The organism is Deinococcus metalli, assembly GCF_014201805.1.
Classification (GTDB): Bacteria; Deinococcota; Deinococci; order Deinococcales; family Deinococcaceae; genus Deinococcus; species Deinococcus metalli.
Map to the genome: position 1 here is coordinate 278,072 of NZ_JACHFK010000003.1, position 52,908 is coordinate 330,979.

General features: G+C 71.7%; 57 protein-coding genes, 1 tRNA gene and 1 other RNA gene (2 of these 59 only partly in view). 32 read left to right on the forward strand and 27 right to left on the reverse strand.

Going from position 1 to position 52,908, the window contains the following annotated elements; genetic code table 11:
- The 3 genes from HNQ07_RS08335 to HNQ07_RS08345 all read left to right on the forward strand — a co-directional run.
- On the forward strand, positions 1 to 271 hold the 3' portion of the coding sequence (locus HNQ07_RS08335) for a YkvA family protein (RefSeq protein ID WP_184110588.1). It extends 107 nt beyond the left edge of the window; the window shows 271 of its 378 coding nt (coding positions 108–378); its start codon lies beyond the left edge, outside the window; it ends in the stop codon at positions 269 to 271.
- Between the two features lie 59 nt (positions 272 to 330).
- Positions 331 to 1,743, forward strand: a complete 1,413-nt coding sequence (locus tag HNQ07_RS08340) for a tetratricopeptide repeat protein (protein WP_184110590.1) — start codon at positions 331 to 333, stop codon at positions 1,741 to 1,743.
- A 63-nt stretch (positions 1,744 to 1,806) separates the two neighbouring features.
- Positions 1,807 to 3,003: a YbfB/YjiJ family MFS transporter gene (locus HNQ07_RS08345; RefSeq protein WP_229831885.1), complete on the forward strand. Its 1,197-nt coding sequence runs from the start codon at positions 1,807 to 1,809 to the stop codon at positions 3,001 to 3,003.
- A gap of 93 nt (positions 3,004 to 3,096) precedes the next feature.
- Here HNQ07_RS08345 and HNQ07_RS08350 read toward each other — a convergent pair whose 3' ends face one another.
- The 6 genes from HNQ07_RS08350 to HNQ07_RS08375 all read right to left on the reverse strand — a co-directional run bounded on the left by HNQ07_RS08350 (position 3,097) and on the right by HNQ07_RS08375 (position 10,454).
- Positions 3,097 to 4,884, reverse strand: a complete 1,788-nt coding sequence (locus HNQ07_RS08350; protein WP_184110592.1) for a WD40 repeat domain-containing protein — start codon at positions 4,882 to 4,884, stop codon at positions 3,097 to 3,099.
- Between the two features lie 52 nt (positions 4,885 to 4,936).
- Positions 4,937 to 7,384, reverse strand: a complete 2,448-nt coding sequence (locus HNQ07_RS08355; protein WP_184110594.1) for a glutamine--tRNA ligase/YqeY domain fusion protein — start codon at positions 7,382 to 7,384, stop codon at positions 4,937 to 4,939.
- 65 nt (positions 7,385 to 7,449) lie between these two features.
- Complete coding sequence (locus HNQ07_RS08360; protein ID WP_184110596.1) at positions 7,450 to 8,115, reverse strand: hypothetical protein; 666 nt, start codon at positions 8,113 to 8,115, stop codon at positions 7,450 to 7,452.
- Between the two features lie 95 nt (positions 8,116 to 8,210).
- On the reverse strand, positions 8,211 to 8,666 hold the full coding sequence (locus HNQ07_RS08365) for a Rossmann-fold NAD(P)-binding domain-containing protein (protein ID WP_184110598.1): 456 nt from the start codon (positions 8,664 to 8,666) through the stop codon (positions 8,211 to 8,213).
- A gap of 178 nt (positions 8,667 to 8,844) precedes the next feature.
- Positions 8,845 to 10,029: a S1C family serine protease gene (locus HNQ07_RS08370; RefSeq protein ID WP_184110600.1), complete on the reverse strand. Its 1,185-nt coding sequence runs from the start codon at positions 10,027 to 10,029 to the stop codon at positions 8,845 to 8,847.
- A gap of 65 nt (positions 10,030 to 10,094) precedes the next feature.
- Complete coding sequence (locus HNQ07_RS08375) at positions 10,095 to 10,454, reverse strand: hypothetical protein (RefSeq protein ID WP_184110602.1); 360 nt, start codon at positions 10,452 to 10,454, stop codon at positions 10,095 to 10,097.
- Between the two features lie 122 nt (positions 10,455 to 10,576).
- Here HNQ07_RS08375 and HNQ07_RS08380 point away from each other — a divergent pair, with 122 nt between their 5' ends.
- On the forward strand, positions 10,577 to 11,269 hold the full coding sequence (locus tag HNQ07_RS08380; RefSeq protein ID WP_184110605.1) for an XRE family transcriptional regulator: 693 nt from the start codon (positions 10,577 to 10,579) through the stop codon (positions 11,267 to 11,269).
- A gap of 117 nt (positions 11,270 to 11,386) precedes the next feature.
- The gene (locus tag HNQ07_RS08385; protein WP_184110615.1) at positions 11,387 to 11,845 is read left to right on the forward strand and encodes a gamma-glutamylcyclotransferase family protein; all 459 of its coding nucleotides are present in this window, start codon (positions 11,387 to 11,389) and stop codon (positions 11,843 to 11,845) included.
- A gap of 60 nt (positions 11,846 to 11,905) precedes the next feature.
- On the opposite strand, the gene rpsO is transcribed toward HNQ07_RS08385, so the two are convergent.
- The gene (gene rpsO / locus HNQ07_RS08390) at positions 11,906 to 12,181 is read right to left on the reverse strand and encodes a 30S ribosomal protein S15 (protein ID WP_184110624.1); all 276 of its coding nucleotides are present in this window, start codon (positions 12,179 to 12,181) and stop codon (positions 11,906 to 11,908) included.
- A 218-nt stretch (positions 12,182 to 12,399) separates the two neighbouring features.
- Between rpsO and HNQ07_RS08395 the strand changes: the two genes are divergently transcribed.
- Positions 12,400 to 12,482 (forward strand) — tRNA-Leu (locus HNQ07_RS08395).
- A 142-nt stretch (positions 12,483 to 12,624) separates the two neighbouring features.
- An RNA gene (ffs, locus tag HNQ07_RS08400) (signal recognition particle sRNA small type) lies at positions 12,625 to 12,723 on the forward strand.
- Between the two features lie 54 nt (positions 12,724 to 12,777).
- Here ffs and HNQ07_RS08405 read toward each other — a convergent pair.
- Together HNQ07_RS08405 and HNQ07_RS08410 are read right to left on the reverse strand one after the other, a co-directional pair.
- Positions 12,778 to 12,966, reverse strand: a complete 189-nt coding sequence (locus HNQ07_RS08405; protein WP_184110625.1) for a hypothetical protein — start codon at positions 12,964 to 12,966, stop codon at positions 12,778 to 12,780.
- Positions 12,967 to 13,022: 56 nt separating this feature from the next.
- Positions 13,023 to 13,388 (reverse strand): hypothetical protein, encoded by a 366-nt coding sequence (locus HNQ07_RS08410; RefSeq protein WP_184110626.1) that lies wholly within the window; start codon positions 13,386 to 13,388, stop codon positions 13,023 to 13,025.
- Positions 13,389 to 13,425: 37 nt separating this feature from the next.
- Between HNQ07_RS08410 and HNQ07_RS08415 the strand changes: the two genes are divergently transcribed.
- A complete protein-coding gene (locus tag HNQ07_RS08415) occupies positions 13,426 to 14,148 on the forward strand; it encodes a carbonic anhydrase (protein WP_184110627.1) in 723 nt (240 codons plus the stop codon).
- Between the two features lie 70 nt (positions 14,149 to 14,218).
- Here HNQ07_RS08415 and HNQ07_RS08420 read toward each other — a convergent pair whose 3' ends face one another.
- Together HNQ07_RS08420 and rpmF are read right to left on the reverse strand one after the other, a co-directional pair.
- Positions 14,219 to 15,478 carry an aminopeptidase gene (locus HNQ07_RS08420; protein WP_184110628.1) on the reverse strand — a complete coding sequence of 420 codons (1,260 nt, stop codon included), beginning with the start codon at positions 15,476 to 15,478 and terminating at the stop codon, positions 14,219 to 14,221.
- Positions 15,479 to 15,616: 138 nt separating this feature from the next.
- The gene (gene rpmF, locus HNQ07_RS08425) at positions 15,617 to 15,799 is read right to left on the reverse strand and encodes a 50S ribosomal protein L32 (protein WP_136391122.1); all 183 of its coding nucleotides are present in this window, start codon (positions 15,797 to 15,799) and stop codon (positions 15,617 to 15,619) included.
- 137 nt (positions 15,800 to 15,936) lie between these two features.
- On the opposite strand from rpmF, the gene HNQ07_RS08430 reads away from it, so the two are divergent.
- The 4 genes from HNQ07_RS08430 to HNQ07_RS08445 all read left to right on the forward strand — a co-directional run bounded on the left by HNQ07_RS08430 (position 15,937) and on the right by HNQ07_RS08445 (position 19,281).
- Positions 15,937 to 16,419, forward strand: a complete 483-nt coding sequence (locus HNQ07_RS08430; protein WP_184110629.1) for a hypothetical protein — start codon at positions 15,937 to 15,939, stop codon at positions 16,417 to 16,419.
- A gap of 69 nt (positions 16,420 to 16,488) precedes the next feature.
- Complete coding sequence (gene proB, locus HNQ07_RS08435; protein ID WP_184110630.1) at positions 16,489 to 17,580, forward strand: glutamate 5-kinase; 1,092 nt, start codon at positions 16,489 to 16,491, stop codon at positions 17,578 to 17,580.
- Between the two features lie 55 nt (positions 17,581 to 17,635).
- Positions 17,636 to 18,382: a glucodextranase DOMON-like domain-containing protein gene (locus tag HNQ07_RS08440; protein WP_229831884.1), complete on the forward strand. Its 747-nt coding sequence runs from the start codon at positions 17,636 to 17,638 to the stop codon at positions 18,380 to 18,382.
- Positions 18,364 to 19,281 (forward strand): DMT family transporter, encoded by a 918-nt coding sequence (locus HNQ07_RS08445; RefSeq protein ID WP_229831883.1) that lies wholly within the window; start codon positions 18,364 to 18,366, stop codon positions 19,279 to 19,281. Before HNQ07_RS08440 ends, HNQ07_RS08445 begins: the two co-directional genes overlap by 19 nt.
- A gap of 3 nt (positions 19,282 to 19,284) precedes the next feature.
- Here HNQ07_RS08445 and HNQ07_RS08450 read toward each other — a convergent pair whose 3' ends face one another.
- Entirely contained in the window at positions 19,285 to 20,556 is a 1,272-nt protein-coding gene (locus HNQ07_RS08450; RefSeq protein WP_184110632.1) for a DUF4127 family protein, read from the reverse strand.
- Between the two features lie 97 nt (positions 20,557 to 20,653).
- On the opposite strand from HNQ07_RS08450, the gene HNQ07_RS08455 reads away from it, so the two are divergent.
- The gene (locus HNQ07_RS08455) at positions 20,654 to 21,814 is read left to right on the forward strand and encodes an ABC transporter permease (protein WP_184110634.1); all 1,161 of its coding nucleotides are present in this window, start codon (positions 20,654 to 20,656) and stop codon (positions 21,812 to 21,814) included.
- Positions 21,814 to 22,500 (forward strand): ABC transporter ATP-binding protein, encoded by a 687-nt coding sequence (locus HNQ07_RS08460; protein WP_184110636.1) that lies wholly within the window; start codon positions 21,814 to 21,816, stop codon positions 22,498 to 22,500. Before HNQ07_RS08455 ends, HNQ07_RS08460 begins: the two co-directional genes overlap by 1 nt.
- A 9-nt stretch (positions 22,501 to 22,509) precedes the next feature.
- Here the strand turns inward: HNQ07_RS08460 and HNQ07_RS08465 are convergent, their stop codons facing one another.
- Together HNQ07_RS08465 and pulA are read right to left on the reverse strand one after the other, a co-directional pair.
- Positions 22,510 to 22,797 carry a hypothetical protein gene (locus HNQ07_RS08465; protein WP_184110638.1) on the reverse strand — a complete coding sequence of 96 codons (288 nt, stop codon included), beginning with the start codon at positions 22,795 to 22,797 and terminating at the stop codon, positions 22,510 to 22,512.
- Between the two features lie 141 nt (positions 22,798 to 22,938).
- Positions 22,939 to 26,652 carry a pullulanase-type alpha-1,6-glucosidase gene (gene pulA, locus HNQ07_RS08470; RefSeq protein ID WP_184110640.1) on the reverse strand — a complete coding sequence of 1,238 codons (3,714 nt, stop codon included), beginning with the start codon at positions 26,650 to 26,652 and terminating at the stop codon, positions 22,939 to 22,941.
- Between the two features lie 103 nt (positions 26,653 to 26,755).
- Here pulA and HNQ07_RS08475 point away from each other — a divergent pair, with 103 nt between their 5' ends.
- Positions 26,756 to 26,986, forward strand: a complete 231-nt coding sequence (locus HNQ07_RS08475) for a hypothetical protein (RefSeq protein WP_184110642.1) — start codon at positions 26,756 to 26,758, stop codon at positions 26,984 to 26,986.
- Between the two features lie 29 nt (positions 26,987 to 27,015).
- On the forward strand, positions 27,016 to 27,321 hold the full coding sequence (locus HNQ07_RS08480; RefSeq protein ID WP_184110644.1) for a hypothetical protein: 306 nt from the start codon (positions 27,016 to 27,018) through the stop codon (positions 27,319 to 27,321).
- Positions 27,322 to 27,330: 9 nt separating this feature from the next.
- Here the strand turns inward: HNQ07_RS08480 and HNQ07_RS08485 are convergent, their stop codons facing one another.
- Positions 27,331 to 28,038 carry a dienelactone hydrolase family protein gene (locus HNQ07_RS08485; protein WP_184110646.1) on the reverse strand — a complete coding sequence of 236 codons (708 nt, stop codon included), beginning with the start codon at positions 28,036 to 28,038 and terminating at the stop codon, positions 27,331 to 27,333.
- A gap of 35 nt (positions 28,039 to 28,073) precedes the next feature.
- Between HNQ07_RS08485 and HNQ07_RS08490 the strand changes: the two genes are divergently transcribed.
- From HNQ07_RS08490 to HNQ07_RS08500, 3 genes are read left to right on the forward strand one after another with little or no spacing between them, the layout of a single operon-like run.
- Positions 28,074 to 28,976, forward strand: coding sequence for a P1 family peptidase (locus HNQ07_RS08490; RefSeq protein ID WP_184110647.1), 903 nt, complete (start codon positions 28,074 to 28,076; stop codon positions 28,974 to 28,976).
- 9 nt (positions 28,977 to 28,985) lie between these two features.
- On the forward strand, positions 28,986 to 29,126 hold the full coding sequence (locus HNQ07_RS08495) for an NUDIX hydrolase (RefSeq protein ID WP_184110648.1): 141 nt from the start codon (positions 28,986 to 28,988) through the stop codon (positions 29,124 to 29,126).
- Positions 29,123 to 29,590, forward strand: a complete 468-nt coding sequence (locus tag HNQ07_RS08500) for an NUDIX hydrolase (RefSeq protein ID WP_184110649.1) — start codon at positions 29,123 to 29,125, stop codon at positions 29,588 to 29,590. The genes HNQ07_RS08495 and HNQ07_RS08500 overlap by 4 nt, the downstream gene beginning before the upstream one ends.
- Here the strand turns inward: HNQ07_RS08500 and HNQ07_RS08505 are convergent.
- Positions 29,577 to 30,308, reverse strand: coding sequence for a GNAT family N-acetyltransferase (locus HNQ07_RS08505; RefSeq protein WP_184110650.1), 732 nt, complete (start codon positions 30,306 to 30,308; stop codon positions 29,577 to 29,579). The two genes, HNQ07_RS08500 and HNQ07_RS08505, sit on opposite strands and share 14 nt — an antisense overlap.
- Before the next feature lie 126 nt (positions 30,309 to 30,434).
- Here HNQ07_RS08505 and HNQ07_RS08510 point away from each other — a divergent pair, with 126 nt between their 5' ends.
- From HNQ07_RS08510 to HNQ07_RS08535, 6 genes are all read left to right on the forward strand, one after another.
- Entirely contained in the window at positions 30,435 to 30,770 is a 336-nt protein-coding gene (locus tag HNQ07_RS08510) for a hypothetical protein (RefSeq protein WP_229831882.1), read from the forward strand.
- A gap of 73 nt (positions 30,771 to 30,843) precedes the next feature.
- The gene (gene cobA / locus HNQ07_RS08515) at positions 30,844 to 32,358 is read left to right on the forward strand and encodes a uroporphyrinogen-III C-methyltransferase (protein WP_184110651.1); all 1,515 of its coding nucleotides are present in this window, start codon (positions 30,844 to 30,846) and stop codon (positions 32,356 to 32,358) included.
- Positions 32,359 to 32,428: 70 nt separating this feature from the next.
- A complete protein-coding gene (locus HNQ07_RS08520) occupies positions 32,429 to 32,995 on the forward strand; it encodes a precorrin-2 dehydrogenase/sirohydrochlorin ferrochelatase family protein (RefSeq protein ID WP_229831881.1) in 567 nt (188 codons plus the stop codon).
- Positions 32,992 to 34,089 carry a glutamyl-tRNA reductase gene (hemA, locus tag HNQ07_RS08525; protein WP_184110654.1) on the forward strand — a complete coding sequence of 366 codons (1,098 nt, stop codon included), beginning with the start codon at positions 32,992 to 32,994 and terminating at the stop codon, positions 34,087 to 34,089. The genes HNQ07_RS08520 and hemA overlap by 4 nt, the downstream gene beginning before the upstream one ends.
- A 55-nt stretch (positions 34,090 to 34,144) precedes the next feature.
- Positions 34,145 to 35,020 carry a CAF17-like 4Fe-4S cluster assembly/insertion protein YgfZ gene (gene ygfZ, locus HNQ07_RS08530; protein ID WP_184110656.1) on the forward strand — a complete coding sequence of 292 codons (876 nt, stop codon included), beginning with the start codon at positions 34,145 to 34,147 and terminating at the stop codon, positions 35,018 to 35,020.
- Complete coding sequence (locus HNQ07_RS08535) at positions 35,013 to 35,477, forward strand: hypothetical protein (RefSeq protein WP_184110658.1); 465 nt, start codon at positions 35,013 to 35,015, stop codon at positions 35,475 to 35,477. Before ygfZ ends, HNQ07_RS08535 begins: the two co-directional genes overlap by 8 nt.
- 25 nt (positions 35,478 to 35,502) lie before the next feature.
- Here the strand turns inward: HNQ07_RS08535 and HNQ07_RS08540 are convergent, their stop codons facing one another.
- The 3 genes from HNQ07_RS08540 to HNQ07_RS08550 all read right to left on the reverse strand — a co-directional run bounded on the left by HNQ07_RS08540 (position 35,503) and on the right by HNQ07_RS08550 (position 39,390).
- Positions 35,503 to 36,516: an ABC transporter permease gene (locus HNQ07_RS08540; protein ID WP_184110660.1), complete on the reverse strand. Its 1,014-nt coding sequence runs from the start codon at positions 36,514 to 36,516 to the stop codon at positions 35,503 to 35,505.
- A gap of 37 nt (positions 36,517 to 36,553) precedes the next feature.
- Positions 36,554 to 37,576: an ABC transporter permease gene (locus tag HNQ07_RS08545; protein ID WP_184110662.1), complete on the reverse strand. Its 1,023-nt coding sequence runs from the start codon at positions 37,574 to 37,576 to the stop codon at positions 36,554 to 36,556.
- Between the two features lie 95 nt (positions 37,577 to 37,671).
- The gene (locus HNQ07_RS08550) at positions 37,672 to 39,390 is read right to left on the reverse strand and encodes an ABC transporter substrate-binding protein (protein WP_184110664.1); all 1,719 of its coding nucleotides are present in this window, start codon (positions 39,388 to 39,390) and stop codon (positions 37,672 to 37,674) included.
- Between the two features lie 238 nt (positions 39,391 to 39,628).
- On the opposite strand from HNQ07_RS08550, the gene HNQ07_RS08555 reads away from it, so the two are divergent.
- From HNQ07_RS08555 to HNQ07_RS08570, 4 genes are all read left to right on the forward strand, one after another.
- Positions 39,629 to 40,648 carry a D-alanine--D-alanine ligase family protein gene (locus tag HNQ07_RS08555; protein WP_184110666.1) on the forward strand — a complete coding sequence of 340 codons (1,020 nt, stop codon included), beginning with the start codon at positions 39,629 to 39,631 and terminating at the stop codon, positions 40,646 to 40,648.
- A gap of 61 nt (positions 40,649 to 40,709) precedes the next feature.
- The gene (locus tag HNQ07_RS08560) at positions 40,710 to 41,177 is read left to right on the forward strand and encodes a hypothetical protein (protein WP_184110668.1); all 468 of its coding nucleotides are present in this window, start codon (positions 40,710 to 40,712) and stop codon (positions 41,175 to 41,177) included.
- 144 nt (positions 41,178 to 41,321) lie between these two features.
- Complete coding sequence (ypfJ, locus tag HNQ07_RS08565) at positions 41,322 to 42,221, forward strand: KPN_02809 family neutral zinc metallopeptidase (protein WP_184110669.1); 900 nt, start codon at positions 41,322 to 41,324, stop codon at positions 42,219 to 42,221.
- Between the two features lie 114 nt (positions 42,222 to 42,335).
- Entirely contained in the window at positions 42,336 to 43,019 is a 684-nt protein-coding gene (locus HNQ07_RS08570; RefSeq protein WP_184110671.1) for a M48 family metallopeptidase, read from the forward strand.
- A gap of 16 nt (positions 43,020 to 43,035) precedes the next feature.
- Here HNQ07_RS08570 and HNQ07_RS08575 read toward each other — a convergent pair whose 3' ends face one another.
- From HNQ07_RS08575 to prfA, 3 genes are read right to left on the reverse strand one after another with little or no spacing between them, the layout of a single operon-like run.
- Positions 43,036 to 43,716: a Dph6-related ATP pyrophosphatase gene (locus HNQ07_RS08575; RefSeq protein WP_184110673.1), complete on the reverse strand. Its 681-nt coding sequence runs from the start codon at positions 43,714 to 43,716 to the stop codon at positions 43,036 to 43,038.
- Positions 43,713 to 44,198 (reverse strand): NUDIX hydrolase, encoded by a 486-nt coding sequence (locus HNQ07_RS08580; protein ID WP_184110675.1) that lies wholly within the window; start codon positions 44,196 to 44,198, stop codon positions 43,713 to 43,715. The genes HNQ07_RS08575 and HNQ07_RS08580 overlap by 4 nt, the downstream gene beginning before the upstream one ends.
- Positions 44,185 to 45,282 (reverse strand): peptide chain release factor 1, encoded by a 1,098-nt coding sequence (gene prfA, locus HNQ07_RS08585; RefSeq protein WP_184110677.1) that lies wholly within the window; start codon positions 45,280 to 45,282, stop codon positions 44,185 to 44,187. Before prfA ends, HNQ07_RS08580 begins: the two co-directional genes overlap by 14 nt.
- A 258-nt stretch (positions 45,283 to 45,540) precedes the next feature.
- On the opposite strand from prfA, the gene HNQ07_RS08590 reads away from it, so the two are divergent.
- Entirely contained in the window at positions 45,541 to 46,503 is a 963-nt protein-coding gene (locus HNQ07_RS08590; RefSeq protein WP_184110679.1) for a homoserine dehydrogenase family protein, read from the forward strand.
- Positions 46,504 to 46,729: 226 nt separating this feature from the next.
- Here the strand turns inward: HNQ07_RS08590 and HNQ07_RS08595 are convergent, their stop codons facing one another.
- From HNQ07_RS08595 to ftsH, 5 genes are all read right to left on the reverse strand, one after another.
- Complete coding sequence (locus HNQ07_RS08595; RefSeq protein ID WP_184110682.1) at positions 46,730 to 47,464, reverse strand: cytochrome c biogenesis CcdA family protein; 735 nt, start codon at positions 47,462 to 47,464, stop codon at positions 46,730 to 46,732.
- 4 nt (positions 47,465 to 47,468) lie between these two features.
- Entirely contained in the window at positions 47,469 to 47,903 is a 435-nt protein-coding gene (locus HNQ07_RS08600) for a thioredoxin family protein (RefSeq protein WP_184110684.1), read from the reverse strand.
- Positions 47,904 to 47,979: 76 nt separating this feature from the next.
- Positions 47,980 to 49,194 carry a hypothetical protein gene (locus HNQ07_RS08605; RefSeq protein WP_184110687.1) on the reverse strand — a complete coding sequence of 405 codons (1,215 nt, stop codon included), beginning with the start codon at positions 49,192 to 49,194 and terminating at the stop codon, positions 47,980 to 47,982.
- Complete coding sequence (locus tag HNQ07_RS08610; RefSeq protein ID WP_184110689.1) at positions 49,182 to 49,793, reverse strand: sigma-70 family RNA polymerase sigma factor; 612 nt, start codon at positions 49,791 to 49,793, stop codon at positions 49,182 to 49,184. The genes HNQ07_RS08605 and HNQ07_RS08610 overlap by 13 nt, the downstream gene beginning before the upstream one ends.
- A gap of 127 nt (positions 49,794 to 49,920) precedes the next feature.
- Positions 49,921 to 51,786 (reverse strand): ATP-dependent zinc metalloprotease FtsH, encoded by a 1,866-nt coding sequence (ftsH, locus tag HNQ07_RS08615; RefSeq protein ID WP_184110690.1) that lies wholly within the window; start codon positions 51,784 to 51,786, stop codon positions 49,921 to 49,923.
- Positions 51,787 to 51,979: 193 nt separating this feature from the next.
- Between ftsH and HNQ07_RS08620 the strand changes: the two genes are divergently transcribed.
- Together HNQ07_RS08620 and HNQ07_RS08625 are read left to right on the forward strand one after the other, a co-directional pair.
- The gene (locus tag HNQ07_RS08620) at positions 51,980 to 52,642 is read left to right on the forward strand and encodes a response regulator transcription factor (RefSeq protein WP_184110692.1); all 663 of its coding nucleotides are present in this window, start codon (positions 51,980 to 51,982) and stop codon (positions 52,640 to 52,642) included.
- 10 nt (positions 52,643 to 52,652) lie between these two features.
- Positions 52,653 to 52,908 carry the beginning of a sensor histidine kinase gene (locus HNQ07_RS08625; RefSeq protein ID WP_184110937.1) on the forward strand. The gene runs 1,136 nt beyond the window's last position, so 256 of the gene's 1,392 nt are visible here — the first part of the coding sequence; it begins with the start codon at positions 52,653 to 52,655; the stop codon falls past the right edge of the window.

The window sequence follows — 52,908 nt, forward strand, 5'->3', positions numbered from 1 at the left end:
CGCGGCGGGCGCGCTGCTGTACGCCCTGAGCCCCGTGGACCTGCTGCCGGACGGCGTGCCGCTGCTGGGCATGGGCGACGACCTGGTGATCGTGCCGGCGCTGCTGGCGTATGCCGCGCGGGGCCTGCCCGCGCCGGTGCTCGCCGACGCGCGCGCCCGGTCCGCGCGGCTGAGCCGTCAGGTGCCGTGGCTGCTGCCGGCGCTGGTCGGGCTGCTGGTGGTGGGGGCCGTGCTGGCGGTGTGGGGTCTGCTGCGGCTCGCACGCGGCTGAAGGTGCCGGGAGCCCGGGTCACGCCGGGCGCGGAACGCCGCGCGCTATCCTGGGGAAGAATGATTGACGCGGCCACCACCTGGCACCAGGCCACTGCGGCGCTCGCGGGCAGCGAGTACGACTCGGCCTTCGACGTGCTGGAGCACGCCATGAACGAGGCCAGCCGGGACGTGCGGGCCCGCCTGGCCCTGTACCTGGGCAGCCTGCACACCCTGTACGGCGACGCCGCCACCGACCCCCTCGCTGCGGCCTTGCAGGAGGCCCGCACCCTGAACCCGGCCCTGCGCGCTGATCCGCTGTACCAGGCGCTCTCCGCGGAGCTGGACGCCCGCACGCGCGGCCCGGACGCCGCGGCGCCGCCCCCGCAGGCGACGGGTGCGGCCGATCCGCTGGCGCGGTACCACGCCGTGTGCGCGCTGGCGCTGTCCGACCGGCACCAGGAGGCGCTGGACGTGGTGCTGGCCAGCACCGAACTGCCCGAGCACCTGCGCTGGAGGCTGCGCTCGTGGCAGGCGGACGCGCAGGAGCAGCTGGGCCACACCGCGGACGCCGTGCTGCTGTACGCCGAGGCGGCGCACCTCGCGCAGGGCATCGACCGGGCGACCATGCTGCAGGAACAGGCGGCGCTGCTGATCCAGCAGGGGCAGGCGGAGAACGCCAAGACCGTGCTGGACCAGGCGCGGCCACTGTACCCGCAGCGGCCGAACGAGGAAGAAGCGCTGGGCCTGGCCACCTGGCACTATCTGCGGGCCCAGGCGCTGCTGAATTCCGGCCAGCCGGACGCGGCGCTCGACATGATCCGCGAGGCTGACCGCCTGGAGCGCGAGCACGGCGATCCCAGCTACGGCGTGTCGCTGGTGCGCGGGCAGGTGCTGGCCCAGCTCGGCCGGCAGGAGGAGGCGCTGGAATCCTTCGCGAACGCCCTGACGCTCGCCAGCGACGTTGACCGGCCCTACGCGAACCATGAGCTGGGCGTGGCGCTGCTCGACCTCGACCGGCCCGTCGAGGCGCGCGAGAAGCTCGAGAGCGTTCTGAACGAGCCCGAGTACCCGTACCACCCGGAGGTGCTGGCCGACATCGCCGAGTGCGACTACCGCCTGGGCCGGCTCCAGGAAGCGCAGCTGGAGGCCGAGCAGGCGCTCGCGCAGGGCGCGGTCGTGCCGGCCAGCTTGGTGCTGGGCTCCGTTGCCCTGGACTACTTCCAGCTCGACGACGCCCTGGAGCACTACGAGCGCGTGATCCGCGAGGCCGCCCCCGACAGCCGCGACTGGATCACCGGGCACCAGATGGCCGCGGACGTGATGGCCCAGCAGGGTTTCCCGAACCCGGCGGCCGCGTACGCGCACGCCCAGCAGGCGCTGGCGTCCACGCCCGAAAGCGACGACTGGCACGTGACCCTGCAAGATCACCTGCGCAAGGCCGAGGCGATGCTGGAGCAGGGCGGCGCGCCGGGCGGCCGCATGCTGAACTGACATGACGCCGCGCCGTGGCCGCGACGGGGCCGGAGACCGCAGACCTGACCACCCGGCCACGGCGTGATCCAGGAAGGCAAAACCCGCCCGGCAGCCGGCGGCTCGGCCCTGCTGGACATGCTGGCCCTGTCGCTGGGGGCGGCGGTCGCGCTGGGCTTCGCACGCTTCGCGTACGCGCTGCTGCTGCCGGTGATGCGCGCCGACCTGGGCTGGTCGTTCACGCTGTCAGGTGCCATGAATGCCGCGAACGCGCTGGGGTATCTGCTGGGCGCGCTGGCCGCCACGCCGCTGTCGGGCCGCTGGGGCCTGAAACGGGTGTTCACGGGTGGGCTGCTGCTGAGCGCGCTGTCGCTGCTCGCGTGCGCGGCCACGGCCGCCAGTGCTCCGCTGCTGCTCCTGCGGCTGCTGGCTGGGCTGGGCGGCGCGCTGGTGTTCGTCAGCGGGGGCGGGCTGGCGGCGCTGGCGGCCCGCGCGCACCCGCAGCGCAGCGCCCTGCTGCTGGGCGTGTTCTACGGCGGCAGTGGCATCGGGATCGTGCTCTCGGCGCTGCTGCTGCCGCCACTGCTCGTGGGCGGCTGGCGGGGCGCGTGGGCGGCGCTGGGCCTCGCCTCGCTGGCGTGCCTGCTGCTGACGCTGCGGCCCCTGACGCGCTTCCCGGAGCGCGGCGCGTCCCCGCTGGACGGTGCCGCGCCCGCCCCGCTGCGCCCGCTGGCGTGGACGCTCGCTGCGTACGCGTGCTTCGGCATCGGGTACATCGCGTACATGACCTTCATCGTGGCCTTCCTGCGCGCGAGCGGGGCGGGCGCGCTGGTCACGCCGTTCTGGGCGTTGCTGGGCGCGGCCGTGGTCGTGAACCCGCTGGTGTGGCGGGCGCTCGCCACGCACGCCCGCGGCGCGCGGGCCATGGCCGTGCAGATGCTCACCCTGGCGACCGGCGCGGCTCTGCCGCTGCTGAGCACGCACCCCGCCGCGCTGTTCACGTCGGGCCTGCTGTTCGGCGTGAGTTTCCTGGCGGTCGTGACCTTCACCACCATCATCACCCGGCGCGTGCTGCCCGAGCACGCGTGGGCGCGCGGCATCGCGGCCTTCACGGTCGTGTTCGCTGCCGGGCAGGTCACGGGCCCGCTGCTCACCGGCGCGCTGGCCGACAGCGCGGGCGGCCTGCGCCTGGGCTTGGGCGTCAGCGCCGCGGTGCTGCTGCTGGGCGCCGGCCTGGCGTGGCGGCACCCCGCCGAGGGCGCGCCCCTGCCGGCCCGCTGACCGGCCTCACAGCGGTCTTCCGGTGACGGCAGGACAACACCATGGTGGGCTCCACGCAGGCCGCGGTCTGCTCCGGTGATCTGGTGACTGCTCTCAGGGCAGCACGTCGAAGACCGTGACGCTCCCGGCCTTGCCCAGCAGGCCCGCGCCGACGAGGAGCTGCCGGCCGCTGGCCGCCCACGCGAGCAGGCTGCTGACGTTGTTGAACGGGCCGGCGCTCGCCAGCAGCGCGCCGGTGGCCGTGTCGTACACGCGCAGGGGCGCGTCCTCGCCGCCGGTCAGCACGGCCAGCGCCTTGCCGTCCGGGCTGAAGCGCAGGCCGCGCACGGTGGCGGGCAGCGACACGGTCTTGTAGGGCGCGGCCGCGCCGGGGCGGATCAGGCCGATGCGCTGCTCACCGTCCTCGTCGGTGTAGTCGACGGCAACCGTGCCGCCGGGCGTGACCTGCAGGAAGTTCGCCTCGGCGCCGCTGGGCAGGCGGAAGGCGGTCTGCTGGCTCCCTGCACGCGGGTCGTAGCGCACGACGTTGCCCTCGTGCGGCACGATCAGCACGGCGCGGCCGTCTGGTGTGGGGATGGCCGCGTGGATGTCCTCCATGTCCAGCTCGTCGGACGTGACGCGGGCCGTGACCTTGCCGGTGCGCGCGTCCAGCACGGCCAGACCGTAGTACCCGCTGGCGACCGCGACCGTGCCGTCCGGCGTGGCATTCAGCGTCTCGTACTCGGCGTCCTCGTCCAGGGTGGCCAGGGCGCGCACCCGGCCGGCCTGGGTCACGCGGACCGTCGTGCCGTTCAGCGTCCACACGCGGCCCGCCTGGGCGTCGAAGGCGTACAGGTCGTCCAGCGGCCCCACGTTCAGGGGCGCGCCGCCGCGCAGCGGGCGGAAGTCGTCCACGCCCGCGTAGAACTTCCCGTCCGGTAGGAACGCGCCCAGCCACGCGTTCGACGACACCAGCTGAGTGCGGACATTCTCCACGTGCGCGGTGGGGTCGAAGCGGGCCACGCCGCGTCCCAGCGCCAGGAAGGTGCCGTCCGAACCGCGCGCCGCGCCGCCGGCGGACGGCACGCTGAAGCGCTGGCCCACCGCCTTGCCGCTCGCGATGTCGTAGGTCTGGCCGCGCCGGCCGCCCACATACACGAAGCGGTCGGCCGTGGTGAAGTACACGGCGCTGTCCTCGGTGCCGAAGTCCGAACCGTGCTCGATGTCGGTGACGTCGCCACCTGCGGTCAGGAGGAACGCCTCGTTGCCGGTGCGGACGACCACGGTCTGACCGTCCGGGCTGAAGGTGGCGGCCAGGCCGTCCGCGTCGTCCGCGAGTTCCGCCTCGGCCAGCACCTCGCCGCTGCCGAGGTCCACGAGCTGCGCGCTCCCGCTGCCCAGCAGCACCGCCCGCGCGCCGTCCGGGGACGCGACGAAGTCGTCCCACTCCTCGCCCACGTCCAGCGCCTCGAAGCGCTCCGGGCCGCTGGCGAGCGTGTTGCGCAGCAGGGCGCCGCGGTACATCACCAGCACGTTGCCGGCCGCGTCGAAGCCCAGGTGGTCGGCGTAGATCTGCCCGTGCCCGAGCGCCGCGCCGCTGTCCAGATCCCACACGGTCCATTCGCTGCGGGTCATGGCGGCCACGCGGGTGCCCTGCGGCGACACAGCCAGGAACCGCACGCCGCCCGCGAGGGTGTGCCACGCGCGCCCGACCTTCAGGTCGCGGCCGAGCACCATCACGGCGTTGTCGGCCGACACGGCCCAGCGGCCGCCGGACAGCGGCCGGGCGTGGTTCACGTCCGCGCCGGGCAGGGCGTACACCCCGGCCGTCCGCAGGGTCAGCGCGCCGGCGGTCCCGCCGAGGGAGAGGGACAGGGCGAGCAGCAGGGGAGACAGTCTCATATGCCCACTGTATGCGGGCGGACGGCCGGATTCCCGCTGGAATGCGTGCCGGTCAGGCGGGAGTGTTCAGTGCGGCGTCCAGCGCGTCCGACACCGCGTGCGGCTCGGCCTTCCCGCCGGTGGCGCGCATGACCACGCCGGTGAAAAAGCCCTTCAGGGCCGTCTTGCCGGCGCGGTACGCCTCCACGCGGTCGGGGTGGGCGGCCAGCGCGTCCGCGACGGCGCGGGCCAGGGCGTCGCCGCTGACGCCGGCGTCCAGGCCCTCGCGCTCGATCACGTCCAGCGGGGCGTCGCCGGTCTGCGCGGCCCGTGCGAGCGCCGCCCGGGCCACCCGCATGCTCAGGTCGCCCGCGGCCACCCTCGCGGCCAGCGGGGCCAGCGCCGCCGCGTCCACGCGCACGTCTCCGGCCCGCAGGCCGGGCGCGAGATCGTTCACCGCCCACGACGCGACCTGCCCGAAGGTGGCGTCCGGCACGGCCCCTGCCAGGAACGCCAGCAGCGCCGGGTCGCGCGCCACCGTGCGGGCGTCTGCGTCGGCCGCGCCCAGGCCACTCAGACGCAGGGCGTCGGCCTCCTGTTCGGGGCTCAGGGCGGGGGCCTTCCCGGCGTCCACCTTCGTCCGGGCGTCCTCGACTTTCGCTCCTCGGCCCTCGGCCCTCTGATCCCGGCCCTCTGCCTTCGTCTCGGCGCGGCCCCAGGTGTCCTTCAGGGTGATGATCCGCCCGAACACCAGCGCGTCCTCACGGCTGTCCACCGGGTCGCGCCAGAAGTAGCCCTGCCGCTCGAACTGGTAGCGGGTGTCGCGCGGGTCACCGAGCACGCTGGGTTCCACCACGCCGCGCGTGACGCGCAGGCTGCCGGGGTTCAGGTAGCGCAGGAAGCCGGCGTCCACGGGGGCGGCGTCGTCCTCCAGCGCCGCCTCGTCCGGGTCGAAGTGCGCGTCCGGCTCGGGCTCGAGGTCGTCCTCGTGCTCGCCCTCGGGGTTCGGCACGCGGAACAGGCGGTCGTACAGGCGGAACTCGGCCGGCACGCCCTGCGCGGCGTCCACCCAGTGGATCACCCCGCCGGCCCGCGCGTCCTCGCCCAGCAGCGTGGCGTGCAGGTGCGTGACGCGCCCGTCCGCGTCCGCCTCGAACGAGTCCGCGCGGATGACGCCCGCGCCGCGCAGGCGCACCGTGCCGCCCGGCGTCAGGCGCTTGTAGCCCTTGGGCGGCGCCGGGTTGAAGTCCTCGCGCTCGATGTACAGCTCCGGTCCGATCGGCACGGCCCGCACCGCTTCCTCCGGCCGCACGCGCCCGCCGCCCGGCACCCCCACCAGCCCGTCCGGCGAGCCCGCCACGACGTCGAAGGGCCAGTAGGGGAGGCTCAGGGTGCCGCTCTCCAGGCCGCGGACCGTCACGCGGACGGGGTCCAGCACGGCCATCACGCGGGGCGCGCGGTGGTTGAGGTCCTCGCGCACGGCGTTCTCGTACACGGCGAGGTCCACGGTGCGGTTGGTGCGGCTCACCCCGATCTGCGCCGCGAAGGCCCGCACAGCCCCCGGCGTCACGCCCAGGCGCCGCTGGGCGCGCAGGGTCGGCATGCGCGGATCGTCCCAGCCGTTCACGAAGCCGCCCTCGATCAGGCGGCGCAGCTTGCGCTTGCTGGTGATCGTGTACTCCAGGCCCCGGCGTCCGAACTCGTACTGGTGCGGGCGCGGCTCGAAGCCCAGGCGCTCCATCAGCCAGTCGTAGATGGCGCGGTTATCCACGAACTCCAGCGAGCACATGGAGTGCGTGACGCCCTCGATGGCGTCCTGCAATGGGTGCTGGAAGTCGTACATGGGGTAGATGCACCACGCGCTGCCCTGCCGGTAGTGCTCGCCGCGCAGGATGCGGTACAGCACCGGGTCGCGCAGCTTCATGTTGGGGCTGGCCAGGTCGATCTTCGCGCGCAGCACATGTGAGCCGTCCGGAAACTCGCACGCCCGCATGCGGCGCAGCAGGTCCAGGTTCTCCGCGGGCGTGCGGTCCCGGTACGGGCTGGGGGTGCCGGGCGTGCGCGGATCGCCGCGCAGCCGCGCCATCTCGTCCGCGCTGACCGAGTCCACGTACGCGTCGCCCTGCCGCACGAGCTGCTCGGCATACGCGTAGTACTGCTCGAAGTAGTCGCTGGCGTAATAGAAGTGGTCGCCCCAGTCCCAGCCGAGCCACTTCAGGTCGTCGGCAATGGCGTCCACGTATTCCTGCGTGGCGAGGTCGGGGTTGGTGTCGTCCATGCGCAGGTGGTAGCGCCCGCCGTACTGCGCGGCCGTCTGGAAGTCCAGGAACGACGCGAACACGTGGCCCAGGTGCGCGTACCCGCTGGGTTCCGGCGGAAAGCGGGTCACGACCTGCGGGTACCGGCCGCTGGTCAGGTCACGTTCGATGATCTCGGTGATGAAGTTCGGCGCGACACTGGGCGCAGCGCTGGGAGCGTCGCCCGGAGCAGGGTGAAGCGGCGTGGGGCCGGGAGCGGTCATGCCCGTCAGGATAGCCGCGCCGCGCGGGACGTGCCGGAACCGGGCTATCAATCGCCGCCGGGCGCTCACTCCAGGCGGGACAGCGCCGCGCGGGCCACGGCCTGGAGGTCGCGCTCCTGCGCGTCGCCGGGCGCCACGGCCAGCGCCGCCTGGAACGCGCGGCGGGCCCACGCGCTGTCCCGCAGGTCCACGGCGACCAGCCCGACCTGCACCAGCACGCGCAGGTCGGCCGGCGCGTGGGTCTGGGCGTCGGCGGCCAGGTGCCGCGCCGCGCTGGGATCGCCGCCACCGAACACGCCGGCCCGCGCCCACGCGCCCGAGTGCCAGCGGGCCAGCGCGGCGCGCGTCTCGGCCGCGGCGGGGTCCAGGGCCAGGCTCCGCTCGTACTCGCTGCGGCACGACCACGACAGCCGGTACGCGCCCAGCGTGTACCCGCCGCGCGCGGCCTGCGAGCACAGCACGGTGCCCAGCGTCCGGTGCGCGCCGGCATCCTGTGGCGCGGCGCGGGTGGCGGCGCGGCCCGCGTCGGCCGCCCGGCCCAGCCACATGCCGGGATCGGCCGCGTGGTACAGCGCCTCGGCCAGCGCGGCCTCGCTCGCGGTCACGTCGTCGCCGGCGGCGCGGGCCGTGTCGTAGGCCTGGGCATACTGGCCCGCCGCCAGCAGGCTGGTGGCCGGCGACGCGGCAGCGGTCGCCAGGGTCGCGGTGAGGAGCAGGGCAGGAGCGCGCACGGTGCCAGTGTGCCAGCCCCACATGAACCCCACGCACAGACGCGGGCCGGTCGGGACTGCACCCCGACCGGCCCACAGGCCCCCTCGCCGTGCTGCTACGCGGCGGGCACCTCGGCGGCTTCGCCCTCGGGCGTGCGGCGGCCCCGGGCGGGACGCTCCGCGGTGGTGTCGGGGGCGGCGCTCACGCGGGCCAGCGTGTCCGCGAAGGCGCGCAGCGCGTCACCGCCCTCGAGTTCCGTGACGGCGCGGGCGTTCAGCGCCGAGAGTTCCTCGCGGGTGACGGCGTACTCGGGCGCGTCGTGGCCCTTGAGGCCCTGGAGCACGCGGTAGGCGGTCGCGGCCTGGATGGTCGCGCCCTTGGTCGTGGTCAGGGTGGCCTCGCTGGTCATGCCCTGGCCGATCAGCGTGACGGTCTCCGCGCTGATCAGCGTGACCCGGTCGCCGCGTTCCTCCATGTGCGCGGCCAATTGCAGCAGGCTGCGCAGGTCGAGCATGGTGTGGAACAGCTCCAGGTGGGCGAGCATCGCGCCGGCTTTTTTCAGGGTGTCCATAGCCGCATTATTCTGTTAAATGCGTAATTGTCAAGTGCCGTTCTTGAAGCCTGCTCACGAGGGGCGGAGAGTAATGGTGCTCAGAGTCGTGCTGGAGGGGGAAAATTGCCCGTGGGGCATTGCCGGGCAAGGAGACGCCGGCGAGCGTGTGTCCGCTCGCCGGCTCTTCTGTTACCGCTCAGTTATTGATCTTCGTGCTGCCGGTCAGGGTGAGGGGAATCTTGAGGGTCTTGCCGTCGCGCAGCACCGTCAGCGTGACGGTGTCGCCAACCTTGTACGACCGCACGGCGTACTGGAACTGGCTGAAGTTCAGCACGCGCTTGCCGTTTACCTCGGTCACGATGTCGCCGGACTCGCGTTCCTGATCGGTGTTCAGCCGCAGGGGCTTGAGGCCCGCGAGCGCCGCCGGGCTGCCCGCGCTCACGCTGGTGAAGAACGCGCCGGCCGTCGGACCCAGCTTCAGCGCGTCGCTGAGCAACTTGAAGCCCTCCTCGTCCAGCATGAACGCCGGGTTGAATTGCGGCGCGAGGCCAACGCCGATCTGCGGCGCGTCGCGCTTCACGCCGGTCTTCAGCTCGGCCAGCAGCGCGTCGGTGGCGGTCACCGGCACGGCGTACGAGCGGAACACGGCGGTGGCTGGATTCGCGGGGTCGAAATTGCTGCCCGGCGTCAGCCGGATGTAGCTCACGATGCCGGTCAGTTCGCCCCGGACATTCACGATCGGCCCGCCGCTGTCGCCGGGAATCAGGGGCGCGTCGAGTTCCAGGGTGCCCGGCGGGAAGTCCGCGCGGCCCGCGTCGGCGTTCAGCGCGATCAGGCGGCCGTTCTTGGCCGTCAGGAAGGCGCCGTTGCCGTTCCCGACCGCGAGTTCCAGGTCGCCCACCGTGGGCAGCTTGGCGGCCAGCTTCAGGTACGGCGTGTTCGCGGGGACATTCACGCGCAGCAGGGCGATGTCGTTCTGCTCGTCAAAGCCCAGCACCTGCAGGGCGTAGCGCTTCTTGTCGACGGTCTGGGCGCTCAGGGCGCGGGCCTTGGCGACCACGTGGTACGCGGTCAGCGCCAGCCCGTCAGCGGAGATCAGCACGGCCGAGCCGACGCCGTCGGGCGACGCGCAGTTGGTCGGTGGGCACTGCTCGATGCGCAGGGTGGCGGGGCGCACCTTGGTGAACAGGGCGGCCAGTGCCTTGGTCTCGGCCGCCGTGACCGGCGCGGCGGTGCGCGCGCGCGGCGCAGTGGGTGAGGTGGCCTGCACGACGGCCGTGGTGGCGGCGTGGGCCGCTCCCGCAAGCAGCGCCGCACCCAGCAGCGCGGTGGCGATGGTCGACGGAGCAACGCGCCCCGGGCGGGCGGATTCGGGGGTCATGATGCATTCTGCTCTGCGCGTACCCGGGGGTGTGTGGCGTGTCTTCCCATCCTGCCGCCCGGTCCTCACGGCTGCCGGTCGGCGGGGGGGTCGAAGGGCTGCGGCGTGGCGGGCAGACCCAGGCGGCGCTCGACCAGCTGGCCCAGACGGGCCAGGATGCCGGGGCCGCTCCAGCCGGTCACGCACGCGGCGGCCAGCAGCAGCGCGGCGGACGTTCCCGTGGGCAGGGTGACGGCCAGCAGCGCCACGACGCTCAGCGCGGCGATGCCGGCGGCGACCGCCAGGGCCACGGTGGAGCGCACGCGCAGCGGGCCGGGGGCGGCGAGCTGCCGGGCCAGCTGCGTGACGGTGCCGGCGGCGAAGGCTGTGGCCAGGGTCGGCAGCCACTGCAGCAGGGCGAAGGTGGGGGGTGCGACGTCGGACATGATGGCCTCCTCAGTGAGTACGGTGAGAACAGAATCGGATGTGTAGCGTAGTATGACTGCAGACATAATTCAAGTGTGGCGGTATTCATTCACTCCCCATCCAGACGGCTACACTGCCCTGCATGCCCCCGACCCAGGACCCTGGCCTGCCCGCATGGCTGCGCGCCCACCGCACCGCTCTGGGCCTGCGCCAGGCCGAGATCAGCGAGGCCACCCGCGAGCACGGCGGGCCGGACGCGCACATCACCCAGTCATACCTCAGCCGCCTGGAAGCGGGCAGCCGCCCCGTGCACGCCCTGACGCCCGCCCGCCAGGACGCCCTGCGCCGCGCGCTGGACATCAGCGCCAGCGAGTGGGTCGCCCGCACCGGGCTGCCGCTGCTGGGGCCGCCCCCCGGCGACGACGTCCTGAGCACCCTCGACCTCGTGCGTGTGCCGGTGCGGGCGCTGGCCACCGCCGGGCTGCCCGTCACCGAGGACAACGCCAGCATCATCGACCATGAACTCGTACCGGCGCGCGACCACCGGCCCGGCATGCTGGTGCTGGAGGTAAATGGCGACTCCATGACCACCGAGGCCGGAGGCATCCGCCCCGGCGACCGCATCTACGTCGATCCCGGCGACCTCGACCTGCGCGAGGGCCGCATCTACGTCCTGCACGTGCCGGGCCTGGGCCTGACCGTCAAGCGCCTGCGCCGTTTCGGACCGGCGCTGTGGCTCACCAGCGACAACCCGGACCACCCGCCCGTCAAGCCCGAGGAAGTCACGGTGGTCGGCCGGGTGTACTTCCACCAGCCGCAGGGTCAGCGGCTGTAGTGGCCGTCGTGGCGGCCTCCCGAGGGACGAGAGCAGAGGCGTTGCAGGAACTGAATGCCCCTCCAGCCCTTCCCCGGACGTGCGGGACGGAACCGGAATGCGTATAACAGGAAGCCGATGACGTCCCCCGGCGCGCCCCTGCTCACCTCGGTCTTCGTGTACGGCACCCTGATGCCCGGTGAGCGCAACGAACATGTCGCCCGGCAGGGCGGAACGTTCCGCGCCCGGCCGGCCACCCTGCGCGGCCACCGCCTGATCGACCTGCGCCCGGAGGCGTACCCCGGCGTGGTGCCCGGCGACGCGGCCGACGCCGTCAGCGGCCACGTCCTGACCTACGACCCGGCGGCGTGGCCCCACGCGCTGCCCTTCCTCGACGCCCTGGAGGGCCTGGACGAGTCGCCGCCCCTGTACACGCGCAAGGCCGTCACCGTGGAGGTGGACGGCCACGACGAGGCCGCGTGGGTGTACGTGTACGCCCGCACGGACCGGCTGGCACGGGCAGGAGCCGTGAGCGTGCCCGGCGGCGACTGGCGCGCCGTGCCGGATCGTGGGCTTCCCACGGGCGGCGACCGCTGAAGTCAGGGCACGTGAAAACCGCCGCTCCACACGGGAACGGCGGTCGGTGATGTCGAGGGCTTAGCGGACGATGCGCTGGCCGCGGCGGATCTTGAGCTGATCCGTCAGGGCGATGTACTGGTCGTAGTCGGTGCGCTCCAGGTACTTCAGCAGGCGGCGGCGCTGGCCGTTCAGGATCTGCAGGCCGCGCTGGCCGTGCTTGTCCTTGCGGTTGGCGTTCAGGTGCGCAGCCAGGTTGTTGATGCGCTCGGTCAGCAGCGCGATCTGCACGTGGGTGCCGCCGGTGTCCTTGTCGTGCTTGGCGTGGGTCTGGATGGTCTGCTTCTTGTCGATCATGTTGAGCCTCTCGTGTTGCGGGATGTCCCGCGCGCAGCAGCCCGGCAATATCCACCGTGGTGGGCCTGGACCGCTTGCGGCGGCAAACGTGAACATACCACGCGCCGGGGGTGAGCGGTCAAGGCACGGCCAGCGCCACGGCCCACGCGCCGCTGCGTCTCGGCTTGACAGTTCCCGGGGGCGCCCATAGTATGACGTCCGCCCTTCAAGCACCCTGGGCTCGGGTGGCGGAATTGGTAGACGCGCACGTTTGAGGGGCGTGTGGGCAACCGTGTGGGTTCAAGTCCCATCCCGAGCACCAGACCAGCGCCGGAATCCATATGGGTTCCGGCGCTTCCCATTCGGGCCGCGGGTGTGGTGCCCCCGGGCTCGGGGCCGGCCCCTCGCCGGCCTTGTTTGGGATGTAGGAAGCTCCGCTCCTGTGTGCTATCGTCTACGGCGCATTGCTGGCGCAGCGCAGCGTGGACGCCTGAACCTGGTCAGGGCCGGAAGGCAGCAGCCATAAGGGATGATCCGCGGGTGCCGTTGCTCACCGGCAATGCTTTTTTCATGCCGTGAACCGCCGACCCGGCCCTGCCAGCCGCGCTGCGGCGGCCTCAGCGGGTCAGGCGGTCGAGGAGCGGCTGCGCGCTGAGGCGCCGGGCTAACCTCACCTCGCGCTCGGCCCGCAGGTGCAGGTCGGCGGTCAGCCACTCGCCGTGGTACTCCCACCACCCGGGCCGGCGCGCCCGGTCGGGCAGGGACGTGGGCAGGGTCGCCGCGCCGAAGACCAGGAGTCCGTTCATGCCGCCAGGATGGCCCCACGCCGTCACCGGGGCGTCTGCTCCGTGTCAGTGCGCGGTCAGCGGGTCTTGCTCTGGAGCACCAGGGCCTGCGTTTCTTTTACCACCGCCAGGTCGCGCAGCCGCTCGGCGTCCAGATCGCCGGCCTGCGCGAGCGCGTCGGCCTTCTTGCGGTCGATGGCCGCGACCTCCAGCGCCGCCGCGTCCCCGAAGACCTCGCGGAAGCGGTCAAGCGGGTACTCGACGCGGCGCGAGACCTTCAGCGCCGCGCGGTACAGGTCCGTCTCGGCGTGCTCACCGCTGCCCAGCGCGGCCTTGATGCGCGCGCCCAGCTCGTCGCGTTCGGCCTCCAGGCCCTGGATGGTGTCGCGCAGCGTGGCGTAGCGCTCCAGCAGGTCGCTCAGGCCGGGGGCGTCGTCCGTCATGGTGTCAGGATACGGCCGGGCCGGTAGCATGGCGTCCATGGACGATCCCGCTGAAGTGGTGGCCGCCGACCTGCAACGCCGCATCCTCGACGCCATCCGCCGTGGGGCGAGCATGGAGGACATCGCCGAGCTCAAGGACGCCGACGTGCAGTCGCCGGACGCGGCCATCCAGGCGCTCAAGGACGGCAACGCGCGCTTCTTCAGCGGGCAGGTGGCCCGCCCGGAGATCGGCGCGAACGAGCGCCGCGCGCACATCATGGGCCAGACGCCCTACGCCGCCGTGCTGGCGTGCAGCGACAGCCGCGTGCCGGTGGAGATCGTGTTCGACCAGGGCCTGGGGCAGCTGTTCGTGGTGCGCGTGGCGGGCAATGTGGTCGGTGACGCCGGCCTGGGCACCCTGGAATACGCCATCGAGCACCTGGACGTGCAGCTGATCATGGTGCTCGGCCACGAGGGCTGCGGCGCGGTCGCCGCCGCGCTGCTGCCCGAGGACAAAGTGGAGCAGGAACCCGAGCACCTGCGCGCCCTGATCCGCTGCATCCAGCCCAGCGTGCACGGCCTGCCGGCCATCCGCGACAAGAAGGCCCGCATGCGCGAGGCCGTGCTGAACAACATCCGTCACCAGGCCCAGCTGCTGCGCGAGCACCCTCTGATCCGCCGGGCGGAACAGGAGGGCCGCATCCGCGTGGTCGGCGGCTACTACGAGATCGGGTCCGGCGCGGTGGACTTCCTGGTCGAGGACGAAGACCTGCTGCCGTAAGGGGCCGGAAGCCAAGCACGGAGGGCGGAGCGCCGGGACATCCCGGGTGCTCCGCCCGCTGCTCCCGGCGTCAGATCACGAACTCGCCCGCGCGCATCACCGGCTCGCGGGTGCCATCCTTCGCCACGCCGTCCACGTCCATCTGCGCGGAGCCGATCATCCAGTCCACATGCGTCAGGCTGTCGTTACCGCCCGTGGCGAGGAAGTCCTCCAGCGTCATGTCCACGCCACCCCGGACGTTGAAACGGTACGCGCTGCCGATGGCGATGTGCGACGCGGCGTTCTCGTCGTACAGGGTGTTGAAGAAGAACAGGCCCGAGCGGCTGATGGGGCTGGACGCGGGCACCAGCGCGACCTCGCCCAGGCGGTGGCTGCCCTCGTCGGTCTCGATCATGCGCGTCAGGGCGTCCTGACCCTGTTTGGCGCTCGCGCTCACGATACGGCCCTCCCTGAACTCGATGCGGATGCCGTCGATCAGCACGCCCTGGTACGACAGGGGCTTGGTGCTGACCACCACGCCGTCCACCCGCTCGCGGTGCGGGGCCGTCCAGACCTCCTCGGTCGGGATGTTCGCCGTGAAGGTGATGCCGCCGGGCGTGTCGGCCGCGCCGCCGCCCCAGATGTGACCCTGCGCGAGGCCCACGGTCAGGTCGGTGTCGCCGCCCCTGAAGTGCAGCGCGTGGTACTGCTTGGCGGTCAGCACGTCCCGCCGGCGCTTCAGGTGCGCGAGGTGTTCGTGCCACAGCGCCACGGGGTCCGGCTGGTCGGCGCGGGTCGCCGCGAAGATCGCGTCCCACTGCTGCTCGACGGCCGTCTCGGCGCTGGCGTCCGGGAACATCAGCTGTGCCCAGCCGGGAATGGGAGCGCTGATCAGGTTCCAGTTCAGGCGGTTGGTCATGACCTGCTGCGAGTACGGCCGGCGGTACGTGGCCAGGGCCTTCTGGTACGCCGCCACGCGCGCCTGGTCCACCCCGCCCAGCAGGTTCGGGTCGGTCGCGCGGATCGCGATCACGGCGCCGCCCGCGTTCGCGGTTTCCAGCTCCGCGTCCACCCGCCACCGGCTCAGGGTCTCGAAGGTGCCGTCCGGCGCCAGCTCGAAGCGGGCCAGCACTACGTCGTCGTCGTCCCAGCGGACGTCCACGAAGCTCGCGCCCGCCGCGTAGGCCTCGCGCACGATCACGCGGGCCAGCGGCGCGGTGTCCACCGGGGCCTGCACCAGCACGCGCTGGCCGGGCGTGACGCCCAGGCCCACGCGCACGGCCAGCCGGGCGTAGTTGCGGAGTTTCTCGTCGAAGGTCAGCGCCGGGGCGCTCGCGGTTGGGGCGGTCATCCGCCGAGGATACCGGCCGCGTCTGGGCGCGGGGCGACCCGCCGACCAGCCATGCGGGACGCGGCGCGCGGCGCCGGCCATGACACCGGGCATGAAAAAAGCTCCCGCGTGGGGAGCTTCATTCGCGTGCGGGGCGTCTCAGACGGCCAGCACCTGACGGCCGTCGTAGTAGCCGCAGCTGGGGCAGATGTGGTGCGAGAGCTTCTTCGCGTGGCAGTGGGGGCACTCGCTGAGGTTGGGGGCGGTCAGCGCGTGGTGGCTGCGGCGCATGTCGCGCTTGCTCTTGCTGGTCTTCTTCTTGGGAACGGGGTGCTTCGCCATGATTTCACTCCTCGGACGCCACTCGGCGCGTCTCGCCGGGGCAACTGCTCGGCCGCTCACGGCGTCGAGACAACAGCGGGGACTATATCACGCCGCGGGCCGTGATGGGAATGGGCACGCACGTACGGTGAACGTCGATGACCGGCCGCGCCCTGCACGCCATCCGCGCCGAACTCGCCGCCCAGTTCCAGTTGGGCGCCCACAGCCTTCACGGTCCAGGGCACTGGGCGACGGTCGAGGCGCACGTGGTCCGGCTGGCCGAACCGGGCGGCGGGGACGTGGAGGTCTGCCGCTGGTTCGCCGTGTTCCACGACGCGGCGCGCCTCAGCGAGGGCCACGACACCGGCCACGGCGCTCGGGGCGCGGCCCCGGTGCGGCACTTCCGTCCCCGCCTGCCCGTGGACGGTGACCAGGTGGGCGTCCTGGCCGAGGCCTGCTCCGGGCACGAGCGGGGCCACACCTCGGCCGACCCGACCATCGGCGCGTGCTGGGACGCGGACCGGCTGGACCTCGTGCGGGTGGGCGTGGTGCCGCGGCCCGAGTTCATGGGCACCGCGGCGGGGCAGGCCGCCGCCCGCGACCGGGCGTGGTGGCGGCGGACGCCGGCCGGCCAGGGCTGAGCGCCGGAAACCCATCCCGGCTGGACGTGCCGCCCGGAGTCCCGCGCGGGCCGCACTATGCTGCCCGGCATGCGGGTGGTTCTCAAGGTGGGCACGAGCGTCCTCACGGCCGGCACGGACCGGCTGCACCGTCCCCGGATGGTGGACCTGATGCGCGGCCTCGCGGCGGTGCGCGCCGCCGGGCACGAGGCGGTGCTGGTGACCAGCGGCGCGGTGATCGCCGGCTGGGAGGCGCTGGGCTTCCCCCCACGCGACCGCACCGTGGCCGAAAAGCAGCTGCTGGCGGCTGTCGGTCAGGGCCGGCTGATGCACCAGTACGCGCAGCTGGCCGACATCTACGGCCTGACAGTCGCGCAGGTGCTGCTGATCGCGGACGACTTCCGCGACCGCACCCGCTACCTCAACGCCCGCACCGCCCTGGACACCTGCCTGGCACGCGGCGTGATGCCGGTCATCAACGAGAACGACGCCATCGCGCTCGAGCAGCTCAAGGTGGGCGACAACGACACGCTGTCGGCCTTCGTGGCGAACCTCGTCGAGGCGGACCTGCTGGTGATCCTGACCGACGCGCCCGGCCTGTACACCGCCGACCCGCGCACCCATCCGCACGCCACGCTGATCCCGGTGGTGGAGCGCGTCACGCCGGAGATCTGGGCACTGGCGGGCGGCGCGGGCTCGCACCGCGGCACCGGCGGCATGCACACCAAGATCCAGGCGGCCGAGATCGCCACCCGCGCGGGCACGCCCGTCGTGATCGCCCCGGGCGACGCGCCGGACGCCCTGCTGCGGATCGTGCAGGGCGACGCGCTCGGCACGCGCTTCGTGGCGGCCGTCTCGCGCCTGGAAGCGCGCAAGCGCTGGATCCTGGCGGAGGTCGCTGCCGGGCGCGTGGTGCTGGACGACGGCGCGGCCCGCGCGGTGCGCGAACGCGGCGGCAGCCTGCTCCCGGCGGGCATCCGCGCCGTCGAGGGCCGCTTCGACCGGGGGCACACGGTCCGGCTGGTCTCCGCCGATGGGCAGGAAATTGCGCGCGGCCTGAGCCGCTACGCGGCCGCGGACCTCGCGCGCATCGCCGGGCGGCACTCGCGCGACATCGAGGACGTGCTGGGCTTCACGTACGGCCCGGAGGCCGTGCACCGCGACGACCTCGTGCGTCTGTAGGCACGGCTGGAGGCAGCCCGGCGGCCACACGTCCGCGCCGCCTATACTGGCGCGCGTGCTGTCGCTGCTCGCCGCTGCCATGCTCACCATCCCGGACCCGGCCGGTGACGCCCGCGGGGACGGCGGATACATCCTGCCGACCCGCCCCGCCCTGAGCCAGGATGCCCTGGACATCCGCTCGTTCAGCGCGCAGCCCCAGCCCCAGAGCAGCGGTCTGCGCGTGACCGTCACCTTCGGCCAGATGGGCAATCCGTGGAACGCGCCCAGCGGCTACTCGGCCGGCGTGACCGACATCTTTGTGAAGACCGGCTTCGGCGGGCAGACCACGCTGGCCGACACCGGCCTGCGGGTGCGCGGCTCCGGCGGGTGGCAGTACCACCTGCGCGTCACGGGCTTCACCACCACGCTCGAGGGCCTCGCGGAGGACGGCAGCGGCCTGCGCCGGCTCGCTGCGCCGCAGATGCGGGTGTCCGGCACCAGCGTGGTGATCGACGCGGCCATTCCCCCCGGGTCGTACGCGTACTGGGTCACGAACTCGGTGTACTCGCCGCTGTCGGCCGACGGCGTGCTGCGGCCCACCCGCAGCGGCGGCCCGACCGCGCTCCAGGCGGGCCGCGCCGACTCGCCCGTGCCGGTGGACGTGCTCGCCCCGCCGGGCGACCGCGGCGCGTACACGGACCACACCGTGGCCCCGCTGGGCGAGACGCGCGGCGCCGCCACGCTGATCCTGGCGGGCGTGGGCGCGCTGGGCCTGCTGATCACGCTGGGCGCGACCATCGCCGTGTGGCGCCGCTCCCGGTGACGGCTCGTCCGGTCACCGCCGGGACCGCCGTCCGCCGCGCGCCGCTGCTGATCCTCACGGCGGCGGTGCTGTGGGGTCTGCTGGGCATCCTGGGCAAGAGCGCCCAGGCGGCGGGCGTGTCGCCGCTGGAGGTCGCGTTCTGGCGCGCGACCCTGGCGGGCGGCCTGTATGCCCTGCACGCGGGCGTGATCCGCGCGCCACTGCCGCGCGGGCGCGACCTGTGGATCACGGCTGCCTTCGGCGTGGCCGGCGTGAGCGTGTTCTACGGCACGTACCAGCTCGCCGTGCGGGCGGGCGGCGCGAGCCTCGCCTCGGTGCTGCTGTACACCGCGCCCGCCTTTGTGGCCGTGATGGGCTGGGCCTTCTGGCGCGAGCGCCTGGGCTGGAAGGAACTGGGGGCCGTGGTGGGCACGCTGCTCGGCATCGCGCTGATCAGCTTCGGGGGCGGGCAGGGCGTGACCGTCAGCGCGCCCGCGCTGGGCTTCGGGCTGGCCGCGGGCTTCACGTACTCGCTGTACTACCTGTACGGCAAGGCCTTCTTCCACCGCTACGCGCCGCCCGCGCTGCTCGCGGTGGCCCTGCCGGTGGGCGCGCTGGGGCTGCTGCCGCTGGTGCACTTCTCGCCCAAGACGCTGTCCGCGTGGATCAGTCTGCTGGCCCTGTCGTTCTTCAGCACGTACCTCGCGTACCTGGCGTACAGCGCGGGCCTGCGTCACCTGAACGCCACACGTGCCAGCGTGATCGCCAGCCTGGAGCCGGTGGTGGCGGCGGTGCTGGCCGCCGTGCTGTACGCCGAACGCCTGTCCCCGCTGGCCCTGCTGGGCGCCGCCCTGGTGATCGGCGCGGCCCTGGCCCTCAGCCTGCGCAGTTCCGAGGAACCGCACCCGCCGGTCGAGTGAGCGTCAGGGCTGGGCGTCCGGCGTGAGGTCGAACTCCCACTCGAAGGAGCGGCCCCACGGCAAGAAGGCGTCTTTCAGGGTGTACTCGTTGCCCACCCGCAGCGGGAAGAACTCCTTCGCCAGCGTCAGGAGCTGCGCCTGCGCGTCCTGTCCGGCCAGCGCCGACTCGGGCAGGGCCCGGCGCAGCAGCGCGCGCACCCGGGCGCTGTAGATCACGTCGTTGGCGTACTCGCGGGCCAGCAGCGCGTCCTGACGGACTGCGCTCGCGCCGTCCAGGGCCAGCTTCGCGTGCGCCAGCGCGCTGCCCAGGTTGTTGCCCGGCGTGCCCCACGCGGCCAGCGCCTCCAGGTTGGCGGTCTGGCGCAGCGTGCTCAGGTCTGCCCACAGGCGCGGATTGCCGGTGTTCACCTGCGCCACGTCCGCGACCGCCACCGGCCCCGCGCGCAGCAGAGAACTGACGCGGATGGCCGCCCGGCGCGCGTCGCCGCCGTTGTACACGTACAGCGTCAGGTCGGCCGGGCCGGACTCGGTGACCTCGAAGCCGCTGGCGTGCGCGTGGTTCACCGCGCTCTGCGTCAGCGGAATGCCCTCGTAGCGCATGACCGCCTGCGCGGCCCCCGGGTCGCTGTACTCCACGCGCAACGTGCGCCCGCGCGGTGACAGGGCGCGGGCCGCGAGCATCGACAGCACCTCGTCTGCGCCCGGGTACACCCGCACGTTCGCCGGTGCGTCCTGCGCCAGCGCGGCTCCCTCGGCCGGCGACGGACTGCCGGGCAGCGCGTCGTCCCACGTGACGTGCAGCTCCGCGAAGACCCCCTCGCGTGCCCAGCCGATCATGGCCCGCACGACCTCCAGGTTGCGCGCCCGGTCCGTCGCGTCCGGCTCGCGCGGCAGCGTGATGAAGGCGTACACCGGCTGGTCCGTGCGCGCGTGCCACGCCCGGACCAGCTCCAGCCGGGCCAGCGCCTCGGGGACCGTCAGGGCGCTCGTGCGCGACTGCACCAGTCCGCCGTAGGCCACGGCGTCCAGCGCCACCACCAGTGGGCCGTCCACCGGCTGCACCTCCAGCCACGCGCCCAGCGCCAGCGGATCGGCGCCGCGCTGCGCGGTGCCCAGCAGGTCGGAGGGCGGCACGTGCGGCGCGCCGCCCTCCAGCCCGGCGATCAGGGCGGGCAGCACCCGCGTGGCCGGACGGGAATCCAGCGGAATCAGGGTCTGGGCGCCGGCCACGCCGGACAGCAGCAGGACGGACGCGAGCAGGGAAGCAGGCCGCATGCCGCCCAGCGTAGGCAAGAACCATGAGTGGCCCGCACACGCGCATGTGTAAGCGGCCACGCACATGTGTCCCGCCCCGCTCGGCGTACGCTCAGGCGTGACCCCGACCGACCTGTGGCGACTCGCGTGGCGCGGCCTGACCCGCCGGCGCGTCCGCACCCTCCTGACCGCCCTCGGGATCACCGTGGCGGTCGCCAGCATGGTGATCTTCCTGTCGCTCGGCGAGGGCATCCGCAAGGTGTTCACGCAGCAGCTCGGCGGCATCGGCCCGGACATCCAGGTGAGCCTCACGCCGCTGTCGCAGGGCATGGCGCTGCACCCCAACCTGCCCAGCAAGACCGCACAGGACATCACTGCGCTGTCCGGGGAACTCGGGATCCAGACGGTCACGCCCGTGATCATGGCCGTACGGGGTGGGCTGGACGTCACGCAGAGCGTCGTGCTGTACGGCCTGCCCGCCGCGCAGGGCATCGCGGCGGTGTTTCCGAACGCCGCGGTCGCGCAGGGCCGGGCGCTGCAGGCCCAGGACGAGGGCCTGGGCGTGGCGGTGGCGGGTGCCAAGGCCGCGCAGAACCTGCGCCTCAAGATCGGCAGCACCCTCAACCTCAACCGCCGCAGCCGCGTGAAGGTCGAGGGTATCCTCGCGCCGGAATCCGGGCTGGTGGACAACTTCATCTTTTTGCCGCTGGGCACCTTGCAGCGCAGCGAGGGCGCCGAGGACCGCGTGTCGCTGGTCGCCGTGAAGCTGGACGATCCGCGGCAGGCCCGCACGGTCGCCACCGCCCTCGCAAAGAAACTCGATCTGGAGGCCGCCACGCAGTCGGATTTCCTGAGTTTCCTTGACCGCGCCCTGAAGATCAGCGACGCCGTGCGCTTCGGCATCTCGCTGATCGCCCTGGTCGTGGGCGGGCTGGCGGTCGCCAACACCGTGATGATGGGCGTGTACGAACGCATCCGCGAGTTCGGCACGCTGCGGGCCATCGGCGCGCGGCCCGGCTTCGTGCGTGCGCTGGTGCTCAGCGAATCGCTGCTGCTGTCGCTGGTCGGTGGGGTCGGCGGGGTGCTGCTGGGCCTGGTCGGCATCTGGGTCGTGAACCTCTACACCCAGCAGCTCGCCGGAATCGACGCCGCCGCCCTGACGCCGCGCCTGACACTGCTCGCGCTGGGCATCAGCCTGTTGCTGGGGCTCCTCTCGGGCCTGCTGCCCGCCCGCGCCGCCAGCCGCCTGAACATCACCGACGCCCTGGGGAGGGTCTGATGACCGCCGCGCCCCTTCCCACCCTGCACGTCGAGCAGCTCTCGCGCATCTACCCCAGTGGCGACGGGCAGGTGCAGGCCCTGGCCCCCCTGACGCACACCTTCCCGCCGGGTCTGACCGCCGTGGTCGGCCCCTCGGGCAGCGGCAAGAGCACCCTGCTGAACCTGCTCGCCGGCTTCGACACGCCCACCACCGGCACCGTCAGTGTCGGCGGCACGGTCCTGACGACCCTGACCGAGACGCAGCGCGCCGACTTCCGGCTCAAGCACTACGGCTTCGTGTTCCAGAATCACAACCTCGTGAGCATCCTGACCGCGCTGGAGAACGTGGAGTTTCCGCTCATGCTGGCCGGGATGCCGGTACGTGAACGCACCGACCGTGCCCGCGCGCTGCTCGCCCTGGTCGGTCTGGAGAAACGCGCCGGGCACCTGCCCTCCCAGCTCTCCGGCGGCGAGGCCCAGCGCGTCGCCATCGCCCGCGCCCTGGCCGGCAATCCCGAGCTGCTGCTGTGCGACGAACCCACCGGCAACCTGGACTCCAGAACCGGCGAACTGGTGCTCGGCCAGCTCCAGGACGCCGCGCGGCAGGGGAGAACGGTCGTGCTGATCACCCACGACCGCGAGATCGCCGCGCTGGCCGACCACCACCTGCAAGTCCGGGATGGCGTCGTGAGCGCGGTGGACTGAGCTGGAGGCTCAGGCCTGCGGTGTGGCGGGTGTGGACGGCTCGCCGCGAATACCGGCAATCGTCGCCTCGACGAGTTCGCGGAAGCCGCCGCGGTGCATGGCGGTCAGCAGTTCGATGGTCTTGGCGGCGCTGCCCTCGAACGCGAAGCCCGTGTTGTTCAGGTGGCAGCCGTTCAGGGCGGTGCCGCCGGTGCCGCTGTAGATCAGGAGGCAGTCGTCAAAGGTGCAGTTCCTGAACTGCTTGTCGTCGAGTTCGATGCGCTGCTTGGTGAAGGTCTGCTGTTCGATGACTTGCATGGTGGTCTCCTGTGGGCCGGTCTCGGCTCTGCACGGTACGGGGCGTGGGGACCGGACGTCAAAGGGGCTGAGGATCAGAGGGCGCTGGAGGTCCGGCGCAGCATCCTCTGACCCCAGGGCCCTCCGTACCCCCGCTCTGACTTACTTCCCGACGAACACGGCGGTGGTCAGGCCGGGCACGGTAACGGCGCTGCCCGCGTAGCGGCTGGTCTTCACGGCAGCGTCGGTGCTGGCGGCCAGCGCGGGGTGCAGCGTGAGGTTCAGCCCCTGCAGGGCCGGGTTCGTGACGGTCACGGGCGCGCCGCTGCCGTTGAAGACCACCACGATGTTCCGGTATGGATTGGTGGAGCTGACCGCGCCGCTGAGTTTCACGGCGATCACGCCGGGCTGCTGCTGGGGGCCGGTATTCAGGAAGGTCAGGGCCTGCTGCACCTGCGCGGCGGTGTCCAGGCGGAACAGGGTGCTGGAGTAGCGCACGCGCAGCATCTCGCGGTAGTGGTCGAAGGCGCGCACGATATTGGCGGGCGTGACGCGCATGGCCGGATCGCCCAGAATGGCCCGGTACAGCGGCCAGTTCCCGCTGTTCTTCTCGGCGGGCGGCAGGCCCCGGCCGAAGCCGTTGGTCTTCAGCGACCAGTCCAGGGTATTGAACCAGTCGCCGCTGTTGTAGCTGTCGGTGTCGAAGGACTTGGAGCGAAGGATGTCGTCGCCGGCGTAGCTGAAGGGCAGGCCCTGGCCGAGCAGCACCACGCTGTTGGCGAGGTTCTGCATGCGGGTGCGCTGCGCGCCCGTCGCCGTCTTCGGGGCCTTGAGGAGCACGGCGTCGAACAGCGTCTGGTTGTCGTGCGCGCTGACGTAGGTGATCGCCTCGCGCGGACTGGCCGCGTAGCCGGTGGGCTGGCCGCCGTAGTCGACCTGTGCGCCCGTCACGGTCTGGCCGCTGGCGTCGGTGAACTTGAAGTCGCGCAGGTTGCCGGTCAGCCCGATCCGCACCTGATCGGCCAGTTTCAGAGCCCTGGCCCGGTCGGTGTTCTGCGGCTGACCGTTCGGCACCGTGAACAGTCCCGTGGCAAAGCCCTGATCCTGGAGGCCGCCGAAGGGATTGCCGCCGCGCACGGCGTCGCGCACGCGGTCGTTGAAGGTGCCGATCCCCTGGCCGTACAGGTTGAGCTGGGTGGCGTTCACGCCGCGCTGGTTGCCCTGCACCTCCCCGAAATTCCAGCCCTCGCCGTAGAGGTAGATGGCCCTGCCGTCCACGCCGTCCTTCTGCACGGTCAGGGCGTCCAGCGCTCGGCGGACAGCCTGCATGTCCGCGACCATGTGGTGACCCATCAGGTCGAAGCGGAAGCCGTCGATCTTGTAGGCCCGGGCCATCAGCACCAGCGTGTCCACCATCAGCCGGCGCATCATGGTGTGCTCGGTGGCGGTGTTCGCGCAGCACGTGGAGTTCTCGACGCCGCCGTTCGCGTTCAGGCGGTGGTAGTAGCCGGGCACGACCCTGTCCAGCACGCTGCGCTCGGCCTGCCCGCTGGCGGCGGTGTGGTTGAACACCACGTCCTGCACCACCCGCAGTCCGGCGCCGTTCAGGGCCATCACCATCTGGCGGTACTCCTTGGTGCGCTGGGCCGCGTTCACGGCGTAGCTGCCCTCGGGCACCATGTAGTGGTACGGATCGTAGCCCCAGTTGTACGCGTCGGCGTCCTTCACGGCGTTTACGGCCTTCTGCTGCTCCTCGCTGTCCGGCGGGAACGCGCTCAGGTCCGGCGTGACCTTCCACTTCGACTTGTCCTCCTCGATGGTGGCGATGTCGAAGGTCGGCAGCAGGTGGATGGCCTTCAGGCCGGCGTCGGCCAGGGCCCTGAGGTGCGTCATGCCTGCGCTGCCGCTCTGCGTGAAGGCCAGATACGTGCCGCGCTGCGCGGCGGGCACGGTCGGGTCCGCCGCGCTGAAGTCGCGCAGGTGCAGCTCGTAGAAACTCAGGTCGCCCGCGCTGCGCAGGGCAGGTTTTTTCAGGGCGTCCCACCCGGCGGGTTTCTGGGCCGCGTCGTTCAGGTCCACGATCACGCTGCGGGCGCTGTTCACGCTCAGCGCCACGGCGTACGGATCGGTCACGACGTTCGTCTCGATCTTGCCGGTGCTGGGCGCGTAGACCTTCACCTCGTAGCGGTAGCCAAGGCCGCGCCAGCTCTGGTTGCCGGCGGCCGACCATACCCCCTTCGCGTCGCGGGTCATGGCGACGGTGCGTTCACCCTGGCCGTCCGCGTTCGAGAGCCGCAGCTTCACGTCCTGCGCGGTCGGCGCCCACAGGCGCAGGGTGGGCACAGCGCCCTGCCACGTCACGCCCAGCGGGCCGTCGTAGGCGGCCACGTCGTCCAGCGCCCACGCGGTCTGCACGCCGGTCGCGTCCAGCACCGTGCCGTCGGGCATCACGCTGCTCACGGCGAGCTGCCCGCGCAGCGCCCCGGCGATCTTCGCGCGGTCCTCGGCGCGCACCTGCAGCAGCCGGTAGCCCGCCAGGTACGGCACCTTCGCCTTCTGCGCGGTGCTGAGGCCACCCGGCACCTCCTCCAGCGTGATCGTGCTGCCGCCGCTCACGCCGTCCGCGCCGAGCTTCAGGCCCGCGTCCAGCGAGACGTGCAGCGTCAGGAAGGCGCCCGGCTGCGCCAGCTCCGGCTTCACGGCGAGCTGAGTGGCGCTCAGCATGATCGCCTGCTGCTTGCTCAGGTCGCCCACCACCCGCACGGTGGTGTCGGGGCGGGTGGTGTTCACGGCGGCGTTGCCGCTCACGATCCATGCCTGGGTGCCCATCTCTCGGGTCAGGAGCATGTCCGGCCCGGGATCTTTCTCGTCGCCCTTGTGGATCAGGAAGCCCAGTTTTGTCCAGTCGGTCTTCATAGGCACGTCCCAGTACACCCCGAAGCTGCTCTTGCCCGTCTGGTTCAGCGGTTTGTCCCACGTCACGGTGGCCGTGGTGTCCTCCCACGCGTGCAGGCCCCAGCCGCCGTACTGCCCGTCCGGGCGGTAGTAGTTGATGCGGACACTGCCGGCCGGCACGGGCGGGTCGCTCAGCGCGGCGGGCGCGCCGTACGCGAAGTCGGCCTTGCCGCTCGTGACCGTGACCTCGTGGCCCTTCGTGGGATCGGCGAACAGGTCGGGGCCTGGGTCCTTCTCGTCGCCCCTGTGAACGATGAAGCCCACCTTGGCCGCGCCGGGTTTGAGGGGCACGTCCCAGTACGCGCCGCCGGCGTCCACACCCGTCTGCGGCAGCGGCTTATCCCACGCGACGGTCGCGGTGGTGTCCTCCCACACGTGCAGGCCCCAGCCGGTGTACTGGCCGTCCGGGCGCACGTAGCGCACGCGCAGGACATTCGCCGGGATCGGCTGCGCGGTGGACGCGGGCGCGGGCGCGGTCGTGGGGGCAGGCGTCGCGGGGGCAGCCGGCGCGGCCTGGGCCGCGGGCGCCTTGGTCGCGTCCACGTTCAGCGGGGCGCCCTTCGCGTAGGCCACGTTCGCACTGCCGGACTTCAGAAACAGTTCCCGGCCCCTGCTGAGGTCGAGGAACAGGTCCGGGCCGGGGTCTTTGGTGTCGCCCTTGTGGATGATGAAGGCAACCTTCTGCGCGCCGGTCTTCAGCGGCACGTCGAAGTACGCGCCCCAGTCGTCCTTGCCGGTCTGCACAAGGGGTTTGTCCCACGTCAGGGTGGCCGTGGTGTCCTCCCACGCGTGCAGGCTCCAGCCGGTGTAGTTGCCGTCCGGTCGCTGGTAGTGGATGCGGGCCGTGTTCGGGGGCAGGGCGGACTGCGCCGCGGCCGAAGCCAGCAGCGCGAACGTCAGGAACGTCGCAGGTCGTCTCATGGTGGTACGCCGAGTGTACTGGCCCGCGCGTCGCGTGGTCTGTCTCAAGCCCTCTTGACGCCCGGCACACCCGTCCCCACCTCGCCCCCCGCAGCATGCGGACATGACCGGACACCGCAGCGACGAGACGCACGACCAGGCGCAGGAATACCACAGTGACGCCGAGAGCCTGCGGCACATCCCCAACGACTACGAGGACCGCGGCGTGGTGCAGGACAGCCCCGGCACCCACGACATCGGCGTGGAGCACGGCAACCCCAACCGCCAGAAGGCCGACGAGGACGACGACACCAACGGCCGCACGCTGGACGATGACCTGACGGCCAGGGGCTGAGCGTCGCTCCCGGCCCCTACACTGCGTCCATGACCGGTAAAGCCATCTCTCCGGACGACCGCGCCCGGCTCGATCAGGTGTTCATGCAGGTGGTGCTGGACGTGCAGGCCCAGCTCCAGCAGACCAAGCCCGTACAGGCCGGCACACTGGCTGCCATGTTCCACAAGGAGACCGTCAGCGACGGCCTGCAGGGCTGCGCCATGCTGATCGCCGGGTGGAACCAGGGGCGCGTGGACGACGCTGGCATGGCCCGCGCCACGAAGGCCCTGCGCGCCCTGGAACTGCCGGAGCTGGCCGGGCGCGTGGAGAAGCTGCGCGGCATCGACGAGGCCTGAGCGCGGAGATTACGCGTGGTCGCTGCGGCCGACCACGTGCTCGTCGAAGAAGGTCATCACGCGGCTCCACGCATCCTCGCTGGCGACCGCGTCGAAAGCTGGGCCGTGGTTGGCGAAGGAATGCCGCGCACCGGGGTAGATCTTGATGTCGTTCGGGATGCCGGCGGCCGTCAGTTCGGCCTGCATGCGTTCGCCCTGCTTCCTTGTGACGTCGCGCTCGGGGAACGAGCCGACCACCGGGCACGCGCGGCGCAGCGCCTCCGCGGGCCGCGGCGCGAAGCCGTAATAGGGCGCCACGGCCTTCACGTGGTCGTCCGTGCACGCCATGGCGACCGCGAGGCTGCCGCCCAGGCAGAAGCCCACCGCGCCCAGCCGCGCGGCGTCCACGCCGTCCAGATGGCCCAGCACGTCCAGTGCGCGGCGGGTGTCGTGCACGCCCTGGTGTTCCAGCGAGTTCAGGAACAGGCCGCCCATCAGGCGGACCATGCACGCGGCGGGGTGGCGGCCGCTGAACAGGTCGACCGCCAGCGCCACGTACCCCGCGCGGGCGAAGCGGGCGGTGATGGCGCGGATGTCGTCATTCAGCCCGAACGCTTCATGGATCACCAGCACGCCGGGCGCGGCGCCAGCATTCACGGCGGGCCGGTACACCTCGGCGTTCAGCGTGCGGCCGCCGGACTCGAAGGTCAGGGTCTGCTCCGGAACGGGTGTGGTCATGCCCCACGGTACGCCCGGCGTGGTGTAGTGGCGGTGTGACGCCCGCCAACGCGACCCTCACGGCCATTCCCGGTTTTCACGTCGGCCACTGGACGGACCCCGTCGGCCTGACCGGCTGCACGGTGATCCTGTGCCCGCCGGGGGGCGCGGTGGCGTCCGGGTCGTTCCTGGGGCCCAGCCCCGGCACGCGCGAGGGCGTGCTGCTGGCCCCCGAGAAGAAGGTCGAGCGCGTGCACGCCCTGCTGCTTACGGGCGGCAGCGCCTTCGGGCTGGCGGCGGCGGCCGGGGTGGTGCGCGTGCTGGAGGAGCGCGGCATCGGGCACGAGACGCCGTGGGCGCGCGTGCCCATCGTGCCGGCCGCCGTGATCTACGACCTCGGGGTGGGCGACCCCCGTGCCCGGCCCGGCGAGCGTGAGGGAGAGCTGGCGGCGCGGGCCGCGTCCGCGGGTGCCGTGCCGCGTGGCCGGGTGGGGGCGGGCACCGGCGCGACCGCCGGGAAGTACGCGGGCGTGGGCGCGGTGCCCGGCGGACTGGGCAGCGTGCTGGTGGAACGGCACGGCGTGCGGGTGGGCGCGCTGGCGGTCGTGAATCCGATCGGAGACGTGCTGGACGAATGCGGCGGCGTGCTGGCCGGGCCGGGGGTGGGGCCGGGCGCCGTGGCCTTCACGCCGGGCGAGGTGGAGAGCACCACGCTGGTGGCGGTGGTGACCGAGCACGCGCTGGGCAAGGCCGACTGCCGCCGCCTTGCAGACGCCGCCCAGACGGCCCTGGCACGCGTGATCCACCCCAGCCACACCTTCTGGGACGGCGACAGCGCCTTCGTCCTGAGTTCGGGCGCGCGGCCGCCCGCCGATCCGATGCTGCTGGGCGCGCTGGTGCAGGAGGCGGTGTGCGCGGCGGTGCGGGATGCGGTGCGGAGCGCGGCGTCTGGTGTGTAAGATGCTCATATGAGTACATTGGGCTATGTTTGTGACCTGCGGGCTGCTGTCGGTGCCCGGCCCGTCAACCTCATCGGCGTGGGCGCGGTGATCACGAATCCACGCGGTCACGTGCTGCTGGGCCGCCGCGCCGTGCAGGGGAGCGTATGACCGCCGCGGGATACGTGCGGCACCTGCGCGACCGGATCGGCCACGCGCCGGTGAACTGGGCGGGCGTGTGCGCCCTGCTGGTGACCGCGGACGGCGAGGTGCTGCTCCAGCAGCGCAGCGATACCGGCACGTGGGGCACGCCCGGCGGTATCGCGGAACTCGGCGAGGCGCTGGAGGACACCCTGCGCCGCGAACTGCTGGAGGAGACCGGCGTGAGTCCCCGCGAGCCGCTGCTGTTCACGGTGATCAGCGGCCCGGACACCTTCGTGCGGCTCCCCAACGGCGACGAGTTCTACCAGATCACGACCGTGTACGTGATCCGGCAGTGGGACAGCGACCTGCGCCCCGACGGTCACGAGGGCCGCGCGCTGCAGTTTTTCCCGCTGGACGCCCTGCCCGGCGACCTCGGGCCGGTCGACCGGCGGGCGCTGGACCTGCTGCGCGTGTGCTTCAGCGTGTACTGAGCCCGGGCGGCCGCGTGAAGGTCAGCCGCATGCCCGACAGCGCGAAGCCCGCGCGCAGGACATTGCGCTCGCTGCCGGTGCCGGGCGTGGTGAACACGGTGGCGAGCGTGGCTCCCGCCTGCCGGGCCGCGTGCAGCCGGGCGGCGATCAGCGCGGCCTGCACGCCGCGCCGCCGGGCGCCCTCCACGGTGGACATGCCGTACAGCGCGCCCACGTCGCCCGTGACGCCCAGCGCCCCGCTGCCGGCCGGCACTCCATCTACCTGGGCCACGAAGCGGCGTGTGCCGGGCGCGTGGCCCACGATCCGCATGATCTCCTCGCTGCCCGGCCCGAAGCCCTGCGCGGACAGGGCGGCCCAGGTGTCCGCATCCGGCTCCTCGTGCACGGGCAGCGGAACGTCCGGCAGCGTGTCCAGGGCGTGGGTGTACAGGTGCAGCACATAGTCCAGGGCGTACCCGCGCTCGCGCAGCAGTGGCAGGAGCGCAGGCGCGGCGGGGGAGAGCACGTGCAGGGTGGCGGGCGCGGCGTGCTGCGCGCTGAAGGTCTCGAAGGCGTCCAGTTCGGCGGCCGTGGGGGCGCGGGTGCCGTCGTGCCACGCCGTGTTGAGCGGCAGGCCCGGCGCCACGAACGCCGCGACCAGCGGCCCGAACCGCTCGGCCGTGCCGAAGTCCGCGTGTGCCGCCGCTTCCGCGTGAGAGATGCGCTGCCAGGAGTCCATGGCCGCAGGGTACTGCGTGAAGACCGTCTCAGCCGGACTACACATGGGCTTGAGCCGGGCTTCGGCTGACCTTGAGTGTGTGGCCCTTCGTGCCGTGTGGCGCGGCCAGCGCCCGCACGCTGGGGCATGCTCGCCTTTCACCCGCAGATGTTCGTGCGGATCGTCCAGCTGGACGGCCCGCGCGCCCCGGTGCCTCTGCCCCTGCTCAGCGGCTTTACCGAGAACCGCGCGTACCGCGTGGTGGGCGTGTACAACCCCTCCGAGTCGTCCGACGCGTATTTCATCCTGCCGAACGACCGCGAGGAGCTGTGGTTCATCTGTCAGCGTCACCTGCGCTTTGCTGGCCTGCACGACACGGCGGCCCACCACCTCGCGTGGCCCCTGAGCGCGGACGCTTCCCATCAGAGCGGCGGGGCCGCGGTGCCCTCCGGCGACGCGCTTCACGCGACGGCCTCGGACTGAGGGAGGCCAAAAGGTCAGGTCGTGAGACCTTTTGACCTTAGACAGCCTTCCCCGGGGAAGCTAGCCTGTCGGCATGAGTGATCCCGTCCCAGCGTCCCGCGCGTTCGTGTCCCTGATCGGGGCAGGCCCCGGCGATCCCGGCCTGCTCACCCTGCACGGAGCACGCGCGCTGCGGGAGGCGGATGTGGTGCTGTTCGACTACCTTGCCAACCCCGACCTGCTGCGCTTCGCACCGGACGCCGAGACGATCTACGTGGGCAAGAAGGGCTTTTCCGAGTACATCAGCCAGGAGCAGATCAACGCGCTGATCGTCGTCAAGGCGCAGGAAGGCGGGGGGCGGCGCGTGGCGCGCCTGAAGGGTGGGGACGTCTACGTGTTCGGGCGCGGCGGCGAGGAAGCAGAGGCCTGCGCGCACGCCGGGATTCCCTTCGAGGTCGTGCCGGGCGTGAGCAGCGCCATCGCCGCGCCCGCGTACGCCGGCATTCCCGTGACGCACCGTGAGATCGCCCGCAGCTTCGCCGTCCTGACCGGCAACACGCGGGAGGGCGGCGCGCACTATGAGCGGCTGTCCGGCGTGGACACCCTGGTGCTGCTGATGGGCGTGCGCAACCTGGAGCAGATCGCCGCGGAGCTGATCGCCGCAGGGCGGCACCCGGACACGCCCGCCGCGACCATCCAGTGGGGCAGCACGCCGCAGCAGCGCACCGTGACCGGCACCCTGACCACCATCGCGCAGGTGGTGCGGGACGCGGGGCTGGAGGCGCCCGCCGTGACCGTGGTGGGCGAGGTGGTGCGCCTGCGCGAGCAGCTGCGCTGGTTCGACCTCGCGGCGCACTTCGGCGGTCCGCTGGCCGGCAAGACGGTGGCCGTGACCCGCACCCGCGAGGGCGCGAGCGCGCTGGGCGACGTGCTGCGGGCACGCGGCGCGAGCGTGCTGGAGGTGCCGCTGATCCGCTTTGCGCCCACGGCCGACACCGGGCCGGTCGCGGACGCGCTGCACGACTTCGAGGGCTGGCTGCTGCTGACCAGCAATCAGGCGGTCACGGCGCTGTTCGCCTTCCTGGAGGACGCCGGCCTGGATGCCCGCGCCCTGGCCCGCGCGAAACTCGCGGCAGTCGGGCCGAGCACCGCGCGCAGCCTCGCGGAACGCGGCCTGCGGGCGGATTTTGTGCCGGACACGCCCGGCGCGCGGCACCTGGGTGCCCAGCTCCCCGCACGCCCCGGCGAGGCCACCCTGCACCTCACCTCGCAGCTCGCGGAAGATGATCTGGAACGCGCCCTCGCCGCCCGCGGCATCGGGTACGCCCGCGCCGAGCTGTACCGCACGGAACCCGCCGTGCCGACCGAGAACGTCCTCCAGCGGCTGAAAGAGGCGGCGGTCGTGACGCTCGCGTCGGGCAGCGCGGCGCGGCACCTCGCGGCGCTCGCCACCGCCGACTTCGATCCGCGGGCGCTGCCGGTCACGGCGATGGGCCCGCAGACGGCGGACGCGGCCCGCGCGGCGGGCTTCACCCGGATCACCGTGGCGGACACCGCCAGCCTGGAGGCCCTGGCCGACGCGGCTGAGCGGGCGGTGCGGCCGGACTAGCTGGCCGGGCGCGCCGTCCGACCGTTCGGTCGGGGACGTCAGCCCCTCATCCAGGGTCTAAGATGCGCGGGTGAGTCTGGCGGCCTTCCTCGAACTGCGCGGTGCGCGCGCCGTGGTCGTCGGTGGGGGCCGCGTGGCCGCCCGCCGCGCCCGCACGCTGCTGGACGCGGGTCTGGTCGTACATGTGATCGCCCCCAGCGTGTCCCAGGGCCTGCGCGACCTGCCCGTAACGGTCGAGCAGCGCTCCTACCACGCCGGTGACCTCGCGGGCGCGGCGCTCGTGGTGGCCGCCACCGACGTGGACGCGGTGAACGACGCGGTGGCCGCCGAGGCCCGTGCGGCCGGAGTGCCCGTGAACCACGCCGGGCACGCCGAGCGCGGCACCCTGCGCTTCCCGGCGGTCATGGAACGTGACGGCGTGCAGATCGCGGTCACGACGGGCCGGGAGCTGCCCATGCTCGCCCAGGCGCTCGCGGAGGCGACGGGGCCGCTGCTGCCGGACGCCGCGCACCTCGACGCGTGGTCGCGGCGGCGTGAGGCCGCCCTGAATGCTGCCCCCGACGACCGCACTGCGGCACTGGCTGGCCTGCGCGACGACATCCGCGCCCACCTGGGCCTGACCGGAGCGTCCGCATGACCCTGCGCTGCCCGACGGCCGAGGCCCTGATCCTCGCGTCCGGTCACCTCGCGCCGCTGCCTCTGGACTTCGCGGTGGTCGGCCTGAATCACCAGACTGCGCCCGTCGAGGTGCGCGAGCGTGCCGCCGTGCGCGCCGGCGAGGAGGGCGCGCTGCTGGACCACCTGTCCCGCCACGCCAGCGAGGTCATGCTGCTGAGCACCTGCAACCGCACCGAGGTGTACCTCGCGGGCCTGAGCGGCGATCCGATCGCCGCCTTCGAGGGCGCGTGGGGCCACGCGCTGGACGGCCACCTGTACGTGTACCACGGCGAGGACGCCGCCCAGCACCTCTACCGCGTCGCGGCCGGCCTGGACAGCCAGGTGATCGGTGAGACGCAGATCCAGGGGCAGGTCAAACGCGCGTGGCAGGACGCCCGGGAACGCGGCCTGAGTACCGGCCTGATGAACAAGATCGCGCAGGGCGCCCTGGCCGCCGGCAAACGCGTCCGCGCCGAGACGGGCATGGCCGACCATGTGGTCAGCGTGTCCAGCGTGGCGGTGGACCTCGCGCGCACGGCGCTGGGCGGCCTGGAGGACAAGGCCGTGCTGGTGCTGGGCGCGGGCGAGACGGCCGAACTCACGCTCACGCACCTGCGCGCCGCCGGGGTGCGGGACGTGACCGTGGTGAACCGCACCGCCGAGCGTGCCCGGCAGCTTGCCGAGCGCTTCGGGGGCCGCACCTGCGCCGCCGATCTGCTGCACGAGGCGCTGCCGCACGCAGACGTGGTGATCGCCTCCAGCGCCGCGCCGCACTACGTGCTGACGGCGGCGGGCGTCGAACACGCGCTGCAGGCCCGCCCCGAGCGGCCGATGGTCCTGATCGACATCAGCGTGCCGCGCATTCTCGACCCGGCCATCGCGGACGTGGCGGGCGCGCACCTGCGCAACATGGACGACCTGAGCGCCGTCGTGCGCCGCAGCCTCGACTCGCGCCGCGCCGCGCTGCCGCAGGCCGAGATGATCATCCGCGAGCAGACGGCCGACCTGGGCCGCTGGCACCTCACGCGCGGCGCCCAGCTGGCCCGGCGCGACCTGGCACACGCCTGCGACTGACCGGGCGCCGCCCACGCACACAAAGGCCGTCCGCGACATCCCGTACCCTGGGCGCATGTGGACTCGACTGCCCTCCTCCAGCCTGCGTCTGACCGGAGCGGACCGCGTGGACTTCGTGCAGGGCCAGATGACCGGCGACCTGCGCGGAGCGCCCATTCCCGGCATGGTGGCCGGGGCCTTCCTGAACGTGCGCGGTCAGATCGAGCACTTCGCGCGCGCGTACCGCCGCGACCTCGACGTGTACCTGCACCTCGACGCCGGGCAGGCCCCCACGCTGGCTGCCCGCCTGAAGCGCTACGTGATCTTCGACCAGGTCGAGATCCAGGACAGCACCGAGCTGCTCGCCAGCGTGCACGTGCACGACCCGGAGCAACTGGCCGGCTGGAACCCGGACGGTCCGGACGCGCAGCAGTTCGAGCTGGTGGGCATCACCACGCTGGCGGCCCGCGTGAACCGCACCGGCACGCCCGGCGTGGACCTGCACTACCTGCGCCGGCACGAGGACGCCCTGCTGGCCGCGCTGCCCGGCGGGGAGGGCACCCTGGCCGCCCTGAACGCCGCCCGCATCCGCGCCGGAATTCCCGATGTGGTGCGCGACGGCTTTACCGGCACCCTGCTCCAGGAGATCGGGCTGGACGTGGGCGGCCCCCTGCCGGCCATCAGCTACCGCAAGGGCTGTTACGTGGGTCAGGAGATCATGGCCCGCCTGGAGGCGCGCGGCAACGCCCGCTACCACCTCGTGCGGCTGGCCGGGGAGGGTCTGCCGGAGCGCGCAGAGGTCACGCAGGCGGGCCGCGTGGTCGGGCAGGCCGGCGAGCACGCGGCGGGCCTGAGCCTCGCGCGGCTGCGCAGGGAACTCACGGACGGCGCGGCCGTCGAGGTGGGCGGCGTGCCCGCCACCGTGACGCTGCTGACCGCCGCGCATGCTTGAAAGCCTGACCCGCGACCTGCGGAGCGGCACCCGGGCGGGCCTGCTGGGCGCCGCGCGGCGAGCGTATGGGCTGGCGCTGGCGGCGCTGGCCGTGCCCGGCACGGTGCTGGGCGCCCTGCTGCTGGTCGACCATGCCGGCACGACGCCCCTGGGTGCCGCGCTGGCGCTGTATGTCCTGGCGGTGGCGCTGGCCGGATGGGCGCTGCGACGGTCCCTGCACCTGGCCGCCCAGACCGACCTGCCGGCGCGGCAGACAGCTCTCACGGCGGCGATCCAGGCGGCCACCGCGCCCGGCGTGGTGTTCCTGCTGGGCTGCACGCTGGTGCGCCAGCCGCTGCTGCTCGCGGTTTTCTGGCTCACGGCCGCGCTGCTGCACGCGCGGATCTGGACGTGGCTGCCGGCGTGGGTGCGCGACCCGGAACCACCCGCGACAGACGAACGCCTGCCGTCGAGCTGACCGGCAGGCGTTTCAGGACGTCGGCTCAGCGCGTCTTGGGGTCGAGCGCGTCGCGCAGGCCGTCACCGAACAGGTTGAAGGCCAGGCTGAACACGATGATCACGGCCGCCGGGTACACCAGCACGTACCAGTACTCCGGCTTGAGCCACGCGCGGGCGAAGTTGATCAGCTGGCCCCACTCGCTGTAGCCGGGCTCGAAGCCCAGTCCCAAGAACGACAGCGCCGCGATCGCAAGCGGCGTCGTCGCCAGGTCCATCACGCCGATGGTGAACACGGTCGTGATCGAGTTCGGGATGATGTGCCGGGCGATCAGGCGCCAGTCCCGGGCGCCCAGGCCACGGGCGGCGTCCACGTACTCCAGCTCACGTGTGCGCAGCACGTCCCCGCGCACCACGCGGGCGTACCCGGCCCAGCCGGCCACACAGAACGCAATGATGATCGGGATGGTGGGATCGCCGCCTGGATTCTTGGCGCGCAGGATGGTCAGGATCACGACCGTCAGGATGATGCCCGGCAGCGCGAAGATGATGTCGATGAAGCGCTGGATCAGGTTGTCCACCCAGCCGCCGTAATAGCCGCTGATGGCGCCCATCACCACACCGATCGCCAGCGTGATGATCTCGATGATGAACGCGAGTTTCAGCGCCGTGCGGGTGCCCCACACCAGCCCGTAGTAGATCGAGTACCCGTTCACGGTGCCCATGGGCTGCTCGCTGCTGGGGCTGGACGGTTCCTGCGCGAAGCTGACCCGCTGCATCTTGTAACAGCTCTGCGGGGGCGCCAGGATCGCGCGCCAGAAGCCTCCGCCCAGCGGGTTATACACCTCGTTGGCGGTGGTGAGGTTCAGGTCGCGCAGGCAGTTGTCCGCCGGTTTGGCGAGCAGCGGCGCAAAGATGGCGACCAGGGCGAAGAACACCGAGATCAGCAGGCCGGTGATCGCCAGCGGGTTGCGCCGCAGCTTGCGCATGGCCGGACTCGTCCAGAACAGCTGCCAGCGCGTGCGCTGGTCCACAGGGATCGGAGCGTTCGCGGTGGTCATGCGGCCTCCTGGGCTCGGAAGAGGACAGCCGGGGACATCAGTCGAACCTCACGCGCGGGTCGATCACGCCGTACAGGATGTCCACCAGCGTCTGCAACACGACCACGATCAGCGCCGTGAGGAGGGCAAAGCCCAGCACCGCCGCGAGGTCGATCTGCGACGCGGCCTGCACCACCCACTGGCCCACCCCCGGGTACGCGAAGATCGTCTCGGTGATCAGCGAGCCGCCCAGCAGGCCGATGATCAGGAAGCCGCCCAGCGTGACCATCGGCAGCAGGGCGTTGCGCCGGGCGTGCTTGTTGTTCACGATGCGCGGAGCAAGGCCCTTGGCCCGCGCGGTCCGCACGAAGTCGCTGGTCAGCGTTTCCAGCATGGAGTTGCGCATCACGCGCACCATCTGCGGCGACAGCACGATGATCAGCGTCAGCGCCGGCAGGATCATGTGCTGGAGTACGTCCCACGCGATGTCCCAGCGGCCGTTCAGGGCGGCGTCGACCGTGAGCATGCCGGTGTAGCGGTGCAGGTCACCGACCGCGAACTGGTTCAGGACGCTCAGCTGTCCCGCGCCGGGCAGCCAGCCCAGGTAGGCGTAGAACACCGCCAGCATCAGGATCCCCAGCACGAAGGTGGGCAAACTGAAGCCGATGGTCGTGAACACGCGCACGATCTGGTCGATCAGCTTGTCCTTGTGCAGGGCGGCCAGGGTGCCCAGCCACACCGCGAACAGCAGGATCGGGATGGTGGTCAGCAGCGTCAGCTCGATGGTGGCGGGAAGCCGCTCCTGGATCGTTGCCACGACGTCCTTGCCGCTGGCCTTCGAGAAGCCCAGGTCGCCGTGGATCGTGCTGGTGAACCACCGACCGTACTGCACGGCAAACGGCTGGTCCAGGCCGCGGGCCTTGATGATCTCCTGCACGTGCGCGGCCTGCTGCTCGTTGCGGATATACGGCGCGGCGCGCTGCTCGGGCGACAGCAGCTGGGTCAGCCCGACGATGAGGAGAGACAGGACGAGCATCACCACGGGAATCTGGATGAGCCGTCTGACGATGAAATTCAACATAGGTGCCTCGGCAATGCGCTGTTCAGGGACGGACTTAAGCGGGGGGGCAGCCCGACGTGGGCCGCCCCGCCCGCTTCAGACGGGTCTGCCTGAGTTTACTTCTTGCTGAGTTCCTTCCAGAAGGTGCCCGTGTACGAGAAGCCCAGCATGGGGTTGTAGGTCTGTGCGGTCGAGCCGACCAGGTTGTCGCGCTGGAAGCCGTAGTTCACGGCGGCCGGCACCAGCAGGTACGGGGCCTGCTCGTAGGCGCGGTTGGCGACCAGCGAGTACAGGCGGTTGCGCTCGGCCTGGTTGACGGTGGTGCGGGCCTGATCCAGCCACTTGTCGACCTGGGCGTCCTTCCAGTTGCTGCGCGGGAAGTAGTAGCCGTTGGACGAGTAGAAGGTGTACAGGAAGTTGTCGGCGTCGGCGTAGTCCGGAGCCCAGCCGATGATGATCATGGCTTCCTTGCCGGCGTTGGAGTCCTTGAGCATTTCGCTCCACTGCTTGGCCTGGATCACCAGCTTGAACTTGGGGTTGATGGTCGCAAGGTTCTTCTGGAGGATTTCCATGGCCGTCTGGGCGCCCACGCTGCCGGCGCGGTAGTTGGCCGTGATGGTGAAGCCGTTCTTCCAGACGTTGCCGCCCCACGCGCGCTTGAAGTACGCCGTGGCCTGCTTGGCGTCAAAGGAGTACTTCTTGACCTTGGCGTCGTAGCCGGGGAAGGAGTCCGGGAGCAGCATGGTGCGCTGCATGCCCTTGCCCTTCTGCACGTCGGTGATGTACTGCTGGTAGTTGAAGGTGTACGCGAAGGCGCGGCGGACGTTCACGTCGCTGAAGAAGTTCGCGGGGATGCCGGCGCCGTCCAGCTTGCCGCTGCCCTGCGTGCCGTTGATCTTCTCGTTCATGAAGAAGCCGGTGGAGACCACGTTGGGCAGGTTGTCGATCCACACCACGCCGGACTTGCCCTTGACCTGTTCCTCGTCAACGGCGCGGCCGCCACCCTCGATCAGGTCGGCGTCGCCGCGCAGGAAGGCCTGCTGGCGGGCGGCCAGTTCCGGCACCTTCTGGATGATCACGTTCTTGATGGCCGGCTTCTTGCCCCAGTACCCGTCGAAGGCGGTGGCAAGCAGCGCATTGGCGTCACGGCGCACCAGCTTGTACGCGCCGGTGCCGCTGGGCTGCTTGTTCAGGGCCGAGTTGTCCAGGCCCTCCTTGCCGGCCCAGTCCATGAAGGTCTTTTCGGTGCCGTCCCACTCGCCGATCTTGATGGCCCACTGCTTGTCGACGATGCCCATCCACGACGCGGCCAGCTTGGCCAGGAAGGCCGGGTCAACCTTGACCAGGTTGAACACCAGCTGGCCGTTGTTGTTGCACTCGACCGCCTTGTCGATCTTCGCCCACGTGACGTTCTTGTCGTCCTTGGCGTTGCTCTGTGAGCCCACCAGCGGCTCGGCCAAGAACCAGTTGCCGCTGTCGCTGGTGTTGGTCACCAGGTCGCGCTCGTAGGTGTACTCGGCGTCCGCGCAGGTGAAGGCGTTGCCCGAGTGGAACTTGACGTTCTTGCGCAGGTCGAAGGTGTAGGTCTTGCCGCCATTGCTGATCGTCCACTTGGTGGCCAGCATGGGCTCGAGGTCGCGCACGCTGCTGCCCTTGTAGGTGACCAGGGTCTCGTAGATGTTCTCGATGACCTGGCCGCTGGCCGTGTCGTAAGCAATGGCCGGCTCCAGCGTGGGGATATCGGCCGACTCCTGGATGACCAGGGTGTCGGCGGGAGCGGCAGCCAGCGCGGTCGAGACGATGAGCATGGAGCTGAGCATTACCAGTTTCTTCATATGCCTCCTGAACTGCTGACGGTGAGGACGAATTCGGGCGAGTTGCGCGGACTGTCTGTCACCTGTCTAGTGTGTGGACGCCGGGCATCATAGCGTAGGCGAAACGGCCTAGGTGTGAACTCTATTGGAATGCGTCCAGCGGGGCCGATTCGCGGAGTGTCATGCACACGATGAGGGTGATGAGCACCCGGCGTATGAGACGGCATGTATGGGCCATGAGCGTGACATACTGCGCCGCGTGAAGAAGCGCATCCTGCTGCTGGCCGGCGGTCAGTCCGGTGAACATGAGGTCAGCCTGATGAGCGCCCGCAGCGTCCTCGCGGCCCTGCCGCCTGACCAGTTCGACGTGACCCCGGTGGTGATCAGCAAGGAGGGCCGCTGGCTGCCGCCCACCCAGACCCAGCACGCCCTCGAGCAGGGTGTGGCCCCCAGTGGCGGCGACCTGGTGCTGCACCGCGCCGCCAGCGCCGAGGGCTACGACGCGGTCTTTCCGATCCTACACGGCCCCATGGGCGAGGACGGCACCGTGCAGGGCCTGCTGACCCTGGCCGGCATTCCCTTCGTGGGCAGCGGCGTGCTGGGTTCGGCCGTGAGCATGGACAAGGTGATGACCAAGCAGGTGCTCGCGTCGGCCGGCATCGCGCAGGTGGCGTGGCGGCTCGCGGTGCGCCGCGAGTGGACAGACCGGCCGGAGGCGGTTCGCGCCAGCGCCGACGCCCTGGGGTACCCGCTGTTCGTGAAGCCCGCCAACCTGGGGTCCAGCGTTGGCATCAGCAAGGTGCACGGTCCGGACGAACTGGACACCGCGCTCACGCTGGCGTTCTCGCTCGACCGCCGCGTGATCCTGGAGGCCATGACCACCCACCGGCCCCGCGAAGTCGAGGTGGGCATCCTCGGGAACGACGCGCCCATTGCCAGCCCGGTCGGCGAGCTGCGTTTCGGGGCCGAGTTCTACGACTACGAGACGAAGTACACCGAGGGCCGCGCCACCATGCATATTCCCGCGCCGCTGCCCGAGGGGGTCGCCGCGCGCGTGCGGGAACTGGCCCTGCGCGCCTTCCGCGCCCTGGACTGCGCGGGCCTGGCGCGGGTGGACTTCTTCTATGTCGAGGAGACCGGCGAGGTGCTGCTGAACGAGGTGAACACCATGCCGGGCTTCACCACGACCAGCATGTACCCCAAGCTGTTCGAGGCCGCCGGCCTGAGCTACAGCGCCCTGGTGGCGCGCCTGGTGGAACTCGCCCTCGAACGCCGCTGACGGGCCGCCGGCCGCGGTCACTCCCGTGAATGGATCACATCTGCGTCCCGTACCCTGGGGCATGGAGAGCGTGGCCGAGATCCTGGGTGTCCTGGCCGGGGCGCTGCTGGCGACCGTGACCGTGACGGCGGGGGCCGCGCTGCCCCCCCGCACCGCCCAGCCCGGCGCGCTGCTGGGGTTCCTCGCGCTGGCGGTGCTGGTCGCGGCGGTGCTCGTGACGGGTGACGCCATGGCGCGCAGTTTCGGCGTGGTGTACGTGCTGCTGGGCGCCGTCGCGGCCCTGGCGCTGGGCGCGCCGCGCTGGCTTGCGTGGCCCGGCCTGGAACGCCCGTGGGTGCCGCCCGGCCTGGGCGTTGCCCTCCTGCTCGCACTGATCGGCGTGGGCCTCGGCGTCGACGCCGTGCTGTCGCGGATGCTGGCACCGGCCCTCAAGGCGCCGGCCTCGAGCGGTGTGGTGAACGGACTGCTGATCGGCGCGCTGGGCGCGGTGCTGTTCACGGGCGGCGCGGCGCTGCGCCGTCGCCGCTGAGCCGGCCTCCGTCCGGAAACCGTAAAGGGAGGGTCAGGCCGGGGCGGGCGGCGCGGACCTACAATGGCCGCAGCGCCGCGCCCAGCGCCGGGGGTTCCGGAACGGTCCCGTCGGCAAGCGCGGCCACCAAGGAGCGCACTCACTATGGACTGGAAAAACCTACCCGGGAGTGGAGGCGGCGTCGAGGATCGCCGCGGAGCGGGCGGCCTGCCCGGCGGCGGCATCGCCGTGGGCGGGATCGGCGGCCTGATCATCGCGCTGATCGCGCTGTTCTTCGGCATCGACCCCAGCGTGATCCTGGGCGGCGGCAACGGCGGCACGACCCAGACCCAGAGTCAACCCCAGACGCGCTCTCAGACACAGCCGCAGGGCCAGTCCGGCAGCAGCCAGGCGACCGACGAGGCCTATCAGTTCGTGGACCGGGTGCTGGGCAGCACGGATCAGGTGTGGGAAAGCATCTTCAAGCAGGCGGGCCGCACGTACACCGACCCCCGGCTGGTGCTGTACACCCGCGGCACCCAGAGCGGTTGCGGCACGGCCAACAGCGCCGTGGGGCCCTTCTACTGCCCGCTGGACAACAAGGTGTACCTCGACACCAGCTTCTTCTCCATGATGCAGAGCCAGCTCGGCGGCGGCGGGGACTTCGCGTACTCGTACGTGATCGCGCACGAGGTCGGGCACCACGTGCAGAACGAACTCGGCATCGCCGATTCGGTCGAGCGCAAGCAGCGCGCCGCGCGGACCGAGGCGGAGGCGAACTCGTACTCGGTGCGCATGGAACTCCAGGCCGACTGCTTCGCCGGCGTGTGGGGCAACAAGGTGCAGCAGCAGGCGAACATCACGCAGGCCGACGTGCAGGAAGCGGTCAAGACCGCCCAGGCGATCGGGGACGACAACCTCCAGCGCCAGGCGCGCGGATCGGTGGTGCCGGACTCGTTCACGCACGGCAGCAGCCAGCAGCGCGTGAACTGGTTCATGACCGGCTTCAAGAGCGGCGATCCCAACCAGTGCGACACCTTCAGCAAGGCGTACAACCAGCTCTGAGGGCGGCGTAAGCAGGGGCGCGGGCGGCAGAGGCCGGCGCGCCCCTGCTCTCATGAGGGCCGAACGTGAACCGCGTTCCAGCAGGACACGGCGGAATCTGCTTCGCTGGACGCCATGACGGACGAGTGGGCCATCTCCGGAGTTCCCGTGCAGCTGCGGCGCAGTCCGCGCCGGCGCACGGTGGCCCTCCAGGTGCGGCCCGGCGAGATCACCCTGTACGCTCCGGTCCGCGTCCCCCTGACCCGCCTGCGCGAGATCGTGGACGCCCGCCGCACGTGGATCGAGCACCACCTCGAGCAGTACGCCGCCCGCCCGGCGCCCGGGTGGTCGTTCACGGACGGGGCCACGCTGCCGTTCCTGGGCGAGCCCCTGCGGCTGACCACCACGCAAGGGCTGCATGCCACGCGGCGCAAGGGCGACGCGCTGCTGGTGCCGCCCGGCTCGCCGGACGAGACCGAGGCGCGGGTGGAGCGCTGGACACGCGCCGCGTGTCTGCCCCACTACCGCACGCTGGTGGAGGACGCCGTCGCGCGCCTGGGCGCCCGCCACCGGCTGGGCCGCGTGGAACTCAGCCGCGCGCAGTACCGCTGGGGCAGTTGCAGCGCGCGGGGCGACATCCGCCTGCACTGGAAACTCAGCCGCGCGCCCCGGCCGGTGCTGGAGTACGTGGCGGTGCACGAGGCCGCGCACCTGCTGGAGTTCAACCACTCGCGTGCGTACTGGTCGCTGGTGGAGGGCGTCCTGCCGGACTACCGGGCGCACCGCGCGTGGCTGAAGGAGCACGGCCACACCCTCTGACCCCGGCCGGAGCCCTTCACGCCAGCACGAAGTCGAGCGTCGCCACGCGCAGCGGTCCCTCGCCGGTGTGGTGGACGCCCAGCGGGCCGGGCGCCAGGGACAGGGCGCGCGTGAAGTCCGGGCCGTCCACCAGCACGGTGTGGTACTCGCCGTTCTCGCCGCACGCGTCGGCGCCCAGGGCCTCGATCTCGCGCACCAGGGCGGCGTCCAGTTCCCGCCCGAGGAGCCCCACAGGCAGCGCGTCCTCGCGCACCGCGACGATCCGCGCGCGGAAGCCCAGGCCCAGCAGTTCGTCCACCAGCGTCCGGCGCGGCTCCAGCCACAGCGGCAGCTCCGGCGCCAGACCGGCCGCCGCGCAGACCTTCTCCTCCCACTCGCGGTGGGGCTGGAGGTCGATGTCCCCGAACACCGCGCCGGTCGCGCCGGCCCCCGCCGCCCGCGCCAGCAGCGCCGTGAACTCGGCCTCGTATGCCGCCCAGCTCGCGGTCGCCGTCCACAGCGGCACGCCCAGTGCGTCCGCCTGCGCCCGCAGCACCTCGGGGCGCAGGCCGTGCGAGCGGGTGCGCGCGCCCGTCTCGTCCAGCACGTTCAGGATCGCCACAGGCCGACCGCCCGCGCGCCGGACGCGGTGGAACGCGAGCGCGCTGTCCTTCCCGCCGCTCCACGACGTCACGAAGGGCGTGCCCGGGGCGCTCACTTCAGGCCCGGAATGCGCAGGCCGCCCCGGCCGTCCCAGCCCTTGAAGGCGTAGAAGCGCCCCGGCTCGCCGGTCAGCAGGTAATCGCTCAGCGGCTCGCGCATGGGCGGCGATTCCAGTTTCTCCAGCGCCTCCTCGGTCGTGCAGAAGCGCGCCTCCACGATGAAGCCGTCGGGATCGGCGGGGTTCAGCAGGCCGTCCCATGTCGCCTCGAAGGCCACCGCGATGGCCCGCTCGCCGCGGCGCTCGTCCTCGATGTGCACGGTGTACGCCATGTGCTTGATGCCCGTGAGCTTCAGGCCCGTTTCCTCGAAGATCTCGCGGTACAGCGCCTCGGGCAGCGTCTCGCCCGGCTCGACCACGCCGCCGGGCAGGGTGTGGCGCACCCGGCCGTGGCCCTGCCAGTCGTTCCCGACCAGCAGCACCCGCCCGAAGCGGTCGCGCAGGATGCCGGCCGCGACCAGCAGGTCACGCCGCCCCATGCTCGTCCTCCTGGCTCATCGCCAGCAACTGCCGCTCGCGTTCCGCGCGGCCCAGCGCGGCCACGATGGGGGAGAGCGCGCCTGCCATCACCACGTCCAGCGGGGAGTTCTTGTCGTCGCCCTCCAGCCGGTGGTCCGTCACGCGGTTCTGCGGGTAGTTGTACGTGCGGATCTTCTCGCTGCGTTCGCCGCTGCCCACCTGCGACGCGCGCTCGGTTCTCTCCTGCGCGTCACGGGCTGCGCGCTCCCGCTCGGCCAGGCGCGACGCGAGCACCTGCAGGGCCTTCTCGCGGTTCTTGATCTGCGAGCGGCTGTCCTGGCACACCACCACGATCTCGTCCGGCGTGCCGGCGCGGTACACGGCCCGCACCGCGCTGTCCGTGGTGTTCACGCCCTGCCCGCCCGCACCCTGAGAGCGGTACACGTCGATCCTGACCTCGGACACGTCGAGGTGCACCTCGTCCGGCTCGGCCTCCGGCAGCACCGCCACGGTCGCCGTGCTGGTGTGGATGCGGCCCTGAGATTCGGTCGCGGGAATGCGCTGCACCCGGTGCACGCCGCGCTCCCACTTGAAGGCCCGGAACGCGCCGTCGCCGCTCACCTCGGCCACCACCCGGCTTGCGCCGCCCAGATCGGACTCGTTCGCGTCCAGCACGCTCACCTTCAGGCCCGCGCCGTCGGCGTAGCGGGTGTACAGACGCAGCAGGTCCATCACGAACAGGCCCGCCTCGGCCCCGCCGGTGCCGGCGCGCAGTTCCAGCACCACGTCCTTGGCGTCGTCCGGGTCCGTCGGCAGGAGCAGCACCTCCAGTTCCGACTCGATGGCCTCCAGCCGCGCCGAGAGCTGCGCCACCTCGCCCGCCGCCAGCTCGCGCATGTCGGGATCGGTCAGCAGTTCCCGCGCGCCCGCCAGATCGCCCCGGAGTTCATCCCGTTCGCGCAGCAGCGTCGCCAGCGGCAGCAGCTCCCGGTGCCGGCGCGTCAGGCGGGCGTACTCCCGGCCGTCCGCCAGCGCCGCCGGGTCGCCCAGCCGCCGCTCGACCAGTCCGAACTCGGCCGCCAGCTCCTCCAGTCGGGACGTCATGCGGCTTCCCGCAGGGCGAGGCGGGCTCTACCGGGCCGGACGGAACACGCGGGCTGACCGCGACGTCCCGGCACACACGGCCGCAGCGTCACGTGACATACGCCGTTCGCCCCGGCAGACGCCACGGCGAACCCACAGCCGACCCCCACGCGCAGGGCGGCAGACAGACTCTTGACACAACGCACATGCCGGCAGTCTACCGCCCACACCTAACCCGCCCCAGCGGCCCGCTCCTTACGTGACGTTACAGTCCACTGCATGCGAACCGTCACCGTCGGCGTCCTGGGCAGCGGTACCGTGGGCCAGGACGTCCTGAACCTGATCGAGCGCCGACAACGCGTCTTCGCGGATATCGGCGTGGAGATCGTCATCGCTGGCGTGCTCGTCCGCGACGTCACCAAGCCCCGCGCCATTCCCGCCGGCATCCGGGTCACCGACACCTGCGACTTCCTGCAGGAGTGCAACGTCGTCATCGAGTGCATGGGCGGCGTGGACCGGCCGCTGGACCTGCTGCGCAGCTACCTCCGCAGCGGCCGGCCGCTGATCACAGCGAACAAGGCCATGCTCGCCGAACGCTGGAACGAACTGCGCGAGTATGCCCTAGGCGGCAAGCTGTACTACGAGGCCAGCGTCATGGCCGGTACCCCGGTCATCGGGCCGATGAGCACCGTACTGCGCGCCAGCACCTTCACGCGCCTCCAGGCGGTGCTGAACGGCACGTGCCTGTACATCCTGACGCAGATGGAGGCCGGCAAGGACTACGCCCAGGCCCTCGCCGAGGCGCAGGCCCTGGGCTACGCCGAGGACCCGCCCACCCTCGACGTCGGCGGCTTCGACACTGCCCACAAACTGACCGTCATGGCCCGCTTCTGCGCCGACGGCGACTTCGCCTACGACGACGTGCAGGTTCAGGGCATCGACCGGGTCACCCCGCAGGACATCCAGGACGCGCACGCGGCCGGTCAGCGCATCAAGCTCGTCGCCTCGCTCGAACGGGACGGCGACGGCTGGGCCGCCCGTGTCGCGCCGCAGCGCCTCCCGAACGACCACCCGCTGTGCACTGCCGGAGACAACCGCAACGCGCTGGTGTACGAGGCCGAGGAGAGCGGCACACTGATCTTCGCCGGCGGCGGGGCGGGCGGGATGGTCACGGCGTCCGCGATGGTAGGCGACCTGCTGGACTACCTGCTGGGCTTCCCGGGCCACGTGCCGCTGCACTGAACGGTCGAGCGCGGTGGCCCCAGCCCCATGCGTTGGTGCCGTCAGCGCCCGTGCGATTCACGCCCAGCATCGTCCGGTCAGCCGCGCACTGGAACGCCTGTGCTGTCCATCCGGTCTGCAGGAGCAAGCCGGTGCCCTCACCGCTGCTGATCCGCCCTGCTCCTCACGACGGTTCGTGGCTCAGGCCATGATGCCGGCGCGGACTTGCTCACGCCACAGTCCTGCGTCACTTGGCCTGCCGGTCCAGTTCGGTCTGCACGGCGGCGGTCTGCTCGAGGAAGGTCAGGTTCTGGAGGGCGGGCACCGACTCGACGAGGTAGGTCTCGAAGCGCCGGTCCGCGCCGTAGACCATGCCGATCGCAAACAGCACCAGGATCACGCCGAAGGCCTGCTGGACGGTGTTCAGGCGGCCGAGCAGGGCGGGGCGGTGCAGCAGGCGGCGGCCGCCCCACATCACGCCGAGCATGGGGAGGGCCACCCCCAGGGTGTACGCGAGCGTGACGAGCGCGGCGAAGGCGGTGACCTGGCCGCTCAGGGCAAGGGTGGTGACACTTGCGAGGATCGGGCCGACACACGGCGTCCAGATGACGCCCAGGGTCACGCCGACGAGCACGCCGCCCAGGAAGCCGGCGCCGTCCGGGCCGCGCCGCTGCGGCAGGACGCGGCTGGCCATGAGCTCGAAGCGGGTGTGGAGCGCGGGGACGGCCAGCGTGACGCCGAAGCCGAGCAGCAGCGCCACGGCGGCCCAGCGGACGGCGTCCGGGCTGAGGTTCAGGGCGCTGACGACGCTGGCGAAGAACAGCGTGAGCAGCACGAACGACGCGGTAAACCCCGTGATGATGCCCAGCGGCCGACCACGGCCGCCGACAGTGCCGGACAGCAGCACGGGAAGCACCGGCAGGACGCAGGGCGACAGCACCGTGAGGACGCCGCCCAGAAAGGCCACCACGATCAGCAGCATGGGCCTACATCTTCTTGGGGAACGCGGCGGCGAGGATGGCCTTCAGGCCGCCGCCCCGCAGGCCGCTGCCCGCCCATTTCTTCACGGCCCGGCCGGTGCCGTCCACCAGCACGAAGGTGTCCTGCACGGGAATGCCGTACTGCTTTTTCAGGGCCGACTCCTTGTCGAAATCCGCCTTGAAGATCACGACGTCGGCGGGAATCGAGGCGGCATTCCTGACGATGTCGGCCTCGTCGGCGCGGCAGTTGGGACACCACGTGGCGTGGAAGAACAGGATGCGGCGCTGTTCCTTGGCGGCGTCGAAGGCGGCCTTGGTGTACTCCTGGTAGCCGCGCGGCATGGTCATGTCGTGGCCAGCCATGGCGGGTGTGGTCATGCCGGCCACGGCCACTCCGGCTAGGGCAGCGCTCAGGGCGGCAGCAGTCAGGGACGGGTTCATGCGCATACGGGGCCTCCGGGGGGCAGCTCGTCGGTGGACGGCTGTGGTGTAGGTACGGCGCGGCTGGGCTGGAGGTTCAATCCCGGCGCTCCGCGGGGTGTTCGACGGTGCCGGTGGTCTGGAGCCGCGCGTCCAGCACGCGCAGGCCGCGCCCGCCCTCCGCGACGGCGTAGGTGCCGTCCGGGAGGGTCGTGACGTCCATGGGGTGCGTGACCTTCACCTGCGTGACCTGTCCGCTGCGCAGATCGATGCGGGTCACCATGCCTCCCCGGTCGCTCAGGAGGGCCGAGTCGCCGTTCACCGTGAGTTTGTCCGGGTGTCCGGTGACCGTCCACGTGCGCGTGATCTGTCCAGCGAGGTCGAGACGCAGCAGGCGGCCGGTCACGTCCAGCGCGAGCAGGCCGCCCCGCACCGGCGCGAGGGCGACGGGCATGCCGCCCAGGGACACGCGGGCGCGGACGGCCAGCGTGTCCGGGTCGAGCAGGCACAGGTCGCCGCTCAGGTGGTGCGTGACGTACAACGTGCCGTTCAGCAGCAGCACGCCGTCCATGACGTCCGCGAGCGGCATGCCCGGCGCGGTGGCGATGGTGACCCGCGCGCCGTCCAGCGTGCCGACCTGCCCTCGCACGCTCTTGAAGTACACGTGGCCGCCGTCCGCAGTGCTGCTGGCCGTCAGGCCGGCCACGCCCTCGGGGACCGGGTAGGTCCGCACGATCCCCAGCGGGGATGTCCGCACCTCCAGCACGCGGTCGTTCGCGGCGTCCGCGAGGAACACGTGCCCGCCCAGGCGCACGCCCTCGGTGAACCACGCAGTCTGTGCGCCGCCACTGGGGACGCTGGCCGTCACGCGCCCGCCCTGCACCACGCTGATGGTGCCGGCATGGTCGTTGCTGGCGATCACCAGCGGCCCGTCCACGCTGACCACCACCGCCGGGTCCGGCAGCGCCGCGGCCACGCCCTGCGACCGGCTGAGCAGACTGCCGAGGGTGAGCACGCCCACGACGACGGCCGCGGCGCCCAGCGCGGCCGGCCACCAGCGCCGCGCGGGCGGCGTGTTCCGGGCGGCGGCCAGCACCCGCGTCCGCAGCGCCGGGGGGGGCGAGGCGGCCGGCACGTCCTCCAGCAGCGCGAATTCCAGGTCGCGCAGCAGCGCGTCGTGGGCGCGGCAGGCGGCGCAGGTGCGCAGGTGCTCGTGGGCGGCCACGCTCAGGGCGGCCCCCGTCTGCGCGCGGCGCTCCAGCTCGTCCTGCACGTCCGGGCACGCACCGACGTGTGGGTCTAGTCCAGCCATGCGCCCACCTCCTCGCCCAGCACGCGCTTCAGGTGCTTCAGGGCGTAACTGACCCGGCTCTTCACCGTGCCCACCGGAACGGCCATCTGCGCGGCGATCTCCTCGCGCGTCTGCCCGCGCAGGAACGCGCGCTCCACCGTCTCCCGGTGCGGGCCGGACAGCTCCGCGAGGGCCGCGCGGATACGCTCGCGGCGCTGCGCCGTCTCGGAGTGGTGGTCCGGGCCAGGCCGGCTGTCCGGAAGCGGAAGCTCCGCACCGTCCTCGGCGTACAGCGGCACGGTCGTCCGGGTGGCCCGCAGACGGTCCAGGCCGCGCGAGCGGGCCATGACCAGCAGGAAGGCCCGCAGGCTGCCGCGCGACGCGTCGAAGGCGGCCGGCTTGTCCCACAGTTTCAGGAACACGTCCTGCGTCACCTCCTGCGCGCTCCCGTCATCGAGCATCCGGAGCAGCACGCCGTACACCGCGCCGGCATGCGCGTCGTACACCTCGGCCAGGGCGGTCTCGTCGCGGCGGCGCAGCCGGGCGACCACGGCCGCGTCGTCCAGCGCGGCGGCCCGCTCCCCGGAGGAAGGGCCGCTCAGCATCCGGGCGTCAGCCATGGGTATCCACGTCACACCCAGGGTACGGGTCGCGGAGCCCTGGAGGTTCAAGACCGTGTGTCCGGCCCCGGAACCGCAGACCCCCGCACGGAGCGGGGGCAGGGTCGAGCCGGGGGTCGGGCGACCGTTACGCGGTCGTCTGGGGCATCGGGGAAGGGGCGCCGCCCACGCGCGCCACGGCCTCGCGCACCACATCGCCGGTGATGAGTTCCTGCGACAGCAGGGCCTCGGCGACCTCCTGCATGGCGGCGCGGTACTCGCTGACGATGTCGCGGGCCCGCTCGAAGGCGCGGGTCAGGATGCGCTTGACGTCCTCGTCGACGAGCTGAGAGGTGTGTTCGCTGAAGGCCTTGGGTTTGGCCATGTCCTCGCCCAGGAAGACTGGGCCGGAGTCGGTGGTCAGGGCCATGTTCTTGAAGTTATCGCCCATGCCCCACTCGAGGACCATCTTGCGGGCGATGTTGGTCGCCTTGCGGAAGTCGTCGGCGGCGCCCGAGGTCACGCTGCCCATGAACACTTCCTCGGCGGCGCGTCCGCCCAGCGCCACGATCAGCTGGTTTTCCAGGCGCTCCTTGCTCATCAGCACCTGTTCTTCCGGCAGGTAGAACGCGGCGCCCAGCGCGCGGCCACGCGGGATGATGCTGACCTTCTGGAGCTTGTCGCTGCCCGGGATCACGGCCGCCGTGACGGCGTGGCCGGCCTCGTGGTACGCGATGGCCTTCTTCTCCTGGTCGCTGATGGTCAGCGAGCCGTTTTCTAGGCCCAGGGTGATCTTGTCGAGCGCCCGGTAGAAGTCGCTCATGTCGATCACGGTCTTGCCCAGGCGCGCGGCTTCCAGCGCGGCCTCGTTGGTGACGTTCTTGAGGTCGGCGCCCGAGAAGTACGGCGTGCTCTTGGCGACCTCGTTCACGTCCACGCCGCTGGCGATGGGCTTGTTGCGCAGGTGCACCTTGAGGATCGCCTCGCGCTCCTTGAGGTTGGGCAGGTCGATGGTGACCTGACGGTCGAAGCGGCCGGGGCGCAGCAGGGCCGGGTCGAGGACGTCCGGGCGGTTGGTGGCGCCCAGCACGATCACGCTGCTGGTCTTGTCGAAGCCGTCCATCTCCGAGAGGATCTGGTTGAGGGTCTGCTCGCGCTCATCGTGGCCGCCGCCGATGCCCGCACCGCGCTTGCGGCCGATGGAATCGATCTCGTCGATGAACATGATCGCCGGAGCGCTCTTGCGGGCGTCCTCGAACAGCGTGCGCACGCGGCTGGCGCCGACGCCCACGAACATCTCCATGAATTCGGACGCGCTGACCGAGAAGAACGGCACGTCGGCCTCGCCGGCGATGGCGCGCGCCAGCAGCGTCTTGCCGGTCCCGGGAGGGCCGACCAGCAGCACGCCCTTGGGGATCTCGGCGCCGATCTGGTGGTACTTGCCGGGGTTTTTCAGGAAGTCCACGACCTCCACGAGTTCACGCTTGGCTTCCTCGTGGCCGGCCACGTCGGTGAACTTGGTGGGCACGCGGTTTTCCTTGCCGTACTTCTTGGCGCGCGACTGCCCGAACTGCATCACGCCGTTCTGGCCGCCCTGGGCGCGCATGAAGAAGAAGTACATCATGCCGATCAGGAGCAGGATAGGCAGGAAGTTGAGCAGGATGCCGAGCCACTGGCTGGGCTGCTCGAAGCGCAGTTCGACGTTCTTGGCCTGGAGCTGCTGGATCAGGCCCGAGTCCGGCGTGGCGAGCGAGGAGGGCAGCCGCACCGTGAACGACGTCAGGTCGCTGGTGCTGGACCCGCGCGAGGTGTTCACCGTGACGGGCGTGCGCTCCTTCAGGGTGACGGCCGCGTCGCTCTCGCGCACCACGACGCGCTCGACCTTGCCCTGGTCGAGCAGGGACTTGAATTCGTTGTAATTCACGCTGACGCGCGACAAGTTCGATGACTGAGAGAACATCAGGAACAGTGCCAGCACGAACAGCACGATCAGCCAGGGATTCAACCGCCTCAAGAAGGGTCCTCCGGAAAGGTGAAAGGGTGGTCAGGGCGCACACCGCCCCGTGAAGTTGAGTGTACCAGACTCAAGGCTGGGCGGATTGTCCGCCCTCACACTGGCACTTCACCAATCGGCCATCCTGCGCCCGCGTCCCGCTTCACGCCCGGTTAACGGCCGGTCCTACACTGGACACCGTGAGGCCCGCGCCGTGAGACTGCTGCTCGTCGAGGACGACCCCCGGATCGCCGAACCCACCGTGCTCGCGCTGCGCGAGGCCGGCTACGCCGTCACGTGGGAGCAGAGTGGCCCGGGCGGCCTGGAGGCCGGCATGCTCGGCGACTACCCGCTGATCGTGCTGGACGTGATGCTGCCCGGCATGGACGGCTTCGAGATCGCGCGGCGGCTGCGGGGGGGGGGCGTGGAATCGGCCGTACTGTTCCTCACCGCGCGCGGCGAACTCGGGGACCGCGTGCAGGGCCTGGACCTCGGCGGCGACGCGTACCTCGTCAAACCGTTTGCCATGCCGGAACTGCTCGCCACCCTGCGCGCGCTGTCGCGCCGCGAACGCGGGCAGAGTGCTCCGAACGCCGCTTTTGCCGGCGGGCGTGGCCGGCTCGACACGGTCGCCCGTACCGTCAGCTGGGACGGCCAGGAGGTCGCCGTGACGGGCCGTGAGTACAGCCTGGTCGAGGCGCTCGCCCTGGCGCCAGAACGCTGGTTCACCCGCGAGGACCTGCTCGACCGGGTGTGGGGCCCCGAGTTCGGCGGTGAGCCGCGCATCGTGGACGTGTATATCCGCTACCTGCGGCGCAAGCTCGCCCCCGAAGCCGTGACCAGCGAGCGTGGCCGCGGTTACCGCGTGGAGAAGTAGGAACGTGACCATGAACCTGCGCGCCCGGCTGGCGTTGTGGGCGGCCCTGGCCACGGCGCTGGCGGTCGCGCTGGTCGCCGGGGGCCTGTACTACGCCGTGAACAGCCTGCTGGAACGCAGCCAGATCGAGCGCACCCTGAGCGCCGCGAGCGCCGCGCAGGAACGCGTGGAGAACATGTTGGACGCGAGCGGAAACGACGTGTTCGGCCTGGGCCGCACGCTGGGGCTCACGCTGCCGTCGGCCACCGATCTGGAACGCGTCGCGG

What these genes read in the sequence shown, in the direction of transcription:
- HNQ07_RS08365 (WP_184110598.1), bottom strand. Translation starts at nt 8,666, where the DNA reads ATGGACACCCTGAAAAAAGCCGGCGCGATGCTCGCCCACCTGGAGCTG.
- HNQ07_RS08350 (WP_184110592.1), bottom strand. Translation starts at nt 4,884, where the DNA reads ATGAGACTGTCTCCCCTGCTGCTCGCCCTGTCCCTCTCCCTCGGCGGG.
- rpmF (WP_136391122.1), bottom strand. Translation starts at nt 15,799, where the DNA reads ATGGCGAAGCACCCCGTTCCCAAGAAGAAGACCAGCAAGAGCAAGCGC.
- HNQ07_RS08560 (WP_184110668.1), top strand. Translation starts at nt 40,710, where the DNA reads ATGGAGAGCGTGGCCGAGATCCTGGGTGTCCTGGCCGGGGCGCTGCTG.
- HNQ07_RS08600 (WP_184110684.1), bottom strand. Translation starts at nt 47,903, where the DNA reads ATGAACCCGTCCCTGACTGCTGCCGCCCTGAGCGCTGCCCTAGCCGGA.
- HNQ07_RS08415 (WP_184110627.1), top strand. Translation starts at nt 13,426, where the DNA reads ATGGACGATCCCGCTGAAGTGGTGGCCGCCGACCTGCAACGCCGCATC.
- HNQ07_RS08380 (WP_184110605.1), top strand. Translation starts at nt 10,577, where the DNA reads ATGCCCCCGACCCAGGACCCTGGCCTGCCCGCATGGCTGCGCGCCCAC.
- HNQ07_RS08430 (WP_184110629.1), top strand. Translation starts at nt 15,937, where the DNA reads ATGACCGGCCGCGCCCTGCACGCCATCCGCGCCGAACTCGCCGCCCAG.
- HNQ07_RS08340 (WP_184110590.1), top strand. Translation starts at nt 331, where the DNA reads ATGATTGACGCGGCCACCACCTGGCACCAGGCCACTGCGGCGCTCGCG.
- HNQ07_RS08505 (WP_184110650.1), bottom strand. Translation starts at nt 30,308, where the DNA reads ATGGACTCCTGGCAGCGCATCTCTCACGCGGAAGCGGCGGCACACGCG.
- HNQ07_RS08485 (WP_184110646.1), bottom strand. Translation starts at nt 28,038, where the DNA reads ATGACCACACCCGTTCCGGAGCAGACCCTGACCTTCGAGTCCGGCGGC.
- ypfJ (WP_184110669.1), top strand. Translation starts at nt 41,322, where the DNA reads ATGGACTGGAAAAACCTACCCGGGAGTGGAGGCGGCGTCGAGGATCGC.
- HNQ07_RS08540 (WP_184110660.1), bottom strand. Translation starts at nt 36,516, where the DNA reads ATGACCACCGCGAACGCTCCGATCCCTGTGGACCAGCGCACGCGCTGG.
- HNQ07_RS08370 (WP_184110600.1), bottom strand. Translation starts at nt 10,029, where the DNA reads ATGACCCCCGAATCCGCCCGCCCGGGGCGCGTTGCTCCGTCGACCATC.
- proB (WP_184110630.1), top strand. Translation starts at nt 16,489, where the DNA reads ATGCGGGTGGTTCTCAAGGTGGGCACGAGCGTCCTCACGGCCGGCACG.
- HNQ07_RS08355 (WP_184110594.1), bottom strand. Translation starts at nt 7,384, where the DNA reads ATGACCGCTCCCGGCCCCACGCCGCTTCACCCTGCTCCGGGCGACGCT.
- HNQ07_RS08500 (WP_184110649.1), top strand. Translation starts at nt 29,123, where the DNA reads ATGACCGCCGCGGGATACGTGCGGCACCTGCGCGACCGGATCGGCCAC.
- HNQ07_RS08475 (WP_184110642.1), top strand. Translation starts at nt 26,756, where the DNA reads ATGACCGGACACCGCAGCGACGAGACGCACGACCAGGCGCAGGAATAC.
- HNQ07_RS08405 (WP_184110625.1), bottom strand. Translation starts at nt 12,966, where the DNA reads ATGAACGGACTCCTGGTCTTCGGCGCGGCGACCCTGCCCACGTCCCTG.
- HNQ07_RS08535 (WP_184110658.1), top strand. Translation starts at nt 35,013, where the DNA reads ATGCTTGAAAGCCTGACCCGCGACCTGCGGAGCGGCACCCGGGCGGGC.
- HNQ07_RS08460 (WP_184110636.1), top strand. Translation starts at nt 21,814, where the DNA reads ATGACCGCCGCGCCCCTTCCCACCCTGCACGTCGAGCAGCTCTCGCGC.
- prfA (WP_184110677.1), bottom strand. Translation starts at nt 45,282, where the DNA reads ATGACGTCCCGACTGGAGGAGCTGGCGGCCGAGTTCGGACTGGTCGAG.
- HNQ07_RS08510 (WP_229831882.1), top strand. Translation starts at nt 30,435, where the DNA reads ATGCTCGCCTTTCACCCGCAGATGTTCGTGCGGATCGTCCAGCTGGAC.
- HNQ07_RS08545 (WP_184110662.1), bottom strand. Translation starts at nt 37,576, where the DNA reads ATGTTGAATTTCATCGTCAGACGGCTCATCCAGATTCCCGTGGTGATG.
- HNQ07_RS08480 (WP_184110644.1), top strand. Translation starts at nt 27,016, where the DNA reads ATGACCGGTAAAGCCATCTCTCCGGACGACCGCGCCCGGCTCGATCAG.
- HNQ07_RS08450 (WP_184110632.1), bottom strand. Translation starts at nt 20,556, where the DNA reads ATGCGGCCTGCTTCCCTGCTCGCGTCCGTCCTGCTGCTGTCCGGCGTG.
- rpsO (WP_184110624.1), bottom strand. Translation starts at nt 12,181, where the DNA reads ATGATCGACAAGAAGCAGACCATCCAGACCCACGCCAAGCACGACAAG.
- cobA (WP_184110651.1), top strand. Translation starts at nt 30,844, where the DNA reads ATGAGTGATCCCGTCCCAGCGTCCCGCGCGTTCGTGTCCCTGATCGGG.
- hemA (WP_184110654.1), top strand. Translation starts at nt 32,992, where the DNA reads ATGACCCTGCGCTGCCCGACGGCCGAGGCCCTGATCCTCGCGTCCGGT.
- HNQ07_RS08590 (WP_184110679.1), top strand. Translation starts at nt 45,541, where the DNA reads ATGCGAACCGTCACCGTCGGCGTCCTGGGCAGCGGTACCGTGGGCCAG.
- HNQ07_RS08570 (WP_184110671.1), top strand. Translation starts at nt 42,336, where the DNA reads ATGACGGACGAGTGGGCCATCTCCGGAGTTCCCGTGCAGCTGCGGCGC.
- HNQ07_RS08610 (WP_184110689.1), bottom strand. Translation starts at nt 49,793, where the DNA reads ATGGCTGACGCCCGGATGCTGAGCGGCCCTTCCTCCGGGGAGCGGGCC.
- HNQ07_RS08465 (WP_184110638.1), bottom strand. Translation starts at nt 22,797, where the DNA reads ATGCAAGTCATCGAACAGCAGACCTTCACCAAGCAGCGCATCGAACTC.
- HNQ07_RS08605 (WP_184110687.1), bottom strand. Translation starts at nt 49,194, where the DNA reads ATGGCTGGACTAGACCCACACGTCGGTGCGTGCCCGGACGTGCAGGAC.
- HNQ07_RS08375 (WP_184110602.1), bottom strand. Translation starts at nt 10,454, where the DNA reads ATGTCCGACGTCGCACCCCCCACCTTCGCCCTGCTGCAGTGGCTGCCG.
- HNQ07_RS08495 (WP_184110648.1), top strand. Translation starts at nt 28,986, where the DNA reads ATGAGTACATTGGGCTATGTTTGTGACCTGCGGGCTGCTGTCGGTGCC.
- HNQ07_RS08410 (WP_184110626.1), bottom strand. Translation starts at nt 13,388, where the DNA reads ATGACGGACGACGCCCCCGGCCTGAGCGACCTGCTGGAGCGCTACGCC.
- HNQ07_RS08580 (WP_184110675.1), bottom strand. Translation starts at nt 44,198, where the DNA reads ATGGGGCGGCGTGACCTGCTGGTCGCGGCCGGCATCCTGCGCGACCGC.
- HNQ07_RS08385 (WP_184110615.1), top strand. Translation starts at nt 11,387, where the DNA reads ATGACGTCCCCCGGCGCGCCCCTGCTCACCTCGGTCTTCGTGTACGGC.
- HNQ07_RS08420 (WP_184110628.1), bottom strand. Translation starts at nt 15,478, where the DNA reads ATGACCGCCCCAACCGCGAGCGCCCCGGCGCTGACCTTCGACGAGAAA.
- HNQ07_RS08595 (WP_184110682.1), bottom strand. Translation starts at nt 47,464, where the DNA reads ATGCTGCTGATCGTGGTGGCCTTTCTGGGCGGCGTCCTCACGGTGCTG.
- HNQ07_RS08550 (WP_184110664.1), bottom strand. Translation starts at nt 39,390, where the DNA reads ATGAAGAAACTGGTAATGCTCAGCTCCATGCTCATCGTCTCGACCGCG.
- ygfZ (WP_184110656.1), top strand. Translation starts at nt 34,145, where the DNA reads ATGTGGACTCGACTGCCCTCCTCCAGCCTGCGTCTGACCGGAGCGGAC.
- pulA (WP_184110640.1), bottom strand. Translation starts at nt 26,652, where the DNA reads ATGAGACGACCTGCGACGTTCCTGACGTTCGCGCTGCTGGCTTCGGCC.